This is a genomic window from Millionella massiliensis (assembly GCF_900104655.1).
Classification (GTDB): domain Bacteria; phylum Bacteroidota; class Bacteroidia; order Bacteroidales; family Rikenellaceae; genus Rikenella; species Rikenella massiliensis.
Window position 1 is genome coordinate 1612977 of the sequence record NZ_FNWD01000002.1, and the last position, 57671, is coordinate 1670647.

Genomic DNA, 57671 nt, shown 5'->3' on the forward strand with positions numbered 1-57671 from the left:
TGAATATCCTTGACGCTGATACCGTTGCCGACGTGGTCGTTCCACACGGCAAACATGCCGCCGAGGATCGAGGGGTGCTGCTCTTCGAAAACGGCCTTGCCGATATGGGCCGGGGTCCAGTTTTCGTAGAGGTAGGGTTCGTTCAGATAGTCATAGTAGTATCCGGCACGGGGTACGATGTAGACCAGTCCGTCGGGAATGCTGACCAGTTGGTAACCCTTTTCGATCATCGTGGCGGGGTCGGCATAACCGTTGTACCAGGCACCCATCACGACATTTTCGGCCTTGACGGGCGTATCGCCGTCGGCATGGGTCAGCGCCCCCCAAAGCATGGCCTGCTTGCCATAGCTTTCAACCAGCCGGATGTAGTGGTCGGTGAAGGCGCGGAACTTCTCGACCACCTCTTTCTTGGCATTGGAGTACTCGTCGGTACCGATGTGGACGCGTTTGCCGACAAACACGGGCTGATCGCCCTCGAGGTACTCCTTGAACAGGGCATCGACAAAGCGGTAGGTCTCGGGGTTGAAGATGTCGAGGTGATCCATGCCGTACTCCTTGCTACCGATCTCGGGTTTGTAGTGCGAGAGGGCCAGCGAGTGGGCGGGTACGTCGATCTCGGGAATGATCTCCACGAACCGGTCGGCGGCTTCGTGCTGGAAGTCGATGAACTCCTGCTTGGAGTACGAACCGTCCCGGGCGGTCAGTCCGGGGAAGGTGGTCGATTCGAGCCGGAAGGCGGCATAGGTACGGTTCCAGTCGTGGCCGAAGAACTGTTTGAACCCGTTGTCGTTCAGGTGCACCTGCAGGGTGTTCATCTTATAGTAGGCCATGACCTTGACCAGGTCGCGCAGGTAGGTCATGGGGATATACTTGCGGCCGCAGTCAATCATAAAGCCGCGCAGGGGGTAGTCGGGATAGTCGCGGATCGTCCCCTGCGGAATGGCGCGCGTGTCGCTCTGCTCGGCAATCTGGAGCAGGGTGCGGGTCCCCCAGTAGAGCCCGGTAGCGGTCGGAGCCGACAGTTCCACCCGGTCGGAGGTTTGAATCATGTAACCCTCCTGGCCAAGGGTTTTGTCCGCCTGGCCGAGGGCGAGCACAATATCGCCAGCCGCTGCCCGACCTTGCGCCACCTTGAGGGTCGTGCCAAACATCGTGGCGTAGTCGTCGGCCAACATGCGGGCCACACGCTGCACCTCGGGGTCCTCCGATGCGCAGACGATCCGGGTTTTGGCTCCGGGCGTAAATTCACCGCTTCCGGCCGTCCACTGCTTGAGTTCGGGAACAACAAAGGGTTTGGCATTTTCACCGGCGTGCAGCGGGCCTGCGGCCGAAACAGCCAGCCACGCGGCACAAATCAACGTTTTCAGACGAGTCAGTTTTTTCATTACGGTTTAGGAATAGTAGGGGCTTATGGGGTAATAAAATGGTTCGGGGTTCGACAGCATCCGGAGATGATACGTTATCCATCGTGTGATCGTTGCTTCGCGACTTCTCCGGCCGGGAGGCACCGGACACCAGCCTTACAACACCGCCTCGAACAGGGCTTTCTCATTGTCCGCATGCTCCGCCTGCTGCGCATTTATCCTACTCTCTTCGCCTGCTGCGCGTCACTATCCTGTTCTTCGCATCCTGCGCGTTCGTCCTACTTCACTTCGTATCTTGTGCGTCGCTAATCGACACTTTCTATCGTATCCTCCATGATCACCTGCTCGGACACCCGTTCAGCAACGGGACGTCACTTCGCCGCGGGCTGCCCGAAATAGACTTCAGCAGGCATCCCGATCTTGAGCGTTCCGGGGTTGGGAACGTAAATCTTGAGGGCGTAAACCAGATTGGCCCGTTCACCGCGGGTCTGAATCACTTTGGGTGTAAACTCGGCCTTGTCGGCAATCCAGCCTATCCGTCCGGTGAAAGAGGTCGTACCGGCATAGGTGCTGTCCACACGCACCTGAACCTGCTGCCCGACCTGCACGGAGGCGAGCTGCGGCTCCTCGATGTAGGCCCGAAGAATCAAGGTGTCGAGGTTAGCCACCTTGTACAGGGGTTTGCCGATCGAGGCAAGTTCGTGCTGCTCGGCATACTTGGCCAGCACGGTCCCTTCGACCGGATTGGTGACGTAGGCGTTATCGATGCGGTCCTGCACCTGCAGGATCTGCTGACGGAGCGGCTCCATGCGGGCCAGCAGGGTGCGGGTCTGGATATCGAGGTTCGACTCCTGGGCTTCGATCTGCTTCTGGAGCACTTGGGCGTCGTATGCGAGGTTGTCGACCTGCTGGGCCGTCGAGGCGTCTTCGGCGGCAAGGGCCTTAAAGCGGTTCAGCTCGTGACGGGTCTTGGCCAGCTGCTCGCGGACGACGTCGAGCTGTATCTCCTTCTCGGGCAGTTGGGCTCGCAACACGGCGATTTCGCCCTGAAGCTGGTTGCGCTGCAGGACGAGTTGCAGCGTATCGACCCACCCGACGATCTCGCCACGGTGGAGTTTATAACCTTCGTCTATATTGAATTCCAGCAGTTTGCCGTTGCAGTCGGCCGAGACGATCACCTCGACGGCTTCGAAGTTGCCGTAGGCGTCGGGCTCGAGCCCCCGGTCACAGGAGCTGAAGCTGCCGGCTGCCAGCAAAGCGGCAGTTCCGATGGACAGGATGCGTTTCATAGTATCTCTCGATTCTTGGTTGACGGTCTGTTATTTGTAAATTCCACGTGCGGCGTCGTACTTGAGCCATGCCTGCACCAGACGCAGGGCATTGATCTCGGCGTTGATGCGTGCAGTCGCCTCGTTGTTGAATTCGGTCAGGTACTCCGAATCGGTAATGACGCCGCCCTTGAGCTGGGCCAACGCCCGCTGCCGGACGTCGGTGCGCGCCGCCACGATCTGCGGATCCAGCGCGGTGATCTCCTGCAGCTTCTCGATGTCGGTGACGTACTGGTCGACTTCGATTCGGGTATTCCGTTCGAAATCACGCTGCTGCTGATCGATGTCGCGGCTTAGCACCCGATTGGCGCGTTTCTCTTTCTGCGTGGCGTCCCATCCGGTCAGGGGCAGGTTGAAACGGAGCCCCCCAATCGCCATCAGGGCAAAGTCGCGGTCGAAGAAGTTGTAACCGGGACGGCCATACCCGCCGCTGGCAAAGAGCGACAGTTTGGGGTTGGATTTGCTGTTCAACAGTTTGTCCTGCATGTCGAGCTGCTCCTGCTGACGGGCAAAGAGGGTAAATTCGGTCCGTTTCGAGATGTCGCTCTCGCCGGGCAGGGTCCCGGGTACGATCGGCACCTCCAGCGGGGTGTTTTCGGTGATGGTCAGCCCGGTCAGGGTTGCGAGGGCATCGGTCAGTTTGCTCCGCGTCCCAAGCAATTCGGCTCGCTGCTGGTCGAGTTCGAGCAGCCGGGCCTGGAGCGATGCACGGACTCCGCCGGTGGCCGTGCCGTGGGCAATCTGCGCGGCGACGACCTTCATGTCGGCCTCCAGGGTCTGACGCATCAGGGTGTTGACGGCCAGCTGTCGGTCGGCCAGCAGGATGTTCATGTAGATATCGTTGATCCGGTCGCGCAGACGGTCGAGCTGCACCTCGAGCGAAGCGGTCTCGACCTGTTCGGTCGCCTCGTTGACCCGTTTGGTATTGCGGACGCTGCCACCGCCGTAGATCACCTGCGAGAGGTCGACGGTCGCCTTGTACTGGTCGCGCGGCAGGTCGAAGGTGATGGCAATGGGCAGGTCATCCGGGAAGGTCGGCACATCGTTCTGGTAGCTGGCCTGGGCGTTCAGCTCCAGCTGCGGGATCAGCGACGATGAAACGGCCTGGTCGCGGGCCTCACGTTTTTCGCCGGCCAGTGCCTGCCGCGCAGTCAACGGAGAGTGGGTCACGGCCGCCTGACGACAGGCGTCGAGGGTCAGCGTCGTCTCCTGCGCCACGGCCGGGCCGACACATAATGCCAGCAAAAACAGGGGGATTACAGGTCTAATCATGGGGAAATGCAGCCAAAATATAGACAATATTACGAAATATGCTTGAGAATTCAAATTATGCACTAACTTTGGAGAGCATAATGCTCGTTCATGGCTTCATCCGCAAGGACTGCATGAGGACCTTATTGTATAAAACAGACACGTTGAAAAAGCGTCGGTTTTATCCGCAGAGTCTCTTCGGAACAGTTCGGAAGGCCCAAGCCCGAACGTATTTATTCACTCATCAAACACGTGTAGATTATGAGGCTTAAACTATTATGGATCGTACTGGCCGGCGTCCTGTTCTCAGCCGGCGAGGCTTATGCCCAACGCGGACGTACCATCACTCCGTTCACCCCGCGTATCACCGACTCTACCGGAAAGAAAGTTTACGTGCAACCTCAGGAGGTACGCCGAAGCCGCATCGCCATTACCGTGGGATACGGCTACTCACCCGTCACCTCCTACAACAGCTACGCCAATAAACGCTTCCCGTTCGTCTACAACAACGCCCAAAGCCAGACATTCCCGCAGGGAGATATCACCAGCTGCTTCGGAACCGTCAGCCTCGGTTTCAACTACGAAATCACCCCATGGCTCGAGCTCAACATCCCGATCGTCTATTCACACAGCAAGGGCTGGCAGGAGTGCATCCTCGGTGGCGTACAGGATGTCTCCGGCTACCAGAAAGACAACTGGATAACGATCCTTCCTAACCTACGCATCAACTGGATGCGTAACAACTGGATCTCGATCTACACCCGTGCCGGGATTGGCACAGGTATCGGCACCCGCTACGTATCGTGTGACGGTGACCAGACCAACAAAGCCGTACTCGCCTACCAGGTATCACCCGTGGGTGTCGAAATGGGCAAAGGCAACTTCTGCTTCTACGTCGAAGGCGGCTACGGATACACCGGTATGGTTATGGCCGGTATCAAACTCAAAATGGGCAAAGTGCTCAAGAGCGGCAAAGTCAGCACCGGACGCCACGTAAACTGGTACGACAAATACCTCTACTAAACCGCTTCACACACCGACACCTTTTCCCGCCCCGATGGACCTTCAACCTCCACCGGGGCGGTTTTCGTTCCGGGAAACTCCTTTTTTACACCGATTTTGAAAAATGAAGCCATTATCAAGATTTCTTAAAAATTAAATAAAAGAGTACCTTTGCAACTCCGTTTAGCCTTGTAAAAACTATGGAATGGATTAATAACCTATTTTTCGGCGGAGGAGTCGCCCACTCGATCCTGCTGATCGCCATGGTGATCGCCATCGGGATCGCCCTCGGCAAGATCAAGATCGCCGGCATCTCGCTGGGGATCACCTGGATCCTGTTCGTCGGCATCGCGCTGAGCCACTTCGGCATGCGCATCGACCCCTCGACCCTGCAATTCGTCAAAGAGTTCGGCCTGATCCTCTTCGTCTACTCGATCGGACTGCAGGTCGGCCCGAGCTTCTTCTCCTCGCTCAAGCAGGGCGGGTTGACCCTTAACATGCTCGCCACCGCCATCGTCTTCCTCGGCGTGGTCATCACCTACATCCTGCACGTGGTGACCGGCATCCCCATCACCACGATGGTCGGGATCCTCTCAGGGGCCGTGACCAACACCCCCGGGCTCGGTGCCGCTCAACAAACCTATAGCGACATGACCGGCATCAACGATCCCTCGATTCCGCTCGGCTACGCCGTCGCCTACCCCCTCGGCGTGATCGGCATCATCGTCTCGATCATGGCCATCCGCGTCTTCTTCCGCATCAAACTCGACAAGGAAGCCGCCGCAGCCAACCATGGCGATCAGGATGATTCCGGCGCACAACGCCTCTCGATCGTACTCGAAAACCCGACCATTGCCGGCCGCACCGTCGGCGAAATCTCCGGGCTGATCGACCGTACCTTCGTCGTATCGCGCGTGTGCCACCAAAGCACCGGCCGCACCGAAATCGCCAGCAACACGACAGTGTTGAACCTCGGCGACAAACTCTTCGTCATCGCCGCCCACAAAGACGAAGAGGCGCTGGTCGCATTCCTCGGCCACAAGATCGACATGGACTTCTCGGCCTGGGAAAAACTCGACAGCCAGTTCATCTCGCGCCGCGTGATGATCACCAAGCCCGAGCTCAATGGCAAACGGCTCGGCGACCTGAAACTGCGCAGCCTCTACGGCATCAACATCACCCGCGTGAACCGTGCCGGCGTCGACCTGGTTGCCAACCGGCACCTCCAGCTCCAGATGGGTGACCGAGTGACCGTGGTCGGTACCGAGACCGGCGTTGCCGAAGCCACCAAAGTCCTGGGTAACTCGATGCGCCGTCTGCGCGAACCGAACCTGATTCCGATCTTTGTCGGCATCTTCCTCGGCGTACTCCTCGGCAGCATCCCGATCATGCTGCCCGGCATCCCCCAACCGCTGAAACTGGGGCTGGCCGGCGGCCCGCTGATCGTCTCGATCCTGATCAGCCGCTTCGGTCCCCAATACAAAGTGGTCACCTATACGACCATGAGTGCCAACCTGATGCTGCGTGAAATCGGCATCGCCCTCTTCCTGGCCGGCGTCGGGCTGGGAGCCGGCGAAGGTTTCGTCGAAACGATTGTCGATGGCGGCGGATACAAATGGATCGGCTACGGCGTCATCATCACGATGGTTCCGCTGCTGCTGGTGGGCATAATCGGACGACTCTTCTACAAAGTCAACTACTTTACGCTGGCCGGGTTGTTGGCCGGAAGTATGACCGACCCGCCCGCACTGGCCTACTCGAATGCACTGGCCGGTAACGACCTACCCGCCGTCGGTTACGCTACGGTTTACCCGCTCACCATGTTCCTCCGCATCCTGACGGCACAGCTACTGATCCTGTTCGTAGCGGCATAAGCCAAGCCGTTTCAAACAAAGAGAATATAGTATTACCACCTCGCTTTTCCACAGAGAAAAGCGAGGTGGTAATGTTTTGGAAGACACCAATTTAGCGGTCTACTTTATTGATACTACCCCGTTGTTCTAGACCACCCCGCAGTGTTTTTGCGTTCCGTATGCGACTGCCGCTTTTTGTAAAAAGCGGCACCAAAAACTTTTGAGATGGCAGCCTCTACCCTACGATGACCCACCGTTTAGGATGCGTAGCATCCGCCGAAAAGTTCTTTGGGTCCCTTTCTTTCAAGAAAGGGACGGTTCCATACGGATAGATCGTCACAAAATACACAGGAGCCGCAGGAAAATGATTTTCCTGTGGCTCCTGCTCAAATCCAAGAATAATACTACTTCCCGCTTTTAGCCAGGGCCTGCTCGATGTCGGCGATAATATCATCGGCGTCTTCGATACCGACCGAGAAGCGGATCAAATCGGGAGCTACACCCGCTGCGATCAACTGTTCGTCGGTCAACTGGCGATGCGTATGGCTGGCCGGGTGAAGCACCGAAGTACGGGCGTCGGCCACGTGGGTCACGATGGCCCCCAACTGGAGACTGTCCATGAAACGGATCGACTCGTCGCGGCCGCCCTTCAGACCGAAGGTCAGCACGCCGCACGTACCGTTAGGCATGTATTTTTGAGCCAGTTCATAGTACTTGCTACCCTTCATGCCGGGATAGTTGACCCAGGCCACCTTGTCGGTGCGCGAAGCAAGGTATTCGGCCACCTTCAGCGCGTTTTCGCAGTGACGCGGCATCCGTAGGTGAAGCGTTTCCAGCCCGGTGTTGAGCAGGAACGCGTTCATGGGCGACTGGATGGATCCCAGGTCGCGCATCAGCTGCGCAGTGGCTTTGGTGATATAGGCACCCTTGCCGAAGGCTTTGGTGTAGGTCAGCCCGTGGTACGACTCGTCGGGAGCGGTCAGACCGGGGAACTTGTCGGCATGACCTTCCCAGTCGAAATTACCGCTGTCAACGATAGCTCCCCCCACAGCGGCAGCATGGCCGTCCATGTATTTGGTGGTGGAGTGGATCACGATGTCGGCGCCCCATTCGAACGGGCGGCAGTTGATGGGCGTGGGGAAGGTGTTGTCGACAATCAGCGGCACTCCGTGCTGATGGGCGACCTGGGCGAATTTCTCGATATCCAGCACGTTGAGTGCGGGATTGGCGATGGTTTCGGCAAAGAGCGCTTTGGTGTTGGGACGGAAAGCCTTGGCAATCTCTTCGGCCGGAGCGTCGCCGTCGACAAAGGTCACGTCGATACCCATCTTCTTCATGGTCACGGCAAAGAGGTTGAACGTCCCGCCGTAGATGGCCGAAGCGCTGACAAAGTGGTCGCCGGCCGAGCAGATGTTGAAGATGGAGTAGAACGAGGCAGCCTGTCCGGAAGAGGTGAGCATCCCGGCCACACCGCCTTCGAGCGCGGCGATTTTGGCCGCTACGGCATCGTTGGTGGGGTTTTGCAGACGGGTATAGAAGTAGCCGCTATCCTCTAGGTCGAACAGACGGGCCATCTGTTCGCTGGTCTCGTATTTGAAGGTTGTGCTCTGGTAGATGGGCAGCACGCGGGGTTCTCCCTTTTTAGGCTGCCATCCACCCTGAACGCACAGGGTTTCGCGTTTGAATTTCTTTTCCATGGGTCTTGATGTCTATGGTTCGGCCTCCCCGAGGGAGACCTGGTCTCCGACGATCGGGAGAATCCGCAAAGCGTTTCGGACCACTCTCCCCCTTTCCGGAGTCGCTCTCCCTGCACCGACAGAGAGAACCGGCCGTAACGCTCTACTGTTCGGCTTTGATTTCGATCAGCACGTCGTCCTTGCCGACGGTTTGGCCGGGAACGACGGTCACTTTGGTGACGGTACCCTTCATGTGGGTCGAGATCGAGTTCTGCATCTTCATCGCCTCGAGCACCAGCAGCGCTTCGCCACTCCCAACGGATTGTCCTTCGGTGACGAAAACATCGAGGATCTTTCCGGGCATGGGAGCCTTGATGACCTCTTTCTTGGAGAGTCCTGCTTTGGCGGCGAGCATCCGCTTGCGAGTCAGCGAGAAGGGGGTCTCGATCGAAAAGTTGTAGCTGACGCCGTTCAGGGTGATGCTGTAGGTGTTGGCGGTCTGCTGGGTGATTTCGTAGGGGTAACGCATCCCGTTGCAGAGCAGCACGTTCACGCCGTCGGCTTCGTGGATCAGGTCGATGCGGATCGGTTTGCGCTGGTAGCGGTACTCGTAGTTATTTTTGACCGAGAACTCGTATTCCGCGTTGGTATCGGTGTTCAGAGCGATCAGTTTGGTGGTATTGCTCGGTTTTTTGGTTGTCATGGTCTCTCGATGCTAAGGATTACAAGTTGCGGATGCGGCGGTTCAGTACCCAGGGGTCGATACCGGTCTCGGGACCGACATCGGGCACGGTTTCGTGCGTGTACTGGTAGAGGGCCAGCATCGCGGCCATCAGCTCTTCGTCCGGTTCGCGGTAGACGAGCGATTCGAGTTTGGTCTCGATGAACGAGGTGTCGAAATCGCCGCTGCAGAATGCTGCGTTGTGCAGAACGGCCTTGCAGAACGGGATGGTGGTCTTGACGCCTTTGATGTGGAAGCGTTCGAGGGCGGAGAGCATCCGTTCGATGGCCTGTTGACGGTCTTTGCCGTGGACGATCAGTTTGGCGATCATGGAGTCGAACCAGGGGGTGATCTCCGAACCGGGTACGATACCGGTGTCGATTCGGATGTTGTCGCCCTGGGGCAGACGCAGCTGACGGATGGTACCCATCGAGGGGGTGAAGTTGGCCTGCACGTCTTCGGCATTGACGCGGCATTCGATGGCCCAGCCGTTGAGCTTCACGTCGCTCTGCTTGATGGGCAGACGTTCGCCGGAGGCGATGCGCAACTGCAGCTCGACCAGGTCCAGACCGGTGATGGCTTCGGTGATGGGGTGTTCCACCTGGATGCGGGTGTTCATCTCCATGAAGTAGAAGTTCTTGTTCTTGTCGAGCAGGAACTCTACGGTACCGAGGCTTTCGTATCCGGCGCCTTTGGCGAGTTTAACGGCTACGCGGGCCATTTTGTTACGCAGGGTAGCGTCCAGTGCCGAAGAGGGGGCCTCTTCGAGCAGTTTCTGGTGTTTGCGCTGTACGGAGCACTCACGTTCGCCGAGGTGGATCACGTTACCGTGGGCGTCGGCAACGACCTGGAATTCGATGTGTTTCGGATTTTCGAGGTATTTTTCGATGAATACGGACGGGTCGCCGAAGGCGCTTTGCGCTTCGGACGAGGCGGCGTGGAACATCTGTTCCATTTCGCTCTGTTTGTGGACGATACGCATGCCGCGTCCGCCACCGCCCGAGGCGGCTTTGATGATGACGGGGTAACCGATGGCTTTGGCGATCTTGACGCCTTCCTTGACGTCTTTGACGCTGCCATGGCTGCCCTGAAGCATGGGGACTCCGTTTTTAGCGGCGATCTCTTTGGCGATGATCTTATCGCCCATGTCTTTGATGAGTTTGGCGGGCGGTCCGACGAACTTGACACCGGCATCGGTACATTTCTGGGCGAAGTCGGCGTTTTCGGAGAGGTAACCGTATCCGGGGTGCATGGCTTCGACGTGGTTGTCGACGGCCAGTTTGACGAGGTTGTCGATGTCGAGGAACTCGGGCACGGAGCCGTCGGTTTCGGGGAAATCGATCACCTTGTCGGCAAAATTGAGGTAAACGGCATTGGGTTCCTTGACGGTACGGATCACGTAGGTCTTGATGCCCATCCGCTTAGCGGTGCGGCAGATGCGGATGGCTATCTCGCCGCGGTTGGCTATCAGTATCGATTTGATCATATTTTTCGTTTTAATGGTTCGGTTTTTATGCCGTATGGGACTGCCGCTTTTTGTAAAAAGCGGCACCAAAAACTTTTGAGATGGCCGCCTCTACCCAGCGATGACCCACCCGTTTAGGATGCGCAGCATCCTCGAAAAGTTCTTTGGGTCACTTTCTTTCAAGAAAGGGACGGTTCTTTGCGGGTAGAGACACATATAAAAACCGAACGGTTAAAAACATTCATCCATTAAAGCGGCGTGTTACCGTGTTTGCGACGCGGCATGCTTACCGATTTCTTTTCCAGCGTCTTGAGCGCGCTGATAATCTTTTCGCGCGTGAACCGCGGATCGATTACCTCGTCGATAAAGCCCTTCTCGTCCGCTACATACGGATTGGCAATCTCTTCGCGATATTTTGCCGAGAGCTCTTTCTTCAGCGCTGCCGGATCTTCGGCTTCGGCCAGTTCCTTGCGGTACAGAATGGCCGTAGCCCCTTCGGGACCCATCACGGCAATCTCGGCCGTGGGCCATGCGTAGCAGAAGTCGCCGCCGATCCCCTTGCTGTTCATCACGATATACGCACCGCCGTAGGCTTTGCGCAGGATGACCGTAATTCTCGGTACGGTGGCACGGGTGTACGAGTAGAGCAGTTTTGCCCCGTGGCGGATGATCCCGTCGTGTTCCTGGTCGGTACCCGGCAGGAAGCCCGGCACGTCTTCGAACGTCACGATCGGGATGTTGAAGCTGTCGCAGAAGTTGATGAAACGGGCCGCCTTGACCGATGCGTCGATGTCGAGCGTACCGGCCATCACCTTAGGCTGGTTGGCGATGATGCCGACCACATAGCCGCCGATACGGGTCAGACCGGTGACGATATTACGGGCGTGTCCGGCACCCACTTCAAAGAAACGGCCGTGGTCGGTGATCAGACGAATCACCTCCAGCACGTCGTAAGGTTTGTCGGGGTCGTCCGGTACGATGTCGAGCAGTGCATCTTCCGAGCGGTCGGCCGGGTCGTCGGTGGCCACGAAGGGCGGGTTTTCGATGTTGTTGGCCGGCAGGAACGACAGCAGCATTTTGATCCCCTTGATGGTGTTTTCATCGTCGCTGAAGACGAAGTCGGCCACACCGGTACGGGTCGAGTGAACCGAAGCGCCGCCCAGTTCTTCGGCGGTCACCTCTTCGTTGAGCACCTGACGCACGACGTCGGGGCCGGTCACGAACATATAGCTGGTCGATTCGGTCATGAAGATAAAGTCGGTCAGTGCGGGCGAATAGACGGCACCGCCGGCTGCAGGGCCCATAATGGCCGAAATCTGGGGTACTACGCCCGAGGCGAGTACGTTCTGGCGGAAGATATTGGCATAACCGTTCAGGCTGGAGATCCCTTCCTGGATACGGGCGCCGCCGGAGTCAATCAGTGCGATCAGGGGCGACCCGGTTTTGAGGGCCATGCTTTGGATTTTGACGATCTTGGCGGCGTGGACCGAGCCGAGCGAACCGCCGAGCACGTTGAAGTCCTGCGAGAAGGCGTAGACTTGTTTGCCGCCGATGGTACCGTAGCCGGTGATGACACCGTCGCCGAGGGCCGTGGTGGATTTACCGAAGCTGCCGGCAGCGGCAGGGGTGGCGTAGGCGTCCACTTCCTGGAACGAATCCGGATCGAAGAGCAGTTCGATGCGTTCGCGGGCAGTCAGTTTCCCGCGGTTGTGCTGTTTTTCGTAGTATTTCGCATCGTACTGTTTTTCCAGCGCCGCTTGGCGGGCCAGGAACTTATCGTATGCTTTTCCCATTTTTTCTGGTTTACGTTTCGTAGCTATGGAGCTCCCGTGGGGGTATGTCGCCGGTCGGACGGATGGGGGGAGCGACGTATCGGATTGAGTGAATTTATATCGGGACAAGATAGCGTCGCCCGATGCGGAACGGTGCGACGCTGGAGACGAAACCGACCCTGCCTCGGAGCGATCCACGGCACGGAGAGCCGGGACAGCGTCCGACGTGCGTCTGTCCGGCCGTACAAAGAGTGGGGACAGAGTGCGGGTTTTGAATGTGCGGTCTCGTTGACGTCATGCTTTACTGTTTATCCGATCCCTCCGGATCCGGTTCGTATCGGGCCCCGCAGTTCGGCCAGTTTCCGGCAGGCCATCCGGCCGCCGGCATCTGCCGATGCACGTTCGGTGCTGTTTTTCGCGCGGTTACGAATCGGAAGGAACGGTTAAAAGTAATCACGGACCAGGTCTCCGTCGCGGAACTCCTGGAACCGGATCGGGTCGGGAGCAAACATTTCCGACAGCTGTGCGGCCACCTCCGGCGCATGGACGCCGGGGATCAGGGTGGTACGGAACTGATGCCCCACTTCGGGGTGTTCGCGCAGCAGAGCGAGGGTGCGGCGAATGGCCTCGATTTGGGCATCGGTCACGGTCGGTGTCACACGGGCATAGTGGTCCCGCGAGACGAAATGTTTGACGTCCAGCGCGACAAAATTAACCAATTTTTTCCGAAACAGTTCAGATAAAACATCAGGATGCGTTCCATTCGTATCCAGCTTGACCTCCAGACCGAGGTTCCGGATGCGTTCGAGGAAGTCCGCGAGGTCCTTGTGCAGGGTGGGTTCGCCGCCTGTGACGACCACTCCGTCGAGCCAGTTTCGCCGCCGTTCGAGGTAGCCGAAAATTTCGTCCGCGTTCAGGTCGGGCGTCGCCTCCAGCAGGCGGGGAATCACCAAAGACGGGTTGTGGCAGTAGCCACACCGGAAATTACATCCCTTGGTGAAGACTACCGCCACGATTCTTCCGTCCCAGTCGATCAGGCTCTGTTTGAGGAATCCGCCTATTCGCATGACGCACAACGGGGCGAGGCGGACGACAATACGCTGCGGTCGAAGAGTTTTCGGTCGGCGAATTCGGCCCGTTTGCCTTCGTTCCACTGGCTCACGGGGCGCATGTACCCGACAATGCGGCTGAAGACTTCGGACGGTGCGCCGCACTTCGGACAGGTGAAGTGCTCGCCGGCCATGTAGCCGTGCGAGGGACAGATGCTGAACGACGGCGAGAGGGTAATGTAGGGCAGCCGGAAGGTGTCGGTCACTCGGCGCACCATCTGTTTGGCGGCTTCGGCGGTCATGGCGCTTTCGCCCGTGAAGACGTGGAAGACGGTTCCGCCCGTGTAGAGGGTCTGCAGCTCGTCCTGCATCTCGAGCGCTTCGTAGAGGTCGTCGGTATAGCCTACGGGCAGGTGGGTCGAGTTGGTGTAGTAGGGTTTGGCGCCGGCCTTGAACTGCTCCTGGTTGGCGACGATGATGTCCGGGTAGCGTACCGTGTCGAGCTTGGCGAAACGGTAGGCGGTGCTTTCGGCCGGGGTCGCTTCGAGGTTGTAGATGTTGCCGGTCTCCTCCTGGAATTCGGTCAGGATGTCGCGCATGAAGTTCATCACCTTGCGGGCGAACTCCATCCCGTCGGGCGAGGCCAGCGGCACGCCGAGGAAGTTCAGGCAGCATTCGTTCATGCCGTTGATGCCGATGGTCGAGAAGTGGTTTTTCCAGTAGCAGCCGAAGCGGTTGTGAACGTGACGCAGGTAGAATTTCGAGTAGGGATAGAGGCCCCGTTCGGTGTACTGCTCGATCACCTTTCGTTTGATTTCGAGGCTCTGTTTGGCCAGCTCCATCAGGTGACGCAGCCGCTGGAAGAGGTTGTCCTCGGAGGAGGATTCGTAGCCGAGCCGCGGCAGGTTGATGGTCACCACGCCCACCGAACCGGTCAGGGGGTTGGCCGCAAAGAGCCCGCCGCCGCGTTTCATCAGTTCGCGTTTGTCGAGACGCAACCGGCAGCACATGCTCCGCACGTCGTCGGGTTTCATGTCGGAGTTGACGAAGTTCGAGAAGTAGGGAATGCCGTATTTGGCGGTCATCTCCCAGATCCCCTCGTAGTCGGGATTCTGCCAGTCGAAGTCGGGCGTAATATTATAGGTAGGGATGGGGAACGAGAAGAGGCTGCCGGAGGCGTCGCCCTGACACATCACCTCGGCGAAGGCGCGGTTCAGCAGGGTCACTTCGGGCTGGAACTCGCCGTAGGTTTCGTTCTGCACCTGTCCGCCCCAGACGATGGGTTCGTTGCGCAGGAAGTCGGGCACCACCAGGTCCATCGTAATATTGGTGAACGGGGTCTGGAATCCGACGCGGGTCGGCACGTTCAGGTTGAAGAGGAACTCCTGAAGGCACTGTTTGACCTGATCGTAGTCGAGGCCGTCGTACCGGATATAGGGCGCCAGGAAGGTGTCGAAGTTGGCAAAGGCCTGTGCCCCGGCGGCTTCTCCCTGCATGGTGTAGAAGAAGTTGACCACCTGGCCGAGCGCCGTGCGGAAGTGGCGGGCCGGTGAGCTCTGCGCCTTGCCTTCGACCCCGCGGAAACCGGTCAGCAACAGATCCTTGAGGTCCCATCCGACGCAATAGACGCTCAGAAAACCGAGGTCGTGGATGTGCATCGCCCCGCTTTTGTGGGCTTCGGCGATGCTGTCGGGATAGAGCCGGTTCAGCCAGTACTGGGCCGTGATCATGGTGGAGATGTGCTGGTTCAGCCCCTGCAGCGAGTAGGCGGAGTTGGCGCTCTCCTTGATCCGCCAGTCGTTGAGCGAGAGGTAGTCGTCGATCACGTCGAGATTCGAGAGCAGCTCTTTGGAGGTACGCAGCTGTTCGTGCTGTTTACGGTAGAGGAGATAGGCCTTGACCAGCGCGAAATAGCCGTGGTTGAAGAGGGTCTGTTCGACGGTGTCCTGCACCTGTTCGACGGTGGGGGTGCCGAGACGGGGCTCGCCGGCGAGTTTGCGGACGACCTCTTCGGCCAGGGCATGTGCGGCCTTGCGGTCGGGAGCTTCGACGGCCCGCATGGCCTTGAAGATGGCCTGTTCGATTTTTTCGGGTTGGAAGGGTGCGATGGTGCCGTCGCGTTTGACGATCTGGCTGGGAATGTTGCTGCCGTTCATCTTTTGCAGTAGATGTTAAAAGGTGGATAATGGCAGCTTACGGGGTGATTGGATGCGTGAGGCGCCCGTCCGGGACCTGGGGCCGCGGAGGGAGCGTTTCACCGGCTTTTCTCCCGAAAGCTACGGTCTGTTTTGCGGTGGCAGGCGGCAGGTCTTCTGACTTGTTCCGGGACGTGCGGCCTTCCCGTGCGGGGCACAGTGGCTGGCGACAGCAGGGGTCGCCGGAGGGCACGGCCTTTTGGAGGGTGGAATTTACAGCTACGGGGATAGTCCCTGATTCGCACAGGGTTCCCTTTTAATCCTTCGACCGTCGGAGCGGTGTCGGGAACCGTTTGCCGGAAACAAAGATGGGGAGTTTTGCAGAGACCGGGGGTACTGCGGGCCGAGATTTTATCAACATTCTATCATCATTGCGCAAGATCTCACATCGCCACATTGAATGTCAACAGATTAACAAAAGGAGCATTCCTTGCCAGAAATAAGAGCCAAGCGAATTCTCTATCCCCCTATGCTACAACTGGCCCTATCACAGCCGATCAATGACCCACCCGTTTAGGATGCGCAGCATCCGCGAAAAGTTCTTTGGGTCCCTTTCTTACAAGAAAGGGACAGCCTTATGCAAGTAAACACCTCATAAACAGCCTCTTCAGATTCATCTTTTCACATTTCCCTACCCCCCAGTTTACATTCACTTCACGTCACAATAACAAAAACTTCAGACTAACCCAACGATCACGTAACACCACCACAGTACGTTTGCCATCGCAAAAACAGCCGCAAGATTCATACACAACCTATACAAATCATTTAAGTGAAAAGGGACCAAACCTATACCACAACCTATTTCACCCCCACCCTCCGCTCCGCAGGGACGGAGTCAAAGCAAATTCATTTTCAATCACTCAATAATCAATTAAACCAACACACTATGGGAAAACTCTCCTCCATCAGGTGCAGACTTCCGCTATCATGGTTCGGAGCGCTGCTCGCCATGCTGGTCATCGCCAGCGTCCCGCAACCGACCTGGGCACAGACCGCATCGAAACACGACGTCAAAGTGACCGTTGTCGACCAGAAAGGCGAACCGGTAGTCGGAGCCGTGGTCATCATCAAAGGCACCACCTCCGGCAAAGCCACCGACGACAAGGGTGTCGCCACACTGAACGTCGCCGCCGACACCGAACTCGAAGTCCGCTTCGCTGGGCTCAAGCCCCAGACCATCAACGTCCGCGCACTGAAAGAAGTAGCCGTCGAGATGGAACCCGACGCCGTGGTGACCGACGAAGTGGTGGCCATCGGTTACGGTACGGCCAAGAAAGTGAACCTGTCGGGTTCGGTGGCCGTCGCCCCGACCGAGATGCTCGAAAACCGCTCCACGACCAACGTCCTCTCGTCGCTGCAGGGGACCGTGGCCAACCTGAACATCACCTCCTCGACCGGTGCCATCGACGCCATCCCGAGCATCAACCTGCGCGGTATGACCTCCATCGGGAGCAACGCCAACACCAACCCGCTGATCCTGATCGACGGTGTGCCGGCCGACAACGAAGAGTTCGCCCGCCTCAACCCCAACGACATCAAATCGATCTCCGTACTGAAAGACCCCTCGACCGCCGCCATCTACGGTTCGCGCGCCGCCTTCGGCGCCATCCTGGTGACCACCAAAGAGGGCACAGGTGCGATTAAGGTCGACTACTCGAGCAGCTACGCTTTCCGCCGTCTGGGCCGTCTGCCCGAAGTAGTGACCGACCCGGTGGCCGTGATGGAATACGCCAATGTCTTCGCGGCCGGCTGGTACAACCTCTACAGCACCGAACAGATCGAACACGCCAAGAACGTACGCGACGATCCGGAAAACTACCCGGCCCAGTACGTCGATGACGACGGCAACTTCCAGAACCTGGGCCAGACCGACTGGTTCGACGAAGTGTACGACAACCTCGGTTTCCAGACCACGCAGAACCTGACCCTCTCCGGATCGGCCAAGGACAACAAGGGCAAAACCGTCCGCTACCTGCTCTCGGGCCAGTACATGAACATGAACGGTATGCTCCGCAAGGGGAACGACTACTTCAACCAGTACAACATCCGCTCGAAAGTGGACTACGAAGTGACCCCGTGGCTGCGCCTGGGCAACAACACCTCGTACATGGACTTCGACTATAACGAAGCCACCACCGTGGCCAACCACGGCAACGGCACCTTCTTCCACAACGTGAACCGCACCCGTTCGCTGAGCACCGTCTATAACGTCGACGGCAGCTACACCTCGGACGGCGCCTCGCTGCTGGGTCGTCTCGAAAACGGTGGTCGCCAGGACCAGCACACCCAGCGTTTGCGGACCCTCTTCACGGCACAGGCCACCCTCATCAAGGACATCTGGACCGTGAGCGCCGACGCCTCCTTCTCGAAATACAACTACCGCGAAAGCGAGTGGGACGCTCCGGTCTACTACTCGACCGGGATCAACAAGGGTGAGACGCAGTACAGCTACCCGAGCAACTCGTACGCCTACGTTTACGACAGCTACTCGCAATCGACCACCTACAACCTCTACACCAACTATGCCCAGACCTTCAACGAGAAACACGCCCTCTCGGCTACGGTCGGCTTCAACCAGGAATCCTACTACAGCGACGGCATCTCGGCCCAGCGCAACGACCTGATTACCACCACGCTGCCCTCGATCGAGCTGGCCACGGCCGAAGTGCCGACCGTCGGACAGAGCATCTCGGACTGGGCCACCCGCGGTCTGTTTGCCCGCGTAGGTTACATCTACGACAACAAATACATCTTCGAAGCCAACGCCCGCTACGACGGCACCTCGCGTTTCCCGAGCGACGACCGCTTCGTCTTCAACCCCTCGGGTTCGCTGGCCTGGGTGATCTCCGAAGAGGGATTCTTCGAAAAGGCCAAAAAGACGGTCAATCTGCTGAAACTCCGCGCCTCGTACGGTACGGTGGGCAACCAGAACGTAGGCACCTACGAATACATCGCCACGATGGGCAGCGGCACGACCGGTACGATTCTGGACGGCGTCCAACCCACCTACGTGTCGGCACCGGGCCTCGTCTCGTCGTCGCTGACCTGGGAACAGGTGCGCACCCTCGACCTGGGTCTCGAAGCCAACTTCTTCAACAACCGACTCCAACTCTCGGGCGGCTGGTTCCGCAGCTGGACCGAAGGGATGCTGACCAAAGGCCAGACGCTGCCCTCGGTGATCGGTACCGGCGTACCGCGTGAGAACGCCGCCGACCTGCGCACCAGCGGCTGGGAAGTCAACCTCACCTGGAAAGACCAGTTCATGCTGGGCCGCCATCCGTTCCGCTACGACGCGACCTTCACCATGGGCGACTACCGTACCATCATCACCAAGTATGACAACCCGACCGGCCTGCTGAGCGACTACTACGTCGGACAGGAGATCGGCGAACTGTGGGGTTACGTCTGCGACGGTTTCTTCCAGAGTGAAGAGGAGATCCTCCACCATGCCGACCAGACCCCGATTCTGACCTATCCCGGCACCCGCGGCCAGGGCGTGGGCGACATCAAGTTCCGCGACCTGGACGGTGACGGCGAGATCAGCAGCGGCGCCAACACGCTGGCTGATCCGGGCGACCGCAAGATCATCGGCAACGACCGTCCGCGCTACAACTACAGCTTCACGATCGGCGCCGAATGGGCCGGCATCGACCTTCGGGTCTACTTCCAGGGCGTCGGCAAACGCGACTACTACCCCAGCACCAGCAACCACTACTTCTGGGGCATGTACGCCCAGCCCTGGGCCAACCTGATGGAAGACAACCTCGACCACTGGACCGAAGAGAACCGCGACGCCTACTTCCCCGCCCCGAAATCCTACGCTGCCGAGCTGAGCGGCAAGGAGCTGGGCGCCACCAACACCCGTTACATGCAGGACGCCTCGTACCTGCGCCTGAAGAACCTCACCATCGGTTACACCTTCCCCAACCGCTGGATGGAGAAAGTAGGGCTGCGCAACGTCCGCGTCTACTTCACGGGCGAGAACCTCATCACCTGGACCAAACTGCACAAGAGCCTCGATCCCGAAGGACTGGACGGGCTGGTATATCCGCATCAGAAAACCTATTCGTTCGGTCTGAACTTCAGCTTCTAACCCACTATTCCGAGACTTAAATGGACACCAAGAAAATGAAACGCAAATACATCCTCCTGCCGGCACTCTGTGCAGCCCTGCTGGGCACCGCCTGCAACGACTCCTTCATGGATCGTTACCCGCACACCGACATCTCGCCCGAAGGCTACTTCCGGAGCGTCAAGGACCTCGAAACCTACACCAACGGTTTTTACGGTTACATCGGCGCCTCGTACGACGACATCTACACCGACAACACCGCCTTCTACAACAACGACTCCGAGCTGCGCAACCTGATGAAAGGGCTCGTCCGCCCCGACAACATCGGCAGCTGGTACAGCAACTACGGCAACATCCGCAACATCAACTTCATGCTGGTCAACACCGGGACCGTGGACGGCGACCCCACCGACATCAACCACTACGTCGGCATCGCCCGTCTGTTCCGCGGCCTTCAGTATGCCGGTCTGGTGAAACGCTGGAACGACGTGCCGTGGTACAGCCGCCCGCTCGAGACCAGCGACATCGAAGAACTCTACAAACCGCGTGACTCACGCTCCGACGTGATGGACTCCGTTCTGCTCGACATGCAGTTCGCAGCGGCCCACATCCCCGCCGGCAGCAGCAAGACCCGCATCACCCGCTGGTCGGCCCTGGCCTACCTGGCCCGCACGGCCCTCTACGAAGGAACCTTCCGCAAGTACCACGACGAGTTGGAGTTGCAGGGCACGGCCGAAAAATGGCTCCGCATCGCCCGTGACTCGGCCCTGACCATCATCCGCGAAGGAGGCTTCAGCCTGGAACCGAACTACACCGACCTGTTCCTGAGCACCGACCTGAGCAAGAGCCCCGAGATCATCCTCTTCAAGGACTACGACGCCGACCTCGGCGTACGCCACAACGCCTCGTCGCTGTTCGACTACCAGCACGCCCTGGGTCGCGAACTGATGAACGAATACCTCTACATCGACCCGGCCACCAACACCGCCAAACCGTTCAACCAGGTTCCCGGCTACGCCACCATGAACCGTCAGGAGGTATTCGCCAACCGCGACCCGCGTCTGGCACAGACCTTCGCTCCGGAGTGGTTCATCCCGCGCAACACGACCGACACGGCCCGTATCAAGGTGGAACTGGGCGGCTACCCGCAGATCAAATTCTACCCGCTCGATCCGGCACACGACGGCTGGGCCATGGCCTTCAACGACCTGCCGATGATCCGCTACGCCGAAGTGCTGCTGATCTACGCCGAAGCCTGCGCCGAGCTGGGTGAACTCACCCAGGATGTGATCGACCAAACCGTCAACCTCATCCGCCAGCGTGCCGGCGTTCCCGATCTCGACCTGGCCCAGGCCGACGCCAACCCCGATCCCGACCTGATGGACAAATATCCGAACGTACAGAACGCCAACATCGGCGGCACGCTCGAAATCCGTCGCGAACGCCGCGTCGAACTGGCCTGTGAAGGCTTCCGCTACGACGACGTGATGCGCTGGAAATGCGGCCAGCTCTTTGCCCGTCCCGGCCAGGGCATGTGGCTCGACCACATCGGCCTGATCGACATGAGCGGCAAGGCAGGACGCAGCCGTCCGGCCGACTTTGTCGACACCGGCGTCTTCTTCAATGAGCAGCACCAGAAAGAGTGGCTCGCTGCCAACGGCTATCCCGAAGACTACGTCGAGAAAAACGGCATCACGCTCTACTACCTCGACAACGAACAGTTCTACCTCTCGGAAGGCGACCACGGCTACGTGATGGTCACCCAGGAGAAGGACGGCGGCAAAGGCCAGTTCCTCGAACCGAAACACTACTACCGCCCCCTGAACCAGGACGACCGCACCGTCAACCCCAACCTGGACGAAACCATCTTCTGGTAAATCGTTCCCCACGACACCCCTTCAGCAGAGAGGCCGGAGTTTACACTCCGGCCTCTCTCTCTTATCCCTCCCGCACCGAAGCGTCGCCCGAAAGTCCCTCAATCTGCCGTGCCATCCGACCAGACGCTCCCACAGGCCGCCTCCGAACCATACCCCGCCCGACAGACTTCACGCACCGGTCCCCGACGTAAATTCCCTTCAAAACAGGACGACCAACCCGCTCCCCATCACATACGTCTCTCCCCGGAGTGGAGGAAAGAAAGCGCACGTTTGCGCCCCTCTCGCCCTGCCGTTTTCCGTCTCAACTTCGGCCAGCCCCCCCCACCGCCGCAGAATTTCCCCGTGCGGATCGCCTCGGACGCGGGTAATATCGCCGGGAAAGACTACCTTTGCAGATAAGGATATGAATACCCAGGTCACCATCTATACCGACGGCTCGTCGCGCGGCAACCCCGGTCCGGGCGGCTTCGGCGTGCTGCTGCTCAGCGGCCCCCACCGGCGCGAAATCTCGGCCGGCTACCGCCTCACCACCAACAACCGGATGGAACTGCTGGCCGTGATCACCGGACTCGAAGCCCTCAAACGCGACGGACTCGACGTGACGGTCTACTCCGACTCGCGGTACGTCATCGACGCCATCCAGAAAGGATGGGTCTTCGGCTGGATCCGCAAAGGATTCGCCGGCAAGAAGAACGCCGACCTGTGGCTCCGCTTCATGAGCGTCTACCGCCGCCACCAGGTGCGGTTCATCTGGGTCAAGGGCCACAACGACAACCCCGGCAACGAACGCTGCGACCAGTTGGCCACCGCCGCCGCCCAGGGCTCCGACCTGCTCGAAGACACCGGCTACAAACCCGACGAAGCCGCGCCCGCCCTGCCCGTGTAGCCCCGTCCCGGATTCGCAACTGTGGCAGGCACCTCCTCCGGCTGAGCACACAAGAAAAAAGAAAAACACAACGTAACGACAGACATATGGAACGAGAAGAATCGACCCGGCAACAAAAAGTCGGCCGCCAGATACAGAAAGACATCAGCGACATTTTCCTGAAGGAGGCCCGCCACCTGGTACAGGGGAGCATGGTGACCGTATCGAAAGTACGCGTCAGCCCCGACCTGACCTTCGCCAAGATCTACCTCAGCGTTTTCCCCTTCGACCGCGCCACGGCCCAGCTCGAGACGCTGAAGGAGAACACCCCCATGATCCGCTACGAGCTCGGCAAACGGGTCCGCAACCAGCTTCGGACCGTGCCTGAGATCGCCTTCGCCATCGACGACTCGCTCGAATACGTAGACCGCATCGAAAAACTCATCCACTCATAACCCAACCACACACTCTCTACATGAAATTCCGCACCCTACCCCGTTTGGCAGCCGTACTCGGCGCCGCATCGCTGCTGGCCGTCTCCTGCGGGACCGAGCCCGTCGCCACCCCCGAGATCAACCTGATTCCGCGTCCCGTCTCGATGACCCAGACCGACGGAACCTTCAAACTCAAAAGCGGCATGACCGTGTCGGCCGACACGAGCCTCGCCGCAGCCGCCCGCTACCTGACCGAAGCACTGCAGGCCTCATCGGCCCTGCAACTCGAAGCGGCCGCACCCGGCAAAACCGGCAACATCGACCTGCGCCTCGGGCTGCAGAACGACAACCCCGAAGCCTACACGCTGACCGTCAACGCCGACGGCGTGACCATTCAGGGAGCCTCTCCCCGCGGCGTGCTGATGGGGATCGCCACCCTTCGCCAGCTCGTCCCCGTTGATTCCAAAGACAGCCGGCTGCCCTACGTGACCATCAGCGACGCCCCCCGCTTCGACTGGCGCGGGATGCACCTCGACGTGAGCCGCCACTTCTTCACCGCCGACCAGGTCAAGGATTTCATCGACCTGATGGCCACCTACAAATTCAACAAGTTCCACTGGCACCTGACCGACGACCAGGGATGGCGCATCGAGATCAAGCAGTACCCCCTGCTGACCGAAAAGGGAGCCTGGCGCAAATTCAACGGCCAGGACCGTCAGTGCATGGCCATGGCCATCGACGAGGACAACCCCGACATGGAGCTGCCCCAGGAACTGATGAAGATTGAAAACGGCGACACCCTCTACGGCGGCTACTACACCCAGGAACAGATCAAAGAGGTGGTTGCCTACGCCGCCGAACGCGGCATCGACGTAATCCCCGAGCTCGACATGCCCGGCCACCTGATGGGTGCCCAGCAGGGTTATCCCTGGATCACCTGCAACGGCGAATCGGACTGGGGTCAGAGCTTCTCGTCGCCCCTTTGCCCCGGCAAGGACTCGGCCGTGAACTTCGCCAAAAACATCTACAGCGAAGTCTTCGCCCTCTTCCCCTATGAATACGTCCACCTCGGCGCCGACGAAGTCGAAAAGACCAACTGGAAAGCCTGCCCCGACTGCCAGGCCCGCATCGCAGCCAACAACCTCGCCAATGAAGAAGAACTCCAGGCCTGGTTTGTCCACGACATGGAACGCCACTTCAACGCCAACGGCAAGAAGCTGATCGGATGGGACGAAATCGTCGACGGCGGTCTCTCGCCCACGGCCACCATCACCTGGTGGCGCGACTGGGCTCCCAAGGCCGTCACCACCGCCACCGCCCAGGGCAACCAGGTGATCCTCTGCCCCGACTTCCTGCTCTACCTCGACTTCATGGAACAGGGCGGCGACCTGCGACGCATCTACGAAACCGAACCGACCACCTACCGCGCCGACTGGAACCTCACTCCCGAGCAGAAAAAGAACATCCGCGGCGTACAGGCCAACATCTGGTGTGAACGGATCCCCAGCGTTCGCCGCATGCAGTACCAGGCCATGCCCCGCATGTTCGCCATCAGCGAGCTGGGCTGGTCGCAACCCGAAGCCAAGGATTGGGCCGACTTCCAGAAACGCTTTGTCGCCCAGATCAACCACCTCGACCGCATCGGCGTCAACTACCGCATTCCCGACCTGACCGGTTTCAACGACATCAACGTCTTTGTCGATACGGCCCGCGTCGAAGTCAACTGCGTACTGCCCAACATCCAGATCCGCTACACCACCGACGGCACCAAGCCCAACGCCGAATCGACCCTCTACACCGGTCCCATCACCGTGACCGAATCGACGAAATTCACCTTCCGTCCGTTCCGTCCCGACGGCACCGCCGGTGCCATCCAGACCGCCGAATACCGCAAGGAGTCCTACTCTCCGGCCCAGGAGCTGCCCGAAGCCGCAAAACCGGGCATCGGCATGGTTCAGCATGAGTTCAAAGGCAACAAATGCGCCGAAATCGAGGCCGCCAAAACGGTAGCGCGCCACACCCTCGACAGCGTGGCCATCCCGACGAAAATGGCCGGCTGGCTTGGTCTCGTCTACGAAGGCTACTTCGAAGTGCCGGCCGACGGCATCTACACCTTCGCCCTGACCTCGAACGACGGCTCGATGCTCTACATTGATGGCGCCATGCTGATCGACAACGACGGCCCCCACAGCGACCGCTGCCTCAAGGCACAACGCGCCCTGGCCAAAGGATGGCACAAGATTCGCGTCGACTTCTTCGACATGAACAACGGCGCATCGCTCGCCCTGCAATGGGCCGCTCCCGGCGAAACCGGCCTGAAGACCCTCACCGGATTCCAGCACTAACCGCCGGCCGGGTCCGCTCTCCGGTCGGCTGGGGATGGGAAGAACACACAAGCTCCGTCCCGCCGGCCGACACCTCGGGGAACAACGGGCCGCGACCGCCCGCTCCGGTCATCCGTCGCCCCCGAAGAACAACAGACAGCGACCGCTCGATCCGATCATCCGTCGCTCCTCCGGGACGACAGTCCGACCGATCCGGCAGCTACACCCGCCGGGGGCGTATCCCAACGTCCCCGGCGGTCATTCGATACACACCACACAGCGAGAACAACCTATGGCAACGATCCGTCTGACCCGCGAATTCTCCTTCGAGATGGCCCACGCCCTCGAAGGTTACGACGGCCTCTGCCGCCACATCCACGGCCACTCCTACAAACTCTTCGTGACCGTGAGCGGCACCCCGTGCGACAACCCCGACGATCCGAAATACGGGATGGTGATGGACTTCGGCGAGCTGAAAGCCATCGTCAACCGGCTGATCGTCGATCCCCACGACCACGCCCTCGTGGTCCGGCTCACCCCCGAAAACGCCCCCCTGCTCGAACAGGTGCGCGACAAGTGGAAACGGGTCTATACCGTCGATTACCAACCCACCTGCGAACAGATGATCGCCCGGTGGGCACCCCAGATTGCGGCCGAACTTCCCGCAGGCGTCCGGCTGGCGGAACTGACCCTCTACGAGACCGCCAAATCCCACGCCACCTGGCGCGCCGAAGACAACCCCCTGTAGCCGACGCAACGCTCCGGGCCGCACACCGCGCCCTCAGACCGCTCCCCGGCCACGACCACGCCGCCCCGGCCACGACCACGCCGCGCGCCGCGACCGAAGCACCCCCTTGTTCCCCATACCATTCCCCATCCGCCCGCTCCGGGGCCGACACACCCATCACGATGGAAAAACTCTTTCTGATCGACGCCTACGCCCTGATCTTCAAGTTCCACTACGCCCTGATCAACCGTCCCATGCGCAACGCACAGGGACTCAACACCTCGGCCATCTACGGATTCGCCAAGTTCCTGAACGACCTGATCGCCCGCGAACAGCCCCGCTACCTCGGCGTGGCGTTCGACCCGCCCGGCGGTTCGTTCCGTCGCGAGCTTTATCCCCTCTACAAAGCCAACCGCGACGCCACCCCGGAGGACATCATCGCTGCCGTGCCCCACATCAAGGCACTCCTCGCCGCGATGCGCATCCCCGTGCTCGAAGTGCCGAACTACGAAGCCGACGACGTGATCGGGACCCTCTCGCACCAGGCCTCGTGCTGCGGCGCCTACGACGTCTACATGGTCACCCCCGACAAGGACTACGGCCAGTTGATCAAACAGAACGTCAGCATGTACAAGCCCGCCAAGGGAGGCGAAGGCATCGAGATCGTCGGTCTGGACAAAGTGTGCGAGAACTACGGCATCGCCGACCCGCGCCAGGTGATCGACATACTGGCCCTGTGGGGCGACGCCTCGGACAACATCCCCGGCGTGCCCGGCATCGGCGAGAAGGGAGCCCGCAAACTGGTCGGCACGTGGGGCGACGTCGAAAACATCATCGCCCACGCCGACTCCCTCACCCCGAAACTGCGCACCTCAATCCTCGACAACCAGGAGCAGCTGCGCCTCTCCAAAGTGCTCGCCACCATCTGTCTGGAGGTGCCCATCGAGTTCGACCCGCAGGCACTGAAGGTCGAAGAGCCCGACTATCCGGCCCTGCGCAGCCTCTACCTCGAACACAACTTCAGCCAGCTGCTGCGCGACCTCGACAGCCGCATCTACCACACCCATGCCGCCAGCGCCAACACGCTGCCGCAGCTGAGCACGAAACCCGGCAAACCAAAGCCCTACTCGCAGCTGACCGGTCAGATGTCCCTGTTCGACACCCCGGCGGCCGAGCCCGCCCCCGTCGTCGTTCCACCGACACCGGCACTGGGCGAGGACGACACCTCCACCTCCGCAAGCGGCTACGCCACCGTCGCCACCACCGACCACCGCTACCACACGGTCGATACGGCCGAGAGCCTCGCCGACCTCGCAGCACGGCTCAGCGCTGCCGACCGTTTCTGCTTCGACACCGAGACCTCCGGCCTCGACCCGCTCCGCTCCGAACTGGTCGGCCTCTCGTTCGCCCTCACCCCCCACGAAGCCTACTGGGTACCCACCCCCGACGCCGAACGCCGCGCCACGGTGCTGGAGACGCTGCGCCCCGCATTTGAAGACGAACGGATCGGAAAGATCGGTCAGAACATCAAATTCGACCTCCTCGTACTGAACCATGCCGCCGGCATCGAAGTGCGCGGCACGCTCTACGACACGATGATTATCCACTACCTGCTCGACCCCGAGTCGCGCCACGGGATGGATTTTCTGGCCAAAAGTTTTCTGAACTACGAACCCGTCCCGATCGAAGCCCTGATCGGCAAAGGCGCCAAACAGAGTTCCATGGCCGATGCCGACCCGGTCCGGGTGGCCGAATATGCCGCCGAGGATGCCGACATCACCCTGCAACTCTACGACAAGCTCTGGCCCCTGCTCGAAGAGAGCCGCCAAACGGGCCTCTACCTCGACATCGAGGCTCCGCTGATCCCCGTACTGGCCCGAATGGAACGCAACGGCGTCTACGTGGACCGTGCGATCCTCGGCGAGTCGGGCACCGCCCTGACCGTCGAAGCCGCCCGCCTGGAGGCCGAGATCCGCGAGATGGCCGGCCAGCCCGAACTCAACGTCAACTCCGCCAAACAGCTGGGCGACGCGCTGTTCGAAGGGCTCAGAATCGACCCCAAACCCAGAAAGACCCGCACCGGCCAGTACCGCACCGACGAAGAGTACCTGCAATCGCTGGCCGACAACCACCCGATCGTCGACAAGATTCTGGAATACCGCGGGCTGAAAAAGCTACTCTCGACCTACATCGAGGCCCTTCCGCAGCTGATCAACCCCGCCACCGGCCGCATCCACACCTCGTTCAACCAGGCCGTGACCGCCACCGGCCGTCTCAGTTCGACCAACCCCAACCTGCAGAACATTCCGATCCGCGACGCCGCCGGGCGCGAGATCCGCAAGGCCTTCACCGCCCCCGATGCCGACCACGTGATCGTGTCGGCCGACTATTCGCAGGTCGAACTGCGCATCATGGCCCACCTCTCGGGCGACGACGCCCTGCGGCAGGCCTTTCTCGACGGCGAGGATGTCCACACCGCCACCGCCGCCAAGATTTTCGGCGTCGCCCCCGACCAGGTGACCCGCGAACAGCGCCGCCGCGCCAAAACCGCCAACTTCGGCATCATCTACGGCATCTCGGCCTTCGGCCTGGCCACCCGGCTCCACATCCCGCGCACCGAAGCCCGCGAACTGATCGACGGCTACTTCACCCACTACCCCGGGGTCAAGAGCTACATGGACCGTGTGGTTGCCGAAGCCCGCGAACGCGGTTACGTCGAGACGCTGTTCGGCCGTCGCCGCTACCTGCGCGACATCCGCTCCAGCAACGCGATGACCCGCTCGCTGGCCGAACGAAACGCCATCAATGCCCCGATCCAGGGCAGCGCCGCCGACATCATGAAGATCGCCATGATCGAGGTCGACCGACAGTTGCGCGAGAGCGGTTCGGCCGCTCGCATCGTGCTGCAAGTCCACGACGAACTGGTGCTCGAAGTGCCGCGCGACGAGGCCGACCGCGTAATGCAGCTGGTGAGCACGGCCATGTCCGGCGCCGCCAGCCTCAGCGTACCGCTGCTGGTCGAGGCCAATGCCGGTACCAGCTGGCTCGACGCCCATTAACGCAGGCAAAACCAGCACCCCCTTCCCCATCTGCTTGTCCTCCCGCGCGGTCCGATAGCCGCGCGGGATTTTTTATATGGATATCTCCGCAGAGAACCGAAGGTGAAGGCATATCCCCTCCCTCCAGCACTGTTCTCTGCATCGGCAGTTGCCTCCGGCCCACGACTCGCACGTTCCCGAAAACCTCCCCTCCTTGCCGAGTAGCCCAACAATCAGACCTTCAAACAGCTCAATCGACCCCACATACGGATCTTTTCGCATACCCGAACAGACCTTCGGATTTTTCCAAAAAATTTTCAATCAGCCTGTTCCACCGGCAGTCCGGCATCGAAGCGCCCCCAAAATCTTCATTTGACCTCCCTTTTGGACAACTCCATATCCCTTCTGTGCCTAAATTCCGATTTTTTGTCCGTTAAGAGAACAACCTGACACAAAAGCATATATCTTTGTGGTAAGCTCTTTCTGTAAAGATGATTACCCCCTATCTCTTCGACCAAAACCTGCTTCTCGCCCTCAACTTCGACGGCGGAACGGTCATGGACCAGATCATGTATGCCATCTCCGGCAAACTCATTTGGATCCCGTTCTACGTCTGCATTCTGTGGCTTATCTACGCCCGCCTCGGTGTGCGCAAACTGGTGCTCTTCGCCCTGATCGTTCCCCTGCTGATCCTGTGCGCCGACCAGACCGCCACCCTCGCCAAGGAGTACCTCCCCAAGTCACGTCCCACCCACTTTGAACCCATCATGGCCGACGTGCACACCGTCAACGGATACGTCGGCGGCCCGTACGGCACCGTATCGTCCCACGCCGCCAACTGCTTCGGCCTCGCGCTGCTCTCCTCGCTGCTGCTCCGCCGGCGCTGGTTCACCATCATGATGTTCTGCTGGGCCGTGGGAGTCTCCTACAGCCGCATCTACCTCGGCGTCCACTACCCCATGGACATCCTCTTCGGAACGGCCGAAGGCCTGCTGTGGGCCTACGTGTGGTACCGCATCCTCTGTTGGGCCGACCACCGTATCGCCGTGTTCCGCCGCCTCGACCGATACAAACCCTACCGACTCCGAATCGCCCGACGCTGGAAAGAGGAACGGTCGCTTTGGCCCCTGATCTCCTTCATGCGCGAAAACAACGCGTAACGCCCCACACCTCGACCTCCCCGAATAACTGACGACGAGCCGCATCCCCCTCTTCGGATACGCTCATCCCCATTCATTTCCCGGTCGCCCATCCTCAACAACGATACGGCCTTCCTCACAATCGAAACGCCCCTGAAAATCGTCTCGCAACAGGAGCGGTTCGGAAGGTCCGGTTCCGGGCATCGAGGAATCCACTGACCGATTTCGCAGATTTTGCGTATCTTTATCCCGTCATGCGCCGCCGGGCTACATATCGATCGCTGCTTTACGTCTGCCTGCTGTTTGCCACCGCACTCTTCTACCTCGCGGCCGCAAGCAACGGCATTCAGCGCAGTTGTGTCCATACCGACCACGCAGCGCAACTCATCGACACCTCCTCGCCCGACCGATCCGCCGCTGACAACTACACCTTCGCCCTCGTTCCGATCTCCGAGCAAGGAAGCCTGTCGAGCCGCACGACGAACAGCACCGCTGGCGGTGCCCGATGCTCGTGGCTGACCGGTTTCCGGCGCGAAATATCGAGTCCCGTTTTCCGGTCGCCGGACACGCGGCTCTCCTATCTTGGGCGCGAATCCGCCGCCCGCTCCTTCACCACATGGCGTACCCGCCTCTGCGGCAACTCCTGCGGCCGGGCCACCTCCGTCAGCCGGGCTGGCGACGGAGTCGTCCTGGCACTGCGCCGCATCGTGATTTAATCGATTGTTTTTTTTAAATCTTACAGCCTACAACTACCGCTTTTTAACTGCGTTTTCCTCGCATTACCTCACCAAACCCGCAGGCGGTTTTGTATTCTGTATGCGACTGCCGCTTTTTGTAAAAAGCGGCACCAAAAACTTTTGAGATGGCCGCCTCTACCCAGTCGGTCAAGACCCGCCGTTTAGGATGCGCAGCATCCGCGAAAAGTTCTTTGGGTCCCTTTCTTACAAGAAAGGGACGGTTCCATGCGGGTAAACACAAAAAACAACCCTTAAATCACGAAAACCATGTCCACTCAAGCAAATACCATCTCCATCGAAACCCTCGTCGCCAAACGCAAAAGCGGTAAAGCCGTCGCCATCAGCGCCCTGCTGATCGTGGCCGGCGTCGTCCTCTACCTGCTCTCCGACAACATCACCGACAACACCGGATCGCTCTATATGGCCTGCATCGCCGGCAGCTTCGCGCTCGTGGTGATCGGCCTGCTGCGTATCTGCTTCGGCGACAAAGCCACCCTCTACCTGCCCACCAAAAGCCCCGTCCGCACCTACCGGCTCTACTTCGAAGGCATCTCGGGCGACGAACTCGTGCGACTGATCGAACAGAACAAACTCGACGAAATCCGCGCCGCCCGCCGCAAAGAGAGCGGCCCCGTGCGCCTCGACATCCAACGCTCGAAAGACGACCGTTTCATCGCCCTCCAGGTGATGCAATTCGTGCCCTATACCTACGAAAACGTCTCGGGTCTGCACTGTTTCCAGGACGAACAGGCCACCAAGGTAGCCTCCAGCATCGGCAATCCCGCAAAATAATCGTACCTTTGGCGACGCTAAAGAATCAAAACCATACCTACGGATGAAAACCTATAACGTCGCCATCGCCAGCGACCACGCCGGCTACCGCATGAAAGAGTTCGTCGCCGGCTACCTGCTCTCCAAAGGATACGCCGTCAACGACCTGGGAACCCACAGCGAAGAGAGCGTCGACTATCCCGTCTATGCCCACGCCCTGGCCCGCGTCGTAGCCGCCGGAGAGTGCGACCTCGCCGTATCGCTCTGCGGCAGCGCCAACGGCATCAGCATGACCCTCAACAAGCACCCCAAAGTGCGAGCCGCCATCTGCTGGTGTCCCGAGATTGCCGCCCTGGCCCGTCAGCACAACGACGCCAACGTCTGCTCGCTGCCCGCCCGTTTCATCGACGAGACGCAGGCCGCAGCCATTCTCGACGCCTTCTTCGACGCCGAGTTCGAAGGCGGCCGCCATCAGCGGCGCGTGGAGATGATCGACCTCTAATCGCACGATCGGCCACCCGCCGGGCCACCGGCCACACTATCAGACCGATCCGCCCCCGCCACAGCAGCCCGAAGCCGACTCCCGGCAGCGGGCTGCCATGTTTCACCGGGAGAGGGACAGCCACCGCGGAGAACCTCCCGCGGCGGCCGTCGGCTCCCCGACCGTCCCCCCCCCACCAGTAACGAGCAAAAGAGATGATACAAGCAACCGAAGTCGAAGTGATGTGCCCCGTCGGATCGTGGGAGTCGCTTCAGGGCGCCATTCAGGGCGGCGCCGACTCCGTCTATTTCGGCGTACAGGGGCTCAACATGCGCGCCGGTTCGAGCGTCAACTTCACGCTCGACGACCTGGCCCGCATCGTAGCCACCTGCCGCGACCACGGCATCAAAACCTACCTGACCCTCAACACCGTCCTCTTCGACGACGAAATCCCCTACATGCGGCAGGTCGTCGACCGGGCCCGAGCCGAGGGTATCGACGCCGTGATCGTCGCCGACCAGGCCGCCATGAACTACGCCCGCGAACAGGGCGTCGAGGTGCACCTCTCGACCCAGCTCAACATCAGCAACACCGAATCGCTGGCCTTCTACGCCCGTTATGCCGACGTGGTGGTTCTGGCGCGCGAGCTGACGCTCGAACGCGTGCGCCACATCTACGACCAGATTGCCGAACGCGACATTCGCGGTCCGAAAGGCGAACCGATCCGCATCGAGATGTTCGCCCACGGCGCCCTCTGCATGGCCACCTCCGGAAAGTGCTACCTGAGCCTCCACGAGGCATGGAAATCGGCCAACCGCGGCGAATGCCGCCAGCTCTGCCGCCGCTCCTACCGGGTCGAAGATGTCGAGACCGGGATGCAGCTCGTCGTCGAGAACGAACACATCATGTCGCCGAAAGACCTCTGCACCATCGAGTTTCTGGACAAGATGCTCGAAGCCGGAGTGCGGGTGCTGAAGATCGAAGGACGCGCCCGCTCGGGCGAATACGTGCGCCGCGTCTGCGAGTGCTACAAAGAGGGGGTGCAGGCCGTGGCCGAGGGGCGTTTCACCCGCGAACTGGCCGCCGGGCTGAAAGAACGGCTGCGGACGGTCTTCAACCGTGACTTCTGGGACGGCTACTACCTGGGCCAGCGGCTGGGCGAATGGTCGGAGCACTACGGTTCGGCCGCCACGGAGAAAAAGGTGATGGTCGGCAAGGTGACCAACTACTTCGCACGGATCGGCGTGGCCGAAGTCTCGGTCGAGGCGGTACCGCTGGCACTGGGCGAGAAACTGCTCTTCCTGGGTGCGACCACCGGTACGCTGGAGTTCACGCCGGATGAAATCCGGGTAGACCTGAAGCCGACCGAACTGGCACCGCAGGGGGTCAAATGCTCGGTCAAGACGCCGGAGGTGGTGCACCGGGGCGACAAGGTGTTCAAACTGGTCGCTGTGCCGAGAAAATAGCGTCACGGCGCGGGTGAAGAGGGGGTGCGAGGGGGTGAAAGCCGCCACGAGCATTTCTCACCCCGTCCGCCAGTTCCCGTTCCGCCCATACACCCTGTGCGACATAAAAGCGGCAGCGGAGAGATTATCGTTAAGAATCTCTCCGCTGCCGCCTTTTTTTATTCGTTTTCAGGGGGGGGGAACGCCGTACAGGAATCAAAGAGCCTGTTTCACCAGGCTCATAATATACTCCAGATTACGGTCGTCCATAGCCTTCACCTCATAATCGCCCGACGCATAGTGCCCAATTGAAGAAATATCGCGAGCCATCCCTTTCAGATCGTCGAGACACCCGCTTTTGACATTGACAAACAGTTTAATATTGCGCTGCTGCAATTCAATACTAACGATACTACGCCCCTCTTTTTTAAAGGACACGTAAAGTTTCAGCGGTTTCACCTCGATATCATCGGTCAGATTCAGAATCGCCCCCTTGAACCGCTCGTAAAGTTCGACCGTCTCGTCGGGTTTCCCGGCCAACAGACGCTCTTCGGTATAGGTCACAATCTCTTCGGCCACGGTACGAATCGCCGAGTCGCCCTTACCGGCCAGCTGACCGATACTTTCGGCCGTCCGGCTCTTCTTGACCGGGATAATGGCGATGGTGTGGTTTTCGTAACGCTTCACCTGCCACAACTCGATCGAAAGGTCCCGGAAATTGGTTGCCTCAATCTGGTTTTCGGTGAAGTCGGTTGAAACGAACACCACACGTGTCTGCGACCAGTCCACGTCGGCCCGCTTCAGATTACGCCCCAGTGACTCGTTGTACTCCACCAGGAAACTCTCCTTGTACTGAAGCATCAGGTTCAGGTAGGTGATGCCCTGGTCAAAAACGCTGGTATTCCGGTCGCGTTTGTACTCGATGATGACAAACGCTCCGATCTGCGGGTCAAAAGCCAGCGTGTCGATCCGTTTGTTCTTGATCGTACACTCCGTCTTGACCAGCTCCAGCCCCATAATCACTTCGAGGTTCTGCTCAAAGAGGCGCTGCATTTCGCGCTCCAGTCGGAACGGTTTCTCCCGGATGGGGACCAATGTATTGTCCGCATCGGTTTTATATAAAATCATACTCATTGTCTTTGCAAAAACGGAATGCCACCCACCCGCCGATCCGCCGGTCCATACACCTCTCCGGGCAAAGGGATTCCGGCTCATCCGGTTTCGGGTTGTTCCAACGCCTTCCGATGGGGGAAGAACGCCTTCCGATGGGGGGGCTTTGTCCTCCAAGGGGGTCTTCGCCCTCCAAGGGAGGGCGTGCGGCTCCTCGTCGGGATATCCTTTCCCCCGGGCAAGGAGCTCTCTACTTAATCAACCCCAACTTTTTCGAAATATCCAGCATCCGGCGGATCGACTTTTCGGCCCGTACGCGGGTATCTTCGGGGATGACGATCTGCGGTTCGAGACGCTCCAGCGCATCGGCCATCTTCTGCAACGTCACCAGTTTCATGTAGCTGCAGTTGTTGCACCCACATGTGGAGTCGATCGGCGGAGCGGGAATGAAGGTCTTCGCCGGGGCCGACTTCTTCATCTGATGCAGCACGCCGGGCTCGGTCACCACGATGTAGGTGTCGGTGGTGGTGTCGTCGGTCGCAAACTTGAGCAACTCGGCGGTCGACCCGACGTAGTCCGAAATCAGCACGATCGGCCGCTTGCACTCGGGGTGGGTCAGCACCTTGGCGGTCGGATGGGCCTGCTTCAGTTCGAGGATCTTTTCGAGCGAGAACTCTTCGTGCACGTGGCAGGCGCCGTCCCAAATCAGCATGTTCTGCCGGCCGGTAATGTTCTTGATGTAGTTGCCCAGGTTGCGGTCGGGGCCGAAGATGATGGGTTCGTCCTCGGGCAGCGACTGCACGATCTGAACGGCATTGCTGCTGGTGCAGACGATGTCCGTCAGGGCCTTGACTTCGGCGGTGGTGTTGACGTAAGAGATCACCGTGTGGCCGGGGTGGGCGGCGATGAAGGCGGCAAATTCGTCGGCGCGACAGGAGTCGGCCAGCGAACACCCGGCACTCATGTCGGGCATCAGAACGGTTTTGTCGGGCGAAAGAATCTTGGCGGTCTCGCCCATGAAGTGAACGCCGGCAAACAGAATCACTTCGGCGTCGGTCGTGGCGGCTTTCTGCGAGAGGGCGAGACTGTCACCGACAAAGTCGGCCACGTCCTGCACGTCGCCTTCGGTATAGTAGTGCGCCAGGATCACGGCATGGCGCTCACGTTTGAGTTGTTCGATTTTCTCTTTCAGTGTCATCATGTTGCAAATATACGGAGAGTCGAAAGCGGGAAGCCGGACACCGGCCGGAGCTTTCAGCTGAGATGTACCCAATTCCAGTCGGGACGGGCAGACGGCTATGAAACCGCGGCAGTGATGTTTTCGCGGTTTTCCGGGCCAGGCCGCATCCCATATGTTGCAAATATAGGCGATAATATCGGGATTTCAGCCTCCCGGCCCGGTGTTTCAACCGGTTAGGGGCCGGAGCGGCCCGCCGACGACGGATAGAAAAAGCCCGACATGGTGGCCATGTCGGGCTTTCGATACGATTTCAGGGGCGAAGTATCCTGCGCCCGGGGCGCGCGGGCCTACCGGATGATCCGGTTGGTGTCGGTATCGGGGAATACAACGCTGGGACGGAAGGTTTTGGCCTCCTCGAAGTCCATGATTCCGTAGGAGATGATGATCACGATGTCTCCCACGGCCACTTTACGGGCAGCGGCACCGTTGATGCAGATGCAGCCGCTGCCGGCGGCCCCTTCGATCACGTAGGTTTCGAAGCGTTCGCCGTTGTTGTTGTCCACGATTTGCACTTTTTCGCCGGGGATGATACCGGCGGCGTCCATCAGTTCGCGGTCAATGGTGATACTCCCGACGTAATCGAGGTTTGCCTCGGTCACGTGTACGCGGTGTATCTTGGATTTCAATACCTCAATTTGCATGGTATGCTGATTTGCGTTTTTCTTGGGCACTACCCGCATGGAACCGTCCCTTTCTTGGAAGAAAGGGACCCAAAGAACTTTTCGCGGATGCTGCGCATCCTAAACGGCGGGTCATCGACCGACTGGGGTAGAGGCTGCCATCTAAAAAGTTTTTGGTGCCGCTTTTTTCAAAAAGCGGCAGTCCCATACGGTCGATTTAAATTGCAACGTTATCTATCAACCGGATCTGACCGGCGTGCACGGCGGCAAAGCAACGCAGCTCACCGACGGATGCTCCCCACTCGGTGGCGGGCTGCAACGTCGCGGCCGACGCGATCTCGATGTATTCGGTCTGGAGGTTCGGATTCTCATCGATGCGCTCGGCAATCAGCCGTTTGGCTTCGGCTACGCTCACCTGGCCGCGCAACGAACGGACAGCATCCGACAACACTTCATAAATATGCGGCGCTGCGGCACGGCATTCGGGCGTGAGCAGCATGTTACGCGAGCTGCGGGCCAGCCCGTCGGTATCGCGCACGATGGGGCAGCCGACAATTTCGATCGGCAGACCGAGCTGACGCACCATATAACGGATAATGGCCAGCTGCTGGAAATCCTTTTCGCCGAAGAAGGCCTTGTCGGGTTTTACGATGTCGAACAGCCGCGACACCACCTGCCCCACGCCGTTGAAGTGTCCGGGCCGGTGTTCGCCTTCCATGACGCGGTCGAGCCCCCCGAAGTCGAACACACGGGTGTCGGGTTCGGGATAGACCTCTTCGACCGAGGGAGCGAAGACATAGTCCACACCGGCCGCTTCGAGCAGCTGGAGGTCGTTCTGTTCGGTGCGGGGATAGTTTTCGAGATCTTTCGGGTCATTGAACTGGGTGGGGTTCACGAAGATGCTGACCACCACGGTGTCGCAGGCCTTGCGACATGCGTTCACGAGCGAGAGGTGCCCCTGGTGGAGGGCCCCCATCGTGGGCACGAACCCGACCGTGCCCTGAAATCCTGCGAGCTCCGACGCCCGCCTGCAAAGTTTCATCCTCAGAAATACTTGAGATTGACGACAGACCGACAGTCGCTGCCGGCCGATAATTCGGGTACAAAGGTAAATATAATTTTAAATCTCTCCCTTTTTTCAGAAATTCTGTTCCACGGCCACCCCCGCCGCTGAATAAATCACTATCTTTGAAGCGAATAAAAGAATATTAGATGCTGAAGAAACTGAAAAAGAAATTGGGGTTGGAATGGTCCGACTCCGTGTCCGCCGCCGAGAACCAGACGGCAAGCGTGGGCGAGGGACGCCCGAACATTCCCGAAGTGGCCGTTCGGGAGATCAAGCGAATGCTCTTCGAAGCCTTCGCCAACCATCCGTCGCGAATCTACGACTCGAAAATGGCCGCCAAACAGATCGGTATCCAGGGCAACGACGGCCGCAAAATGATCCACGATCTGATGCGCCAGATGGCCGTCGAGGGCGTTCTCGAGAAGGTCGGCGCCGGCCAGTACCGTCTCGTACGCAAACAGCTCCCCACCCGCACCGGCAAAGTCGACATGACCGCCAGCGGCATGGCCTACATCATCGTCGATGACGCCGCCGAAGGCGAGAAAGACATCATCGTCGAACCGCGCCACACCCACCACGCCATGCACGGCGACCACGTGCGCGTGGCCATCATCGGCCGCCGCCGCGACGGACGCATCGAAGGCGAAGTGGTCGAGACCCTCGAACAGGGCAAACGCACCTTTGTCGGCCGCATCGAAATCTCCGACAAATACGCCTTCGTCATCATCGACTCGCGGACCATGCCCGCCGACATCTTCGTGCCGCTGCGCTCCGTGAACGGCGCCCAGAACGGACAGAAAGTGATCGTGCGGATCACCGAATGGCCCGAAACCGCAAAAAATCCCACCGGCGAAGTGATCGACGTACTCGGCAACTCGGGCGACAACAACACCGAGATGCACGCCATCCTGGCCGAATACGACCTGCCCTACCACTTCCCCGAAGAGCTCGAAAAGACAGCCGATAAAATTAAAGCCGGCATAACGAAAGCCGAAATCAAACGCCGCCGAGACATGCGCGGCGTGACCACCTTCACCATCGACCCGGCCGACGCCAAAGACTTCGACGACGCCCTCTCGATCCGCCAGCTGCCCGGCGGCAACTGGGAAGTCGGCGTACACATTGCCGACGTGACCCACTACGTCCACCCCGGCGACGCCATCGACACCGAAGCAGTCAACCGCGCCACCAGCGTCTACCTGGTAGACCGCACCGTGCCGATGCTGCCCGAAAAGCTCTCCAACGACCTCTGCTCGCTGCGCCCCAACGAAGAGAAACTCACCTTCTCGGCCATCTTCGAACTCGACGACGAAGCCAAAGTCATCAACGAATGGTTCGGCCGCGCCGTGATCCTCTCCGACCGCCGCTTCACCTACGAAGAGGCCCAGAACGTGATCGAAGGCAAATCTCCGGACGAGCCTCTCAAAGATGCCGTCCTGACCCTCGACCGGCTGGCCAAGAAACTGCGTGCCGACCGGTTCAAGCACGGCTCGATCGGGTTCGAACGCGACGAAGCCAAATTCGTGCTCGACGAGAACGGCAAACCGCTCAGCGTTTATTTCAAAGAGATCAAGGACTCGAACCAGCTGATCGAAGAGTTCATGCTGCTGGCCAACCGCAAAGTCGCCGAATTCATCGGCCGCAAGCGTCCCGGCCAGCGCACCGAACGCACTTTCGTCTACCGCATCCACGACAAACCCAACGAAGAGAAATTCGCCAGCTTCAAGACCTTCATCACCCGCTTCGGCTACAACTTCAAGGCCGAAAAGGGCAAAGCCGTGGCCAAAGAACTGACCAAACTGCTCACCACCGTCAAGGGCCGCAAGGAAGAGAACCTCATCTCGACACTGGCGATCCGGTCGATGGCCAAAGCCGTCTACTCGACCACCAACATCGGCCACTACGGTCTGGCCTTCGACTACTACACCCACTTCACCTCGCCCATCCGCCGCTACCCCGACATGATGGTCCACCGCCTGCTGCAACACTACCTCGACGGCGGCAAGAGCGAAGACAAGGAGACCTACGAAAAACTCTGCGACCACTCCTCGGCCATGGAGATCCGCGCCGCCGAAGCCGAACGCGCCTCGATCAAATACAAGATGGTCGAATTCATGGAAGACAAGCTCGGCCAAGAGTTCGACGGCTCGATCAGCGGCGTCACCGACTGGGGCATCTACGTCGAACTGAACGACACCAAGATCGAAGGGATGGTCTCCCTGCGCGACATGACCGACGACTACTACGCCTTCGACTCCGAGAATTACGCCGTGGTAGGCCATACCACCGGCCGCCGGTTCACCCTCGGCGACGAAGTGCGGATCCGCATCAAACGGGCCGACCTCACCCGCAAACAGCTCGACTTCGAGATGGTCGGCGCCATCGACTTCCACACCCGCAAGCTCGACCGACTGCCGCAACCCACCTCCACATCGAACGAATGGGGTGCATCGCCCGCCGAAGCACGTCAGGCAGCCCGAGGCGGTAAATCCCGTTCGCGCGGCGGCAAGAAGAAACGCTAACCGCCCCGTCACCGAGGGGCACAGAGAGGGGGGGACCGAAAGAGGTCGGAGAAAAGAACGCGAAAAAGAGGAAGTGGAAGGAAGGAGTGAGCAAAGAACGTGAAAGGGATTAAAAATAGCCTGTGAAAGGATGCCGCGCCAAGGAGTGCTAGCATAAAGCCTCCCTGAATCAGGGAGAGTAAAAGCAAACACAAGCGGCATAAAGGAAGAGGGAGCAGGGAAGAGGCAGAGGTCCCAAAAAGGGACATACAGGGGAAGAGGATTCTGGTGATAGGGAGCAGAAGAGAGGAGGGCAGGAAGGCAACTGAATGCACAACTTCTCCAAGCACCAAACACCGCCAGAGACTCGATCCACCGAATACGGCAAACCCGACACACTTCAAGCCCCGCACACATTCCCTTGCACACATTAAACTATGCCCCGTAGGAGTACACCCGGACGGGGATTTTGTCCCGCCTCAACTCCAAGTCCCCCGCACTACTTCGACGCTGCATTTGCCCCGTAACCCGCCTACTAATACGATTCCATCGTATGATCGACTACATCGCCAACTTTGCACGCTACATGGAGGCCGAGCGACGCTGCTCGGCCTCTACTGTCGATACCTACACCCGCGACCTGCGCGATTTCGAGCGATACCTGTACGACAGTGCCGAGAATGCAGCCCCCGCCACCAGCCAGCCCGGACCAGCCAGCACCAACCAGGAAAAAGAGGCAACCTCCATTTCCACCAGCCCGATCCGGCCAAACAAGGCCGACCAGACAGATAACGGGACCTCCCGCCCGAAACAAAAGCGGGCGAACAGTGCCGCCCTCCCGGCCACTGAGCACTCCGCATTGCCCGAATCCGATCACCTGCATCCTGTCACGCCGCCCCTCGACCCGACGGCCGTTCGGCTCGACGACATCCGCGGCTGGGTGATGCGCAACGTCGAAGCCGGCATCGCCACCGGCAGCGTCAACCGCAAGATATCCACGCTGCGCTCCTTTTTCCGCTACCTCGTGCGCGAAGGCGTCGTAACCCACAACCCCGTCCGCGACATCCGGGCACTGCGCGGCGGCCGCCACCTTCCCGTCTTCGTCGAACAGAGCCGCATGGCCCAACTCGTCCGCGTACTGGAAGAACCCTCCGACCAATTCCCCATCGAACGCGACCTGATGGTCGTACTGCTGCTATACGCCTGCGGTCTGCGCCGCTCCGAACTCTCCTCCCTGACCCTCAGCAGCCTCGATCTCGCGGAACGAACCCTGCGCGTCATGGGTAAAGGATCCAAAGAGAGAGCCGTGCCGATTCTGCCCGACGTGGCGGCCCGTTTGGAACACTATTTGCAGATAAGAAAACAAGAAAACATTTGCGAAGAAGACAAAAATTTCCTATTTTTAACCAACAAAGGCAAACGACTCTCCCCCATGGGAGTCTATACGATCGTCCGCAAATATCTGTCGACGGCCGGGGTGCAGGGCAAACGTTCGCCGCACGTGCTGCGGCACACCTTCGCCACCCACCTGATGCAACACGGAGCCTCGGTACGCGTCGTGCAACAGTTGCTCGGCCACGCCTCGCTCGCCGCCACACAGATCTATACCCACAACACGATCGAGTCTTTGCGAGAAACCTACAATAATGCCCACCCCCGGGCCGTTTTAAACACAAGAAAAAGTAAGGAGGACAAGGTATGAACATCCAGATTCAATCCGTGAAATTCGACGCCGACAAGAAATTGCTCGATTTCGTACAACATAAAGTAGGCAAACTGGACCGCATGATCGACAACAGCACCGGTGCGGAAGTGACCCTCAAACTCGACAAGGACGACGAAGCCGGCAACAAAGTCGTGATGTTGCGCCTGTCGGTACCCGGCAGCGAACTCGTCGCCGAACGCCGCAGCAAAACCTTCGAAGAGTCCGTCGACCTCTGCGTGGACGCCATCAAACGCCAGATCGACCGCTACAAAGAACGCTAACCAGCCAGTCGGCCGGGAGATAGAAGGGGAGAGAAGTGGGAGATGGAACGAGAGATGGAGTGGGAGTGCGTAAGAGAGAAGCGAGCAACCGAAGCGCCCCGAGATATCCCGGCAGAAGGTGAAGAGACGAACGGAAAGAAAAGGGCACAAAGGGCAAGCGGGAGAACGACGGGACGTTGACATAAGGTGGGACCGCAAAAACCGGGGAATCACAACAATTCCCGGAAGAAGCGTCGCCACCAGGCCAACGGGTAAAAATACCCCATAGGAAGCACTCCCCGCCATAGAGTACCCCGGCTCAACGATAATCCACACGACCTTCTCGCCACCGGCGAAACGCGGCAAGCGGTTTTCAGAACTTGCTGAAAAACAATCGGGATTCAGAGAACGATGTTTCTCTGAATCCCGATTCCTTTTTAGAACGATGGACACACCACGATCTTTCCTTCCGCCTATCGGACATGCACACCTTCGACCCCCGCTCAGAACAGGGGCAACTGAACGCAGAATCCCTCGAAAGCTCAAAATAGACTCGACATATCCCCCTGGAGCATTATTCCAAATCTCAGACAAAATTCAGCTCTTTCCGCCATCACACGCCCACACCCCAAAACAACCACCGCCCTCCACAAATCCCCCTTCCGGCATCTCCGACAAACAGAAAAAAGCCCCCACGGAAAAACCGAAGGCGCACGGAAATAATCTACCCGGGAAAAAGGATTGCACCTTCTCATTCGGAAACAGAACGCAGATGCCAGGATTGATTCCACGGATGTTCCGCATACTAAGGCGCTAAAGGGCACGCAATGCACCCGAAACAGAGCACCACGCAGAGATAACAGCACACCTGAGGGGTCATACGGACGCAAATGATGTATAAACAACATCCGCCGTACTAACCGCATCAACAGCACCGGCCGCATAGACCTCGCCCGGCGGTTCGAACAACAGCCCATGCGATAACCTCAACAGTTACAGTGGATCAGCGTGTCGAAGGCAACCTCCACAACATCCCAGTTAGGCTACCGTTGGATCGGCAGACTTCACAACATTATGAGCGCGTGAACTCGATCTCCTTCAGCCGACATACCTCCTTATTTTCTGGGGCGTCGAACTGAATCAGCAACGCCTTTTTCCCATCGACTCCCTGTTTCAACAACTCGCTCATCGGCAACTTCACTTCGTGGAACTCGCCGTCCGCCTTGAGGTGTTTCGACAGACTGCATTCATACAACAAACGGTACCGGTCCGGTTTACCCCAATCTTCGGGCGCGATGACAAAAATCTTCATTCGTGCATCCGCCTGCGCCGCCTGCATATGGAGCTTCAGCGTCACCCGACCGCGCTGCCCGGCTGAACGCAACGCGTCGAAATTGAAATACTTCCATCCGATGGCCGGGGTCCGCCCCACGACCACCACCGGATTCAACCCGTCCGGCTGACGCAGGCTCCCGGCAATATACCCGCCCGACTGGTAGGCGATCGTACCGGCATAGTAGCGTCGGAAGGGATCGAGTCCGTCGGCGAATATCCCCTGCGACGTCATTTCGACCTGCGGAATCACCACCCGGTCGCCCTCGATCCGCACCTCGATCGGCTCGATCATCGCCTGACGGTTGTAGTCGTTGCACGTGCTGCGATGGTAGACCACATACCACTGGTCGCCGACCCGAACGATGCTGCCATGGTTGTTGCCGCCGCGCCAGCCCGTCCGGTTCTCGACGATAATGCCGCCGTAGGTCCAGGGACCCTCGGGCGAATTGCTGTAGAAATAGGTCAGCGCCGACCCGAACTGATTGGAGGAACAGATAAAGACAAACTTGTCCGGAGCGACCTGCTTAATGGACGACGCCTCGAAAAGGGTCGTATGACGGTTCAGTTCGGGGTTGTTCAGCGTCCGATACCAGGCTGTCCGATCCGGTTTGCGCGTCCGGCCGTCGATGATCGTACACATGTCGTTCGGGTCGAGTTCGGCCCAGCAGTCGCCTTTGCGCATCCCCCAGTAGGCATAGACGCGCACCGTACCGTCGGCCTGCGGCACCACCGCCACCGAGGGGTCGAACGCTCCGGCTCCATTGAGAGCCGGCCAGTCGCAGATCCGCGGATTCACGAACGGCCCGGCCGGACTGTCGCTCTCGGCCACAACGCACTTCGGCCCGTATTCGCCGAAACCGGGAATCGTGCCCGGCGCATCGCTCGCCGGTCCCTCGACTCCGTCCAGCTTGTAGGCCATCCCGAGGAAGGTGTAGAGGAAATACTTCTTCAGTACCGGATTGTAAACACAGTCAGGCGCCCCGAAGTGCTGCTCATCGACCTTGCCGTAGCCGATCTCCTGAACCTGGCTGACGTTGAATATCTCGCCGTGATTGGTCCACTGGGTGAGATCGTCGATGGGCGCGGACCAGGCGTCGTGGCCGTAACCGCAATAGGCGGTAACCCGTTCGTCGCGCGAGCCGTAAATGAACAGTCGTTTCTGACCCTGGTATTCGAATACGTCGGGTTCGCCGTCGGGCACGAAGGCGGTCGGCGGCAACAGCGGATTCTGTGCGACAGCGGTCGTCACGGTCGCCGCAAGGACAGCAACAGCCGACAACCATCGCGATCTCCGCAACATGGTTAGTGATTGGTTTTTCATGGTGGTGGGTTTGGATTTGGTTTGGTTTGGATTTCTTATGTCTGAAGGTTTGCTGAGTGTCGGGGAAGTATTTACAGGTCTTTAACTTAAACAAAACGAGGGGTTGTCCGACGGCTCGGCCGCAACTGTCTCAAATAAAGCGTAACGGGGCCACCCCATACACGCCTCTCGACAAAACGCGACAGCATGGCGGAACCGGGATACAGCGAATCGAGACACGCAACGTTCGGCCGCCTCCTCTCAATATCGGAAGCAGAACCGCGCACAACACCGCTCACAGATAAAAATTCCCCGCACTACCGACGGCAGTGCGGGGAATCTCTTACGGGAACACTGCGGGACGATCGGTTATTCGTCGAGCAGGATTTCCAGAATCTTGATCGCAGCGTCGGTGACCGGCGTACCGGGGCCGAAGATGGCAGCAGCACCGTGCTGGTAGAGGAAGTCGTAGTCCTGGTGGGGGATCACACCGCCCACGATCACCACGATGTCTTCGCGGCCGAGTTTCTTGAGCTCTTCGACGATCTGCGGCACGAGGGTCTTGTGGCCGGCAGCCAGCGACGATACGCCCACGACGTGAACGTCGTTCTCAACGGCCTGTTTGGCAGCCTCTTCGGGGGTCTGGAAGAGCGGGCCCATATCCACGTCGAATCCGATGTCGGCATAGCCGGTCGTAACGACTTTGGCACCACGGTCGTGGCCGTCCTGCCCCAGTTTGGCGATCATGATACGAGGCTGACGCCCCTCTTTCTTGGCAAATTGTTCGCACAGCTCCTTGGCTTTGGCGAATTTCTGGTCGTCTTTCACTTCTGCAGAATAAACACCTGAAATTGAGCGGATCACCGCATTGTAACGACCTACGACCACTTCGCAGGCATCCGAGATTTCGCCCAGCGACGCGCGTACCTTGGCGGCTTCGACGGCCAGCTCGAGCAGGTTGCCCTTCTTGGTGCGCACGCATTCGGTGATGGCATCCAGGGCACGTTTCACGGCCGCTTCGTCGCGGTTGGCACGCAGCTCTTTCAGACGGGCCACCTGCGATTCGCGAACGGCGGTGTTGTCCACAGCCAGAATGTCGATCGGGTCCTCTTTTTCGAGCCGGTATTTGTTCAGCCCTACGATGGTCTGTTCGCCGGAGTCGATACGGGCCTGCGTACGGGCCGCTGCCTCTTCGATACGCATCTTCGGCACGCCGGTCTCGATGGCTTTGGCCATACCGCCGAGCGATTCGACCTCCTGGATCAGCGCCCAGGCTTTGTGCATGATCTGGTTGGTGAGCGACTCTACGTAGTAGGAACCGGCCCACGGGTCGATACCGCGGCAGATGTTGGTCTCTTCCTGGATGTAGATCTGGGTGTTGCGGGCGATACGCGCCGAGAAGTCGGTCGGCAGGGCGATGGCTTCGTCGAGGGCGTTGGTGTGCAGCGACTGGGTGTGTCCGAGCGCGGCGGCCATGGCTTCGATGGCGGTACGGGCCACGTTGTTGAACGGATCCTGTTCGGTGAGCGACCAGCCGGAGGTCTGCGAGTGGGTACGCAGGGCCAGCGATTTGGGGTTCTTGGGGTTGAACTGTTTTACGATCTTGGCCCACAGCATACGGGCGGCGCGCATCTTGGCGATCTCCATGAAGTGGTTCATGCCGATGGCCCAGAAGAACGACAGACGCGGAGCGAAGGAGTCGATGTCCATCCCGGCGTTGACCCCGGTGCGGAGGTACTCGAGACCGTCGGCGAGGGTGTAGGCCATTTCGATGTCGGCCGTAGCGCCGGCCTCCTGCATGTGGTAGCCGGAGATCGAGATGGAGTTGAACTTGGGCATGTTCTTCGAGGTGTATTCGAAGATGTCGGCGATGATGCGCATCGAGAATTCAGGCGGGTAGATGTAGGTGTTGCGCACCATGAACTCCTTGAGGATGTCGTTCTGGATGGTCCCGCTGAGCTGGTCGAGGGTGCAGCCCTGTTCCAGACCGGCCACGATGTAGAAGGCCAGCACGGGCAGCACGGCACCGTTCATGGTCATCGAGACGGACATTTTGTCGAGCGGAATTCCGTCGAAGAGGACTTTCATGTCTTCGACCGAGCAGATCGACACACCGGCTTTTCCGACGTCACCGACTACACGGGGATGGTCGGCGTCGTAACCGCGGTGGGTAGCCAGGTCGAAGGCCACCGACAGACCTTTCTGTCCGGCGGCAAGGTTGCGGCGGTAGAAGGCGTTGGATTCGGCGGCGGTCGAGAAACCGGCATACTGACGGATGGTCCACGGACGCATCACGTACATGGTGCTGTAGGGGCCGCGCAGGAAGGGGGCCAGACCCGCAGCGTAGTTCAGGTGCTCCATGCCGAGCAGGTCGTCGGCCGAGTAGGAGCCTTTGACGGCGATGTGCTCCGGGGTCATCCACACGGGCGCTTCGCCGCACTCTTTTTTGGAAGAGCAGCCGCAGCTGCCGGCGGCAGTAGCGGAAGTGTAATTTATATCTGAAAATTTGGCTCTCATGGTTTGTCGTTTCGTTGGAGTCCGCAATCCATTTCACCAGTCGCACGGAACGGTCGCTCCCCCTCACGGAAAATCCTCCTCGGTGCAACCTAACTCTCAAACACGGAATGTTTAGGATGCGTCAGCATCCTCGAAAGTTTTTTTGGTTCTTTTTGTTCACAAAAAGAACAGTTCCAGGCGGCTCAATGAACGGAATACGAACGATTTAAATACCTAATTCTTTCTGATAACCTTCGAGGGTTTCGAGCACGTTGCTGCGAACGCTGATGAAGTGCGAAATGCCGGCAGCTTCGAGTTCGGGCTGGCAGGCCGGAGCACCGGCCACCACGACGATCACGTCGGTGCCCTTGAAGGCTTCGTACACTTCGGGCGCTACGGTTGCGTAGTCGTCATCCGACGAGCAAACCACAACGATCTGGGCGCCGGACTGTTTGGCAGCCTCGATCCCTTCGGCTACGGTGTGGAAGAAGGTGTTGTCGATCACGCGGATCCCGGCGCAGGCAAAGAAGTTGCAGGCAAACTGCGAGCGGGCGCGGGCCATGGAGAGCGTACCGCAGGTGAGCATGAAGGCTTTGGGTTCCTTGCCGCTACGGTCCGTGCGCAGACGCATCGCTTCGAAGGCCATCGCACCGCGATAGGGTTTGAGGGGCCGGTATTCGGGCTCCTGGTCGGCGTGTTTGCATCCGCAGTGGCATTTTTTCATGCCGCGCGTAACGATCTCGTCGGTGATTTCGGTCTGAGCCACTTCGTTGAAGTTGGGGTACTGGTTCGTACCGAGCAGGATTTCACGCCGCGTGGCGATGTTCTGGTCGCGTTTGGCCGCGGTCGCTTCGACCTGATCCTGAACGAATCCGGCCTCGAAGGCAGCTACGTATCCGCCCTTCTCTTCGATCTCCTTGAAGAGTTTCCAGGCCTGTTCGGCGATCGAGGCGGTCAGCTCTTCGATGTAGTAGGAACCGGCTGCGGGGTCGGTCACCTGGTCGAAGTGCGACTCCTCCTTGAGCAGCAGCTGTACGTTACGGGCGATGCGGCTGCTGAATTCGGTCGGTTTTTCGTAGGCGTGGTCGAACGGCAGCACTTCGATCGAATCGACGCCGGCAATGGCGGCGCTCATCGCTTCGGTGGTACCGCGGAGCATGTTCACATAGGGGTCGTAGACGGTCTGGTTCCAGGCCGAGGTCTGGATGTGGGCACGAAGTTTCGAGCTGCAGCCGCGTTTGGGGTTGTAGGGTGCCATGATGTTGGCCCAGAGCATCCGCGCAGCACGCAGTTTGGCGATCTCCATGAAATAGTTGGTGCCGACCGAGAAGTTGAACTTGATCGACGGGGCGACCTGATCGACGTCGAGTCCAAGGTCGGTGAGCCGCACGACGTATTCATGGCCCATGGCCAGCGCAAAGGCGAGCTCCTGTACGATCGAGGCGCCGCAGTTGTGGAACAGGGTCCCGTTGACGGCGATCAGCCGCACGCGTTTGTACTGGGGAGCCTTTTCGAGGAGCTCCTTGATGCGGGCGAACTGTTTGGCACCGTCGGGAGCCGAGCAGCCCCAGGAGCCTTTTTTCGAGAGTTTCATCAAGGGGTCGATGCCGAAGGTGGCGAAGACCTGTTCGGGGTCGAGTTTTTCGGCAGCGACTTTGTCGAGGAAAAGTTCGGCGACTTTAGCGACGCCGCATCCGCTGAATGCGAGTTCGATGGCGGTGATGGTGATTCCCTGGAGGAGGGCTTCGAGGTCGGCGGCCGAGAACTCTTTGTTCTTGATGACGAATCCGAGCGAGTCGACGCCTTTCATCAGCACGTCATGGGCGGTTCGGTTTGCAGCCGCGATGTCGTCGCCGACTTCGATGGTCTGACGCACGCGCCAGTTGTTGTCGGCCTTGACGCCACGCACGTAGGGGAATTGTCCGGGAGCCGACCCGAGGTGTTTCAGCTCCTTCATATCTTCGGCCCGGTAGTAGGGCTCGGCGTTGAAGCCTTCCATGGTACGCCAAACCAGTTTTTTGGTCCGGTCGGCCCCCTTGAGGTCTTTGGCAATGGCCTCTTCCCACTCCTGGGTGGTAACGGGAGGAAATTCGGCCATCAGCTTTTTAGCTTTTTCTTCTGCCATGGTGAGTGTATTTGGGTTATTTATTCGTGTATTGCCAGCAGTTGCGGCAAGGGAGGTAGCTCTGTGAATCGACTAACAGATTCATACAAAGTTAGGCGATTATTTCCGAAAAATAACAGCCCGGGGACCAAATTTTCACTCGTCCGGAATCTTTTTGCCGAAAAATTATCGACAACGGATTAAACTTTTCGGCTGTTGCGCGTCATAAATAAGCATCCCGCACCAAGAACGGGACACCCAAGTGCCACCACACAGATTTATAAACATATAGTAACCCCACAACTCCAAACCATGAAACGAATCCTCGGATTGCTACTCCTGCTACTGACCACATCGGCCGGGTGGGCAGCTCCCACAACCATCAAAGGGACCGTCGTCGGCGGAGACGATGGCCAACCGATCATCGGTGCCTACGTCATCATCAACGCCTCGGCCCCCGACGCCGCTAAACGCACCAGCCTGACCGGAACCGGCGGTACCTTCCAGGTCACCAGCAAGGAAGCGACCGTCAATGTGACGATTTCGTTCATCGGTTACAAGAACTACTATAAGGAGATCACCCCGACCGGCAAGAGTGTCGATCTGGGCACCATCCGTCTGGTTCCGGAGGCCCAGGTGACCGAAACGGTGACCGTCACCGCCAAAGCCCCGATGGCTGTGGTCAAGGGCGACACCCTGCAATACAACGCCGCCGCCTACAAAACCAACCCCGATGCATCGAGCGAAGACCTGCTCAAGAAGATGCCGGGCGTGACCACCAACGATGACGGCGCCGTCGAAGTGCACGGCGAGACCCTCGGCAAGGTTTACGTCGACGGCAAAGAGTTCTTCGCCGACGACCCGGCCGTAGCCATCAAGACCCTGCCGGCCGACGTTGTAGCCAGCATCCAGGTGTTCGACGACAAGAGCGACGAATCGAAATTCTCCGGTTTTGACGACGGCGAACGCATCAAAGCCATCAACATCGTCACCAAGAGCGGCGTCAGCTCGAGCGTATTCGGGAAAGTCTACGGTGGATACGGCACCGACGACCGCTACTCGGTCGGCGGCGCAGCCAACATCTTCAACTCCAACCAGCGTTGGACCATCCTCGCCTCGCGCAACAACGTCAACAACCAGGGCTTCACCCTGAACGACATCGCCAGCGCCATGACCGGCCGACGCGGCGGCATGGGCGGCGGTATCGACGCCAGCCAGTTCACCACCAACGTCCGCGGCGGTATCCAGACCACCACGATGGCCGGTCTGAACTACCAGGGCGATTTCGAAAAGATCAAGATCAACGGCAGCTACTTCTTCAACAACGTGAATGCCAACATCTGGCAGATCGTCGGCCGCGAATACCAGTCCCAGGACCTGCGCGAAAACGACACCACCCGTTCCATGGGGTACAACTACCAGCACCGCGCCAACCTGCGGATCGAATGGAACCCCAACGAGACCAACCGCATTTTCTTCACCCCCCGCATCACCTACTCCACCAACCACGGTAACAGCAGCAGCATCTCGATGAACCTGCTCAACGGCCTGCCCAACACCTCGGGCGACAACCGTTACGCCACCCAGCTGGGAACCTACGACGCATCGGCCAACCTCTTCTGGATGCACCGCTTCGGCAAAGCCGGCCGTACCTTCTCCATCGGCGGATCGGGCGGCGGCAGCAACGGCTGGGGCGAACGCACCCAGGAATCGGTCTACGGATCGATCTCCGACGACGCCTCGCTCAACGCCTCGGTGGCTCAGACCATCGGTCTCACCTATAACGAAATCAACCAGATCGGTATCCTCGACGCACCGGGCTACGACCTCTCGGGACGGGTCAGCTACGCCGAACCGCTCTCGAAATCGTCCCGTCTGCAGTTCAGCTACCGTTTCAGCTACGACGAGAGCGACTCGAAAAAACTGAGCTACAACCTCACCGACGAGTTGGAATCGCTGGACGCCATCCGTGACATGATCACCGACCTCGGTCTGGATCCGGATCCCGTCACCTCGAACCTCTTCAACCGCGACCAGAGCCGCCATGTCGCCACCGTCGGCTACAACTGGGTCAAGAAAGACAAAATGACCCTCAACGTCTCGCTGAACTACCAGTACTCCACCCTCAACGACGACGAGACCTACCCGCGCACCATCAACAGCAAGTACAACTTCGACGCCTGGCTGCCCCGCGTACGCTTCGAGTACAACCCCAGCAAGATGGAACACCTGAACTTCGAGTACCGCCGCACCACCTCGACCCCGACCGTCAACCAGCTGCAGGACCTCTACGACATTAGCGACCCGTTGAACGTGTCGGTCGGTAACCCCAACCTGAAACAAAGTTACACTGACCGGCTGGAGGTTCGATATAACCGTGCAAACCCCGAAAAGTCCAATTACTTCCACCTGTTCGCACGGGTTAACTTCATCCAGAACTACATCTCGACACACCGCCGCTTCCTCACGGAAGACATGGAGATCGACGGTACGACCATCGTCAAGGGGGCACAGCTCTCGAGCCCGGTCAACCTGGACGGTTACATCAGCGCCAACCTCTTCTCGATGTACGGATTCCCGATCAACCCGATCCGCAGCAACATGAACATCGGCCTGATGTACATGTACACCCGCACCCCCTCGATCGAAGACAACGTCGAGTACCGCACCAACAGCAACCGGATCAACCTGAACCTCTCGCTGACCAGCAACATCTCGGAAAACGTCGACTTCACACTCGCCTACCGTCCCGGCCTCACCTTCACCACCAGCCGCGACCAGGCTACCCAGGCCCGTCAGTTCGACCGTTACCTGCGCAGCGACCTGTCGGCCTTCCTGAACGTCTTCCTCTGGAAAGGGCTCTTCATCAACGCCGACGCCACCTGGCGCAACTCGTTCGGTACGCAGGCCTCCTACTCGCAGCACTACGCCCTGCTCAACGCCGGCATCGGTTACAAATTCCTCAAATACCGTCAGGCCGAGATCCGTATCTCGGGCTACGACCTGCTCAACCAGAACCGCGCCTTCCGCCAGAGCACCCAGAGCAGCTATATTCAGACCACCCTCTCGAACGTACTGCAACGCTACTTCATGGTCAGCTTCACCTACAAGTTCGACACCCGTAAAGGACGTTCTGCAGAGAACTACGGCACTGCCGACCGTGGCGGCATGGGCATGGGTCCCCGTCCGGGAGGCCCGCGTCACTAACCTGACCCCGCATCCATAGCTTCGCCCTCCGCAGAAGCGACACGCCGTCCGGAGAGCGCACCGATAACCGCAGCGCGAAAAAGAGACCCGAAAGTTTCTTTTTCGCGCTGCTTTTTTATTCCTTTGGGGTAACCAATCAGCCCACAGACCATGGAGAAGATCAAGGAACCGACCTGTGTCGATTGCGGCACTCAGAACTGTAAAATCAAAACCGCCACCTATCCCGAATTCTGTCTGACCACCCATCTTGACGAGAGCGATCGCCAGTGGGCCCTCGAGCGTTACGACCAGGGGCGAAACCGCGAAATCATGCGGGTCAGCGCTGAGGTGGAGTACGAGGGTTACGGCCGCTGGACCCGCGTACAGGAGATCATGGAGTTTGCCCGCCGGATCGGGGCCCGAAAGATCGGCATCGCCAACTGCATCGGTCTGATCCACGAAGCCCGCATCTTTGCCCGCATCCTGCGCGCCAACGGTTTTGAGGTCTACTCCGTGATTTGCAAGGTGGCCGGACAGGCCAAAAGTTCGATGGGGATCCCGGCCGAGTGCGAAAAAATCGGGGCCGCCATGTGCAACCCGATTCTTCAGGCGCGGCTGCTGAATCAGGCCCGGACCGATTTGAATGTCGTAATCGGCCTGTGTGTAGGCCACGACAGCCTGTTCTACAAATACGCCGAAGCCTACACCACCACACTGGTGACTAAAGACCGGGTAACCGGCCATAATCCAGCTGCGGTCCTTTACACCGCACAATCCTACTACAAAAAGAAGCTGGAACCCGACGGACAGCAATAGAAACGTCCGGGGCATGACTTCTTCGGAGTTGGCCCCCATTCATTTACAACCGCCGTCCTCTACACCGCACAATCCTACTACGAAAAGAAGCTGGAACCCGACGAACAGAAATAGAAACGTCCGGGACATGACTTCACGGGGCTGCCCCCATTCATTTACAACCGCCGTCCTCTACACCGCCCAATCCTGCTACAAAAAGAAGTTGGAATCCGGCGGACAGAAATAGAAACGTCCAGGGCATGACTTCGCGGAGCTGCCCCCTTATTAATTTCCCGTTTCTGGACCCTACACCGTGCAATCGTACCCAAAAGAAACCGGAACCTAACGAACAAAAATTGAAGAATTTGTACGATACCTTTGTGATTCAGGCTGCCATGACCTGTTTCCCGGAAACCATGTTGCACAGCACCGCATCATACCACACGGGGCGGCACTCCTTTCGCCAGGAGGCCGCCCCGTTTTTATACCCATATTCTCTGCCCCCTCGGGAGAGGACTACCCGTTCGGGAAATAGAACTCGTGAAATAAGCTTGCGTTCAGTGGGGAAATTCACCCATCCCCTTCGGTTAATCGAGCTGCCGCGGAACTTCCGGAATAACCATCGTCCGCTCTCTACTCGGCCGGTACGATCGGATTCGTGCGCGACACCGTTCCGTCCTCGCTGACCTGCACCACCTCGATTCCGGCCCGCTCCAACAGTTTCACGCCGTCCTGCGAGTGGTAATCGTCGCAGAAGACCACCCGACGGATCCCCGCCTGAATGATGAGCTTCGCACACTCGATGCAGGGCGACGCCGTCACATAGAGCGTCGCGCCGAGCGAACTGTTGTTCGACTTGGCCACCTTCGTAATGGCATTGGCCTCGGCGTGCAGCACATAAGGTTTGGTCAACCCGGTCGCTTCGTCTTCGCAGACATTCTCGAACCCCTGTGGCGTACCGTTGTATCCGTCCGAGATAATCATCTTGTCGCGCACGATCAGCGCTCCCACCTGTCGGCGGACACAGTAGGAGTTCTCGGCCCAGATGCGGGCCATACGGATGTAACGGCTGTCGAGCAGACGTTGTTTCTGTTCCTGGTATCCCATAGCTCAAACGGATTGATTCGGTGTTGAACACAAAGTTAAGAATTATTCGCACTCCACCTGCTGCCACCCGGGAGTGAATCGGACGCCCCCAAAGGATACCCCAACAGACGTCCACCGCAGCGGCCTCCGTTCTCCACACACCACCCGTGCTTTTGCCGCAGCATACAATAGAGGAGGCTCTTTCCCCCCTCACGGGAAAAGAGCCTCCTCCGAATATGAATACCGGTTGGATTACTTGCGCAACCGTTCGCCGAGGACTTTGATCATGTCGGCGGTCATCTCAGGCAGCCCCCACTTCGGAGCCCAGTCCCATTCGGCACGCGCCACGCTGTCGTCCATCATGTTGGGCCATCCGTCCGAAATGGCATCCTTCACGGGATCGATTTCGTAAACCATCTCCAGCGACGGGATGTGTTTTTTGATTTCGGCATAGATGATCTCGGGCGAGAAACTCATCGAAGCGACGTTATAACCGTTGCGGTGTTTGAGTCGCGACGGATCGGCCTCCATCAGCTGCACCATGGCGTTGAGCACGTCGGGCATGTAGATCATGTCCATAAAGCGGTCGTGGGGCACGGGGCAGACGAATTTTTCACCTTTGAGGGCGGCGTAGAAGATCTCCACGGCGTAGTCGGTCGTGCCGCCGCCGGGCAGTGCCTGCGACGAGATGACGCCGGGCAGACGCACGCTGCGGGCATCCACCCCGAAACGCTGGAAGTAATAGTTGCTGAGCAGTTCGCCGGTCACCTTGCACACCCCGTAGATCGTGGTGGGGTGCATCGGGGTATCCTGCGGCGTTTTGTCTTTGGGGGCGTCGGGGCCGAAAGCTCCGATCGAGCTGGGTGTGAAGACCGAGCAGTTGTACTCGCGGGCGATCTCCAGCGCGTTCATCAGCGCTCCCATGTTCACCCGCCAGGCTTTCTGGGGATTGGCTTCGCCGGTGGCGGACAACAGGGCCACCAGGTTGAAAATCGTATCGATTTTGTCTTCACGCACCACTTTGGCCACAGCTTCGGCATCGAGCGCGTCGAGCTGTACAAAATCGTTATCCTCGCGGTCGCCGTGAATATCGGCAGCGATCACGTTGTGTTGGCCGTAGATGCCCCGCAGGTGGGTAGTCAGTTCGGAACCGATCTGTCCGCCGGCTCCGACGATCAATATTTTTTTCATGGGTAGAGCTTGATTTTGAGACACAAATTTATCGGTTTTTTTCACATCCGGAGCGGCTTTTTGTGAAATTCTTGCGTCCGTCGGGGTTCGACCCATAATCCGCCCCCTTTTCGACTCAGATTCAGGGTTCCCGCTTCCGCCGCGCGGAACACAAGATCACTCCTCGCCTGCCAATCTGCCAACCGCTGCAACAGCCCCGGTCCCCAAAACTTCTGCACGCCTTCCGGAGCCTTCACTGCCCACACGCTTTTCACAACCTCTCCGCACCCGTCCGACAAGCAACGAGCCGGTATCGAAACTGAGTTCGATACCGGCTCGCCACGGAGTAAATTGGTTTGCTAACGCAGTTTTTCGCTGTCGCGGATAAACTGAGCCAGCCCCTTGTCGGTCAGCGGATGCTGCAGCAGGCCCAGAATGGCCTTGAGCGGGCAGGTAGCCACTTGGGCACCCACTTCCATACATTCGATGATGTGGCGGGTGTGACGGATCGAGGCGGCCAGCACTTCGCAGGTCCGGTCGTAACCGTACGTTTCAAAGGTTTCGACAATCGAGGCAACCAGTCCGATCCCGTCTTCCGAGATGTCGTCCAGACGGCCCACGAAGGGCGACACGTACGATGCTCCGGCTTTGGCGGCCAGCACGGCCTGTCCCACGCTGAAGATCAGCGTACAGTTGGTGCGGATTTTCTTGCCGGCGAAGTATTTGATGGCCCGGATCCCGGCTTCGGTGCAGGGAATCTTGACCACAATGTTCGGATGGAGAGCGGCCAGGGCGGTTCCTTCGGCGATCATGCCTTCGTAATCGGTGCTGAGCACTTCGGCGCTGACGTCGCCGTCAACGATTTCGCAGATGCGGCGATAGTGTGCCTCGACTGCTTCGTGTCCTTCGATGCCCTCTTTGGCCATCAGCGAGGGGTTGGTCGTGACCCCGTCGATAATTCCCAGTGCCACACCTTGTTGAATCTGTTCAAGGTTGGCTGTGTCCAGAAAAAATTTCATCTTTATTTGAGTGAGTTAGTGTTCCTCGTGGGGGGTTCAGATTCCCGTTATCAGACGGGCTGCAACTCCGAAACGAGCTGCTGCAAAAGACTTTTGCGGCCCCTAAAGTACGAAATTTCCTGTTGTCTGGACAATATTACTTGAAAAATTTATACTGGAACAGGAGCAGGTACACCATACCGCACGTAACGTACGAGTCGGCGATATTGAAAATGGGGCTGAAGAAGGTGAAGGGTTCGCCCCCCCAGATGGGCACCCAGTCGGGCATCTGTTCAATCTCGATGATGGGGAAATAGAGCATGTCGACAACGCTGCCGTGCAGGAACGAGGCATACCCTTCGCCCCAGGGTACGAAACGGGCCACTTCGGTAAAGGTGGACTCCGAGAAGATCAGCCCGTAGAAGGCCGAATCGACAATGTTGCCCAGCGCTCCGGCCAGTACGACGGATACGCCGACGATCACGCCGACAGGTGCCTGACGCCGGATCAGGCGGCGAATATACCACCCGATGGCCACAACGGCCACAATGCGGAAGAGACTGAGGAAGAGTTTTCCGAAATCGCCACCGAGTTCCATGCCGTATGCGGCGCCACGGTTCTCGATAAACCGGATGTAGAACCACTCTCCGAAGACCGGGATGGCTTCGTCGAGGGTCATGTGTGTTTTGACGCAGATTTTGACGATTTGATCAAGGATCAGCAGCCCGATAACGAGCAGCACCACAAAAAGGCTCTTTTTTCTATTGGATTCCATCGTTGTATAGTCTCAGGTTGGGCATCATCTTCTTCCCCGGAGGGGGCTGCGACGCAGCAGGATGAGTGGGGCGGCCGGCCGCCCGGCGCAAAGATACGAAAAGCCGACCATCTTTCGCCCCTCCAGTCTGGAGGAGTCGCAAGATGGCCGGCTGTTTTCAGTCGGATCGACGTGCGCTGGGCACGGCACCGGGCATCGGACTATTTTTCGATGGCAGCGCAGAGTTCGGCGCCGGCTTTGAATTTCACGACTTTCTTAGCCGCGATTTCGATCGTTGCACCGGTACGGGGGTTACGACCGGTACGAGCCGGTTTTTCGGTCACGCCGAACGAGCC

Annotated in this window: 40 protein-coding genes and 1 riboswitch (2 of these 41 cut by a window edge); of the genes, 19 read left to right on the top strand and 21 right to left on the bottom strand. The window is 59.1% G+C overall.

Annotation, left to right across the window (positions count from 1 at the left end):
- From BQ5379_RS06315 to BQ5379_RS06325, 3 genes are all read right to left on the bottom strand, one after another.
- Positions 1-1385, bottom strand: partial view of a family 20 glycosylhydrolase gene (locus BQ5379_RS06315; protein ID WP_071134656.1) — the 5' portion only. 598 nt of this gene lie to the left of the window's left edge; 1385 of the gene's 1983 nt are visible here — the first part of the coding sequence; the start codon lies at positions 1383-1385; its stop codon lies beyond the left edge, outside the window.
- A gap of 350 nt (positions 1386-1735) precedes the next feature.
- A complete protein-coding gene (locus tag BQ5379_RS06320) occupies positions 1736-2653 on the bottom strand; it encodes an HlyD family secretion protein (RefSeq protein ID WP_071134657.1) in 918 nt (305 codons plus the stop codon).
- Between the two features lie 30 nt (positions 2654-2683).
- Positions 2684-3937 carry a TolC family protein gene (locus BQ5379_RS06325; protein WP_071134658.1) on the bottom strand — a complete coding sequence of 418 codons (1254 nt, stop codon included), beginning with the start codon at positions 3935-3937 and terminating at the stop codon, positions 2684-2686.
- Between the two features lie 267 nt (positions 3938-4204).
- Between BQ5379_RS06325 and BQ5379_RS06335 the strand changes: the two genes are divergently transcribed.
- Together BQ5379_RS06335 and BQ5379_RS06340 are read left to right on the top strand one after the other, a co-directional pair.
- Positions 4205-4966 carry a hypothetical protein gene (locus BQ5379_RS06335; protein WP_071134660.1) on the top strand — a complete coding sequence of 254 codons (762 nt, stop codon included), beginning with the start codon at positions 4205-4207 and terminating at the stop codon, positions 4964-4966.
- A 179-nt stretch (positions 4967-5145) separates the two neighbouring features.
- Positions 5146-6819, top strand: coding sequence for a putative transporter (locus tag BQ5379_RS06340; protein WP_071134661.1), 1674 nt, complete (start codon positions 5146-5148; stop codon positions 6817-6819).
- Between the two features lie 383 nt (positions 6820-7202).
- On the opposite strand, the gene BQ5379_RS06345 is transcribed toward BQ5379_RS06340, so the two are convergent.
- From BQ5379_RS06345 to BQ5379_RS06370, 6 genes are all read right to left on the bottom strand, one after another.
- Entirely contained in the window at positions 7203-8495 is a 1293-nt protein-coding gene (locus BQ5379_RS06345; protein WP_071134662.1) for an O-acetylhomoserine aminocarboxypropyltransferase/cysteine synthase family protein, read from the bottom strand.
- Between the two features lie 142 nt (positions 8496-8637).
- Positions 8638-9177: an acyl-CoA carboxylase biotin carboxyl carrier protein subunit gene (locus tag BQ5379_RS06350; RefSeq protein ID WP_071134663.1), complete on the bottom strand. Its 540-nt coding sequence runs from the start codon at positions 9175-9177 to the stop codon at positions 8638-8640.
- A 19-nt stretch (positions 9178-9196) separates the two neighbouring features.
- Positions 9197-10681 (bottom strand): acetyl-CoA carboxylase biotin carboxylase subunit, encoded by a 1485-nt coding sequence (locus BQ5379_RS06355; protein WP_205408194.1) that lies wholly within the window; start codon positions 10679-10681, stop codon positions 9197-9199.
- A 227-nt stretch (positions 10682-10908) separates the two neighbouring features.
- The gene (locus tag BQ5379_RS06360; RefSeq protein WP_071134664.1) at positions 10909-12453 is read right to left on the bottom strand and encodes an acyl-CoA carboxylase subunit beta; all 1545 of its coding nucleotides are present in this window, start codon (positions 12451-12453) and stop codon (positions 10909-10911) included.
- Between the two features lie 422 nt (positions 12454-12875).
- Positions 12876-13499: an anaerobic ribonucleoside-triphosphate reductase activating protein gene (locus BQ5379_RS06365; RefSeq protein ID WP_071134665.1), complete on the bottom strand. Its 624-nt coding sequence runs from the start codon at positions 13497-13499 to the stop codon at positions 12876-12878.
- Positions 13490-15637: a ribonucleoside triphosphate reductase gene (locus BQ5379_RS06370; protein WP_071134666.1), complete on the bottom strand. Its 2148-nt coding sequence runs from the start codon at positions 15635-15637 to the stop codon at positions 13490-13492. Before BQ5379_RS06370 ends, BQ5379_RS06365 begins: the two co-directional genes overlap by 10 nt.
- Before the next feature lie 129 nt (positions 15638-15766).
- A riboswitch (cobalamin riboswitch) is annotated at positions 15767-15985 on the bottom strand.
- A gap of 580 nt (positions 15986-16565) precedes the next feature.
- Here BQ5379_RS06370 and BQ5379_RS06375 point away from each other — a divergent pair.
- The 12 genes from BQ5379_RS06375 (at position 16566) to BQ5379_RS06435 (ending at position 33610) form a co-directional block, all read left to right on the top strand.
- On the top strand, positions 16566-19772 hold the full coding sequence (locus BQ5379_RS06375; RefSeq protein ID WP_071134667.1) for a SusC/RagA family TonB-linked outer membrane protein: 3207 nt from the start codon (positions 16566-16568) through the stop codon (positions 19770-19772).
- A gap of 20 nt (positions 19773-19792) precedes the next feature.
- Positions 19793-21628, top strand: coding sequence for a RagB/SusD family nutrient uptake outer membrane protein (locus tag BQ5379_RS06380; RefSeq protein ID WP_083377629.1), 1836 nt, complete (start codon positions 19793-19795; stop codon positions 21626-21628).
- A 403-nt stretch (positions 21629-22031) separates the two neighbouring features.
- Positions 22032-22514: a ribonuclease HI gene (rnhA, locus tag BQ5379_RS06385; protein WP_071134668.1), complete on the top strand. Its 483-nt coding sequence runs from the start codon at positions 22032-22034 to the stop codon at positions 22512-22514.
- Between the two features lie 86 nt (positions 22515-22600).
- The gene (rbfA, locus tag BQ5379_RS06390; RefSeq protein WP_071134669.1) at positions 22601-22948 is read left to right on the top strand and encodes a 30S ribosome-binding factor RbfA; all 348 of its coding nucleotides are present in this window, start codon (positions 22601-22603) and stop codon (positions 22946-22948) included.
- Positions 22949-22968: 20 nt separating this feature from the next.
- The gene (locus BQ5379_RS06395; protein WP_071134670.1) at positions 22969-25272 is read left to right on the top strand and encodes a family 20 glycosylhydrolase; all 2304 of its coding nucleotides are present in this window, start codon (positions 22969-22971) and stop codon (positions 25270-25272) included.
- Positions 25273-25543: 271 nt separating this feature from the next.
- On the top strand, positions 25544-25999 hold the full coding sequence (locus BQ5379_RS06400; protein ID WP_205408195.1) for a 6-pyruvoyl trahydropterin synthase family protein: 456 nt from the start codon (positions 25544-25546) through the stop codon (positions 25997-25999).
- Positions 26000-26160: 161 nt separating this feature from the next.
- Positions 26161-29037: a DNA polymerase I gene (gene polA, locus BQ5379_RS06405; RefSeq protein WP_071134671.1), complete on the top strand. Its 2877-nt coding sequence runs from the start codon at positions 26161-26163 to the stop codon at positions 29035-29037.
- Between the two features lie 470 nt (positions 29038-29507).
- A complete protein-coding gene (locus BQ5379_RS06415) occupies positions 29508-30176 on the top strand; it encodes a phosphatase PAP2 family protein (protein ID WP_071134673.1) in 669 nt (222 codons plus the stop codon).
- A 233-nt stretch (positions 30177-30409) separates the two neighbouring features.
- Entirely contained in the window at positions 30410-30871 is a 462-nt protein-coding gene (locus BQ5379_RS06420; RefSeq protein WP_071134674.1) for a hypothetical protein, read from the top strand.
- A gap of 288 nt (positions 30872-31159) precedes the next feature.
- On the top strand, positions 31160-31684 hold the full coding sequence (locus BQ5379_RS06425; protein ID WP_071134675.1) for a hypothetical protein: 525 nt from the start codon (positions 31160-31162) through the stop codon (positions 31682-31684).
- A gap of 43 nt (positions 31685-31727) precedes the next feature.
- Positions 31728-32165: a ribose 5-phosphate isomerase B gene (gene rpiB / locus BQ5379_RS06430; protein ID WP_071134676.1), complete on the top strand. Its 438-nt coding sequence runs from the start codon at positions 31728-31730 to the stop codon at positions 32163-32165.
- Positions 32166-32362: 197 nt separating this feature from the next.
- Positions 32363-33610, top strand: coding sequence for a peptidase U32 family protein (locus BQ5379_RS06435; RefSeq protein WP_205408215.1), 1248 nt, complete (start codon positions 32363-32365; stop codon positions 33608-33610).
- Positions 33611-33805: 195 nt separating this feature from the next.
- Here BQ5379_RS06435 and BQ5379_RS06440 read toward each other — a convergent pair whose 3' ends face one another.
- The 4 genes from BQ5379_RS06440 to panC all read right to left on the bottom strand — a co-directional run bounded on the left by BQ5379_RS06440 (position 33806) and on the right by panC (position 37601).
- Positions 33806-34717 (bottom strand): DUF5655 domain-containing protein, encoded by a 912-nt coding sequence (locus tag BQ5379_RS06440; RefSeq protein WP_071134678.1) that lies wholly within the window; start codon positions 34715-34717, stop codon positions 33806-33808.
- Between the two features lie 232 nt (positions 34718-34949).
- The gene (nadA, locus tag BQ5379_RS06445; RefSeq protein WP_071134679.1) at positions 34950-35900 is read right to left on the bottom strand and encodes a quinolinate synthase NadA; all 951 of its coding nucleotides are present in this window, start codon (positions 35898-35900) and stop codon (positions 34950-34952) included.
- Positions 35901-36226: 326 nt separating this feature from the next.
- Entirely contained in the window at positions 36227-36580 is a 354-nt protein-coding gene (panD, locus tag BQ5379_RS06450; RefSeq protein ID WP_071134680.1) for an aspartate 1-decarboxylase, read from the bottom strand.
- A 196-nt stretch (positions 36581-36776) separates the two neighbouring features.
- Complete coding sequence (gene panC / locus BQ5379_RS06455; RefSeq protein ID WP_071134681.1) at positions 36777-37601, bottom strand: pantoate--beta-alanine ligase; 825 nt, start codon at positions 37599-37601, stop codon at positions 36777-36779.
- 170 nt (positions 37602-37771) lie between these two features.
- Between panC and rnr the strand changes: the two genes are divergently transcribed.
- The 3 genes from rnr to BQ5379_RS06470 all read left to right on the top strand — a co-directional run bounded on the left by rnr (position 37772) and on the right by BQ5379_RS06470 (position 42112).
- On the top strand, positions 37772-40147 hold the full coding sequence (rnr, locus tag BQ5379_RS06460; RefSeq protein WP_071134682.1) for a ribonuclease R: 2376 nt from the start codon (positions 37772-37774) through the stop codon (positions 40145-40147).
- A 532-nt stretch (positions 40148-40679) separates the two neighbouring features.
- Complete coding sequence (locus BQ5379_RS06465; RefSeq protein ID WP_071134683.1) at positions 40680-41828, top strand: tyrosine-type recombinase/integrase; 1149 nt, start codon at positions 40680-40682, stop codon at positions 41826-41828.
- Positions 41825-42112, top strand: a complete 288-nt coding sequence (locus BQ5379_RS06470; RefSeq protein ID WP_071134684.1) for an HPF/RaiA family ribosome-associated protein — start codon at positions 41825-41827, stop codon at positions 42110-42112. Before BQ5379_RS06465 ends, BQ5379_RS06470 begins: the two co-directional genes overlap by 4 nt.
- 1051 nt (positions 42113-43163) lie before the next feature.
- On the opposite strand, the gene BQ5379_RS06475 is transcribed toward BQ5379_RS06470, so the two are convergent.
- The 3 genes from BQ5379_RS06475 to BQ5379_RS06485 form a co-directional block, all read right to left on the bottom strand.
- The gene (locus BQ5379_RS06475; RefSeq protein ID WP_083377630.1) at positions 43164-44747 is read right to left on the bottom strand and encodes a family 43 glycosylhydrolase; all 1584 of its coding nucleotides are present in this window, start codon (positions 44745-44747) and stop codon (positions 43164-43166) included.
- A gap of 348 nt (positions 44748-45095) precedes the next feature.
- Complete coding sequence (scpA, locus tag BQ5379_RS06480; protein ID WP_071134686.1) at positions 45096-47243, bottom strand: methylmalonyl-CoA mutase; 2148 nt, start codon at positions 47241-47243, stop codon at positions 45096-45098.
- A gap of 205 nt (positions 47244-47448) precedes the next feature.
- Positions 47449-49347 (bottom strand): methylmalonyl-CoA mutase family protein, encoded by a 1899-nt coding sequence (locus tag BQ5379_RS06485; protein WP_071134687.1) that lies wholly within the window; start codon positions 49345-49347, stop codon positions 47449-47451.
- A gap of 291 nt (positions 49348-49638) precedes the next feature.
- On the opposite strand from BQ5379_RS06485, the gene BQ5379_RS06490 reads away from it, so the two are divergent.
- Positions 49639-52533, top strand: a complete 2895-nt coding sequence (locus tag BQ5379_RS06490; RefSeq protein WP_071134688.1) for an outer membrane beta-barrel protein — start codon at positions 49639-49641, stop codon at positions 52531-52533.
- 150 nt (positions 52534-52683) lie between these two features.
- A complete protein-coding gene (locus BQ5379_RS06495) occupies positions 52684-53328 on the top strand; it encodes a DUF1847 domain-containing protein (protein WP_071134689.1) in 645 nt (214 codons plus the stop codon).
- Positions 53329-53940: 612 nt separating this feature from the next.
- Here the strand turns inward: BQ5379_RS06495 and BQ5379_RS06500 are convergent.
- The 5 genes from BQ5379_RS06500 to BQ5379_RS06525 form a co-directional block, all read right to left on the bottom strand.
- A complete protein-coding gene (locus BQ5379_RS06500; protein WP_071134690.1) occupies positions 53941-54414 on the bottom strand; it encodes a deoxycytidylate deaminase in 474 nt (157 codons plus the stop codon).
- Positions 54415-54645: 231 nt separating this feature from the next.
- Positions 54646-55584: an NAD-dependent epimerase/dehydratase family protein gene (locus tag BQ5379_RS06505; RefSeq protein WP_071134691.1), complete on the bottom strand. Its 939-nt coding sequence runs from the start codon at positions 55582-55584 to the stop codon at positions 54646-54648.
- A gap of 338 nt (positions 55585-55922) precedes the next feature.
- On the bottom strand, positions 55923-56582 hold the full coding sequence (fsa, locus tag BQ5379_RS06515; RefSeq protein WP_071134693.1) for a fructose-6-phosphate aldolase: 660 nt from the start codon (positions 56580-56582) through the stop codon (positions 55923-55925).
- A 136-nt stretch (positions 56583-56718) separates the two neighbouring features.
- On the bottom strand, positions 56719-57336 hold the full coding sequence (locus BQ5379_RS06520; RefSeq protein WP_071134694.1) for a lipoprotein signal peptidase: 618 nt from the start codon (positions 57334-57336) through the stop codon (positions 56719-56721).
- Between the two features lie 200 nt (positions 57337-57536).
- Positions 57537-57671, bottom strand: partial view of an HU family DNA-binding protein gene (locus BQ5379_RS06525; protein ID WP_071134695.1) — the 3' portion only. It continues 141 nt past the right edge of the window; the window shows 135 of its 276 coding nt (coding positions 142-276); its start codon lies beyond the right edge, outside the window; the stop codon is at positions 57537-57539.

Excerpts from the sequence above, each read along its gene's own strand:
- BQ5379_RS06340 (WP_071134661.1), top strand. The coding sequence starts at position 5,146 with ATGGAATGGATTAATAACCTATTTTTCGGCGGAGGAGTCGCCCACTCG.
- BQ5379_RS06335 (WP_071134660.1), top strand. The coding sequence starts at position 4,205 with ATGAGGCTTAAACTATTATGGATCGTACTGGCCGGCGTCCTGTTCTCA.
- BQ5379_RS06400 (WP_205408195.1), top strand. The coding sequence starts at position 25,544 with ATGGCAACGATCCGTCTGACCCGCGAATTCTCCTTCGAGATGGCCCAC.
- BQ5379_RS06500 (WP_071134690.1), bottom strand. The coding sequence starts at position 54,414 with ATGGGATACCAGGAACAGAAACAACGTCTGCTCGACAGCCGTTACATC.
- BQ5379_RS06360 (WP_071134664.1), bottom strand. The coding sequence starts at position 12,453 with ATGGGAAAAGCATACGATAAGTTCCTGGCCCGCCAAGCGGCGCTGGAA.
- BQ5379_RS06520 (WP_071134694.1), bottom strand. The coding sequence starts at position 57,336 with ATGGAATCCAATAGAAAAAAGAGCCTTTTTGTGGTGCTGCTCGTTATC.
- nadA (WP_071134679.1), bottom strand. The coding sequence starts at position 35,900 with ATGATGACACTGAAAGAGAAAATCGAACAACTCAAACGTGAGCGCCAT.
- BQ5379_RS06375 (WP_071134667.1), top strand. The coding sequence starts at position 16,566 with ATGGGAAAACTCTCCTCCATCAGGTGCAGACTTCCGCTATCATGGTTC.
- BQ5379_RS06465 (WP_071134683.1), top strand. The coding sequence starts at position 40,680 with ATGATCGACTACATCGCCAACTTTGCACGCTACATGGAGGCCGAGCGA.
- BQ5379_RS06370 (WP_071134666.1), bottom strand. The coding sequence starts at position 15,637 with ATGAACGGCAGCAACATTCCCAGCCAGATCGTCAAACGCGACGGCACC.
- polA (WP_071134671.1), top strand. The coding sequence starts at position 26,161 with ATGGAAAAACTCTTTCTGATCGACGCCTACGCCCTGATCTTCAAGTTC.
- panD (WP_071134680.1), bottom strand. The coding sequence starts at position 36,580 with ATGCAAATTGAGGTATTGAAATCCAAGATACACCGCGTACACGTGACC.
- fsa (WP_071134693.1), bottom strand. The coding sequence starts at position 56,582 with ATGAAATTTTTTCTGGACACAGCCAACCTTGAACAGATTCAACAAGGT.
- BQ5379_RS06345 (WP_071134662.1), bottom strand. The coding sequence starts at position 8,495 with ATGGAAAAGAAATTCAAACGCGAAACCCTGTGCGTTCAGGGTGGATGG.
- panC (WP_071134681.1), bottom strand. The coding sequence starts at position 37,601 with ATGAAACTTTGCAGGCGGGCGTCGGAGCTCGCAGGATTTCAGGGCACG.
- BQ5379_RS06365 (WP_071134665.1), bottom strand. The coding sequence starts at position 13,499 with ATGCGAATAGGCGGATTCCTCAAACAGAGCCTGATCGACTGGGACGGA.
- BQ5379_RS06380 (WP_083377629.1), top strand. The coding sequence starts at position 19,793 with ATGGACACCAAGAAAATGAAACGCAAATACATCCTCCTGCCGGCACTC.
- scpA (WP_071134686.1), bottom strand. The coding sequence starts at position 47,243 with ATGAGAGCCAAATTTTCAGATATAAATTACACTTCCGCTACTGCCGCC.
- BQ5379_RS06485 (WP_071134687.1), bottom strand. The coding sequence starts at position 49,347 with ATGGCAGAAGAAAAAGCTAAAAAGCTGATGGCCGAATTTCCTCCCGTT.
- BQ5379_RS06350 (WP_071134663.1), bottom strand. The coding sequence starts at position 9,177 with ATGACAACCAAAAAACCGAGCAATACCACCAAACTGATCGCTCTGAAC.
- BQ5379_RS06415 (WP_071134673.1), top strand. The coding sequence starts at position 29,508 with ATGATTACCCCCTATCTCTTCGACCAAAACCTGCTTCTCGCCCTCAAC.
- BQ5379_RS06470 (WP_071134684.1), top strand. The coding sequence starts at position 41,825 with ATGAACATCCAGATTCAATCCGTGAAATTCGACGCCGACAAGAAATTG.
- BQ5379_RS06440 (WP_071134678.1), bottom strand. The coding sequence starts at position 34,717 with ATGATTTTATATAAAACCGATGCGGACAATACATTGGTCCCCATCCGG.
- BQ5379_RS06420 (WP_071134674.1), top strand. The coding sequence starts at position 30,410 with ATGCGCCGCCGGGCTACATATCGATCGCTGCTTTACGTCTGCCTGCTG.
- BQ5379_RS06475 (WP_083377630.1), bottom strand. The coding sequence starts at position 44,747 with ATGAAAAACCAATCACTAACCATGTTGCGGAGATCGCGATGGTTGTCG.
- BQ5379_RS06505 (WP_071134691.1), bottom strand. The coding sequence starts at position 55,584 with ATGAAAAAAATATTGATCGTCGGAGCCGGCGGACAGATCGGTTCCGAA.
- BQ5379_RS06495 (WP_071134689.1), top strand. The coding sequence starts at position 52,684 with ATGGAGAAGATCAAGGAACCGACCTGTGTCGATTGCGGCACTCAGAAC.
- BQ5379_RS06425 (WP_071134675.1), top strand. The coding sequence starts at position 31,160 with ATGTCCACTCAAGCAAATACCATCTCCATCGAAACCCTCGTCGCCAAA.
- BQ5379_RS06355 (WP_205408194.1), bottom strand. The coding sequence starts at position 10,681 with ATGATCAAATCGATACTGATAGCCAACCGCGGCGAGATAGCCATCCGC.
- rnr (WP_071134682.1), top strand. The coding sequence starts at position 37,772 with ATGCTGAAGAAACTGAAAAAGAAATTGGGGTTGGAATGGTCCGACTCC.
- rbfA (WP_071134669.1), top strand. The coding sequence starts at position 22,601 with ATGGAACGAGAAGAATCGACCCGGCAACAAAAAGTCGGCCGCCAGATA.
- rnhA (WP_071134668.1), top strand. The coding sequence starts at position 22,032 with ATGAATACCCAGGTCACCATCTATACCGACGGCTCGTCGCGCGGCAAC.
- rpiB (WP_071134676.1), top strand. The coding sequence starts at position 31,728 with ATGAAAACCTATAACGTCGCCATCGCCAGCGACCACGCCGGCTACCGC.
- BQ5379_RS06490 (WP_071134688.1), top strand. The coding sequence starts at position 49,639 with ATGAAACGAATCCTCGGATTGCTACTCCTGCTACTGACCACATCGGCC.
- BQ5379_RS06320 (WP_071134657.1), bottom strand. The coding sequence starts at position 2,653 with ATGAAACGCATCCTGTCCATCGGAACTGCCGCTTTGCTGGCAGCCGGC.
- BQ5379_RS06395 (WP_071134670.1), top strand. The coding sequence starts at position 22,969 with ATGAAATTCCGCACCCTACCCCGTTTGGCAGCCGTACTCGGCGCCGCA.